This window comes from uncultured Bradyrhizobium sp., from assembly GCF_936928535.1.
GTDB lineage: Bacteria > Pseudomonadota > Alphaproteobacteria > Rhizobiales > Xanthobacteraceae > Bradyrhizobium.
This window is the reverse complement of the sequence record NZ_CAKZHY010000127.1, coordinates 1-57,671: the sequence shown is the minus strand read 5'-3', so window position 1 is coordinate 57,671 and position 57,671 is coordinate 1. Positions and strand designations below refer to the sequence as shown.

Sequence of the window (57,671 nt, the reverse complement as noted above, 5' to 3'; positions counted from 1 at the left end):
TCCGCGGTCGGCCACATGAAGGTGCGGAATTTTGCCGCCGAGACGGTGCCGTCAGGCAACGTCACCGGCCGCTCGAAATCGGTCGGTCCGATCGGCGTGAAGCCATGCGCGCGGATTTCCTCGGCCCCGGCGGCGGAATCGATCGCGGTGAAGGCGATGCGTTCGATGCCTTCACCCTGTCGCTCGACAAAGGCGCGCGCCGGCGCGTTGTGCTCGGTTGCGACCAGCACGCCGAGCAGCTCCATATAGTCGGGGTCGAACATGATGGTGTAGTTGCCGGTACCCATATGCGCGCTGTGGGTGCCGCGCGGTGAGAGCGTGAAGCCGAGCTGGCGATAGTTCTCGGCAGCCTTGTCGAGGTCCTTCACCATGACCACGGCGTGGTCGATCCCGATGACGTTCTTGAGGGTCACTGTGATTTCCCCGGCAATTGCGAACTGACTCTGGACGGCCTGCAGCCGCCAGCCTTGTCTACGCCGGATAGGCGCTCAAGTCATTTTCAAATCGAGGGGAGACCGGGAATTTCATTTCGCGACATGCAGCATCGGTGATCAGCGATCCTGCTCGCTGATATAGGCGGCGAGGACGGCGCGCTCCTCGCTGGTCATCTCGGTGATATTGCCCGGCGGCATCGCATTGGACCAGGCCGCGACGCGGCCGATCAGGCGGATGTTGCGATGGATGTGCTCGGGTGCGTCGAGCAGAATGCCTTTCGGCGCGGTCACGATGCCGGCCCACACCGGCTCGGCGGCATGGCACATGCTGCAGCGGGACATCACGATCTCCTCGACATTGGCGAGTGTCGGCTGCGCTGACAGCGCGCCGGTCTTGACCTCGCGCGGGCCGGCCGCAGAGAGGAACAGGATCGCGATCGCACCTGCGGCAGCGACGCCCCACACCCACCACGGCGATTTGCGCCCGGCATGGCCCTCGTTGAAGAAATGACGGATCACCGGCCCCAGCGCCAGCACGATCGCGACGATGATCCAGTTGAAGCGCGTGGCGTAGAGCAGGGGATAGTGATTGCTGATCATCAGCACGACGACCGGCAGCGTCAGATAGTTGTTGTGGACCGACCGCTCCTTGCTGGTCTTGCCGAGTTTCGGATCGGGCGCCTGTCCCGCGATCAGCGCCGCGACGATCTTCTTCTGGTTCGGGATGATCACCGCGAAGACGTTGGCGACCATGATGGTGCCGATCAGCGCGCCGATCTGGTTGAAGGCGCCGCGCCCGCTCAGCACATGGGTGAAGGCGTAGGTCAGCGCGACCAGGAACAGATAGCCGCCGATGGCGAAGGGCAGCTCGCGCTGCGCAAGGCCGGTGCGGCAGGCGGCCTCGTAAAGCAACCACGCCAATGCGAGGCTGCAGAAGCTGAACAGTCCGGCCTGGAATGGCGTGAGTTCGAGGATCGACTTGTCGACCAGGAACAGGTCGGCGTCGAGATAGTACACCACCACCATCAACGCGAAGCCGGACAGCCAGGTGGTGTAGGCCTCCCATTTGAACCAGGTCAATTCGTCCGGCATCCGGGTCGGGGCCACCAGATATTTCATGATCCGGTAGAAGCCGCCGCCATGGACCTGCCAGGCCTCGCCTTGCACGCCGTCAGGCAGGTCGCTCCTGGGCTTGAGGCTGAGATCGAGGGCAATGAAATAGAAGGAACTGCCGATCCAGGCGATCGCGGCCACCACGTGCAGCCAGCGCAGCAGCAGGCTCGCCCATTCCGATATGATCGATCCCCACATGATTACCCCATCAATGGCGGCACGGATGCCGCAGCTTTGATGACCGCAACCTGCGGCCGTGCCCTTACAATCTGTTGCACCGATCCGCGCCGTTTTCCAGTACGATGGGTCACACCCTCTGCACATCGTGCGGGCATGAGCTGACGTGGGATTTGGCAGATGAGTCCGGGAGGAAGGTGGCGTGAAGATTCATGTTTCGCACATGATGGTGTCCGCATGGCTGTTGGTCGTTTCTGCAAGCGCGCAAGGAGAGCCCGTGCTGCAGGGCAAGGATGCCTATGGCAGCTGGCAGGCTGACAAGCCCGGTACCGTCAGGCTGATCCGCCCGCAGGATCTGCCAAAGCCCGGCGCCTCGCCCTCGGTGTCCAACTCCACGCGGGTGACGGCTCGCGGCAGTGCGACGCCTGATGTACCTGATGGATTCAAGATCGAGCTTCTGGCTGACGGCCTTTCCGACGCCCGCGTGCTGCGCGTCGCGCCGAACGGCGATATCTTCGTTGCCGAGACCGGACAGGGGCGCATTCGCGTGCTGCGTCTCGGGGAGGGCAGCAAGGTCGCGACCAACGAGGTCTTCGCCAGCGGGCTCACCCATCCTTTCGGCATCGGTTTCTTCCCGACGGGTGAGAACCCGCAATGGGTTTATGTCGCCAATGCCGGCAACGTCGTCCGCTTTCCCTATCATGCCGGCGATCTGAAAGCGTCGGGCAAGGCCGATGTGGTGGTGGCGAATCTCGCGCAGGGATCGGGCCATTCCACCCGCGACATCGTGTTCACGCCGGATGGCAAGCGCATGCTGGTGTCGGTTGGCTCGGCCAGCAATGTCGCCGAAGGCATGGGCAGCCCGCCCGGCGGGCTCGAGGCCTGGGCGCGCGCGCAGGCGCTCGGCGCCTCCTGGGGCTATGAGGCGGAGCGTGCCGCGGTGCTCTCGTTCACCCCCGAGGGTAAAGATCGCAAGCTTTATGCCACCGGCATCCGAAACTGTGTCGGTCTTGCGATCCAGCCGCAAACGAACCTGCCCTGGTGCTCGACCAACGAGCGTGACGGGCTCGGCGACGATCTCGTGCCCGACTACGTCACCAGCGTTAAAGAGGGCGCCTTCTACGGCTGGCCGTGGTTCTACATCGGCAACAACGAAGATCCGCGTCACGCCGGCGCGCGGCCGGACCTCAAGGACAAGGTGACGGTCCCGGACGTGTTGATCCAACCGCATTCGGCCTCGCTCGGCATGACCTTCTACCAGGGCACGCAGTTTCCGTCCGAATATCACGGCGACGCCTTCGCCGCCGAGCACGGCTCCTGGAACCGCTCGAAGCGCACCGGCTACAAGGTGATCCGCATCAGGATGAAGGACGGCAAACCGACCGGGGAGTACGAGGATTTCGTCACGGGCTTTGTCGTGAACGACAGCCAGGTGTGGGGGCGGCCGGTGGGGATCGCGGTGACCAAGGATGGATCGCTGCTGATCTCGGAAGATACGGGCGGGACGATCTGGCGGGTGACTTATTCACGCTGAGCGCGCTCTCCCTCGCCTGTCCCCGCGTGCGGGGCGAGGGAGTAGATCGACCTACCCCCGCCTCACACTCGCTCCGCCATCCACCGGCAGCGTGACGCCGGTGATGAAATTCGCTTCATCCGACGCCAGGAACAGCGCGGCGTTCGCGACGTCCCAGCCGGTGCCCATCTTTTTGCGCAGCGGCACCTTGCTGTCGCGCTCGGCTTCGACTTCGGCGCGGGTCTTGTGCCATTCGCGGGCGCGGGTATCGACGGCCATCGGCGTGTTCATCAGGCCGGGCAGGATGACGTTGGCGCGGATGCCGTATTCGGCGTTCTGATAGGCGAGCTGCTCGGTAAAGGCGATCATCGCCGATTTCGTCGCCTTGTAGGCGACGTAGGGATAGGTGGTGATCGCCGCCATCGACGAGATATTGATGATGGCGCCGCTGTTCTGCGCGCGCATGATCGGGATCACTTCCTTCGCCGCCAGAATGCAGCTCTTCAGATTGATCGCGACGACACGATCGAACGCCTCCTCGGTGATTTGCAGCAGTTCGGCATCGCCCCCGGCGAGACTGACGCCGACATTGTTGTGCAGCACGTCGATGCGGCCCCAGCGCGCCTGTGCCTCCGCCACCATCGCCTTGATGTCCGCAGATTTTGTCACGTCGGCTTTGAAGGCCGCCGCGGTGCCCTGCTTCGCCGCGATCATCGCGACGGTCTCCTGCGCCGATTCCAGATGATGGTCGACGCACAGCACTTTTGCGCCTTCGCGCGCAAAGGTGAGTGCGGTGGCGCGGCCGTTGCCCATGCCTTCGCCGGGGCTCTGGCCGGCGCCAACGACGATCGCAACCTTGTCCTTCAAGCGCATCTCAGTTCACTCCCGGGATCGGGTACTGCTGGAGTACCTCTTTGTAATAAGGCTCGTTGTCGATCTTCATGGTGGCGAGCACGCGCACCACGCCGCAATAGAAGGCGATGGTCAGGACGAGATCGGTCATGTGCTCGTCGGAGAGGTGCTGCTTGATCTCGGCGAAGGTCGCATCCGACATCGCAAGCTCGCGGACCATCTCGCGGGCGCCTTTGAGGATCGCCCTGGCGAGCGGCTCCAGCTTTGACGGTTTGCCTTCGGTCTCCGCCATCAGGCCGGCGATATCCTCGTCGGTGACGCCGAACTCCTTGCCGATCTTCACGTGATGGGTGAACTCGTATTCCGACTTCTCCATCCAACCGACCTGGAGGATAGCAAGTTCGCGCAGGCGAGGGTCGAGCTTGCTTTTGAAACGGATGTAGCCGCCGATGCCGTTGAAGGCACGCGCCATCTCCGGCGAGTTGACCAGCAGCTTATGCAGATTGGTGTTGCGCTTGAGCATGTCGCGATATTCGGGCGCGACCTGGTCGGCATCGAGATAGGGCAGGCGGGCCATTTTGCATGTTTCCTCTAGTGTTCTTGCGACTCGCGTTCGGGGGCCTGCAACGTCACGCCACCGTCCACCACCAGCACCTGGCCGGTGATGTAGCGCGCAAAGTTGCTCAGGAGAAATTTGACGGCATGGCCGACGTCCCAGCCGGTCCCCTCGGTCTTGAGCACGGAGGCCCTGGCGCGCTGGGCGCGGGCCTGCTCGCTCATGCCGCGGGCATAGACCATCGGCGTGTACATCGGTCCGGGGCAGATGCAGTTGACGCGGATATTGTCGCGGCCGTGATCGACTGCCATCGCGCGCGTCAGCCCGATGATGGCCGCCTTTGAAGTCGTGTAGGTCGTCAGCCCGCGCGGCCGCAGCGCCGAAATCGAGGAGATGTTGACGATCGCGCCGCCCTTGGCGGTCCTGATCATGGCGGGGATCGCGTGCTTCGACAGCAGGAACATGGTCTCGACATTGACCTGCATGACGCGGCGATATTGCTCCGGCGCCTCGTCCACCACGCTGCCGCGGCTGCCGATTCCAACATTGTTGTCGAGGAAATCGAGCCGACCCCAGCGGTCGAGGGCGGCCTCGACGAGCGCCTTGCAGTCGTTCTCGCTGGTGACGTCGCCGCCCTGGGCTGCGGCAGTGCCGCTCTCGGCCATGATCATCTCGACGGTGCGTTCGGCGAGCCTGAGGTCGCGATCGGCCACCAGCACTCTCGCGCCGGCGCGCGCGAGCAGAATTGCTGCAGCGCGGCCATTGCCGATGCCATCGCCTGCTGCACCGCCGCCGCTGATCAGCGCAACCTTGCCGGCGAGGCCGGCGTCGTCCTCAGGGCCCTGCATCTCGTTCCATCCCGATATTTTCGTGCAAACTAGCAATCGCGCGCGGAAGAGAGAAGGCCGGCCGTCCCGTGCCGATGTCATTGACATCGCACGGAATTGCATGGCGCGGGACGAGATATGCCGCGGTTGAGCTGCGATGGCCGGGAACCGTCTTCACGCAACTGCGTTTGTGGCGGGGGAGTTTTTGGCGTTACGCTCCCCTTGGGGTTCTCCTGATCGCCAGTGGCTTGCCGATGAATCTGCTCGATCCACAAGGGCCGGTGGCTGCGGCCAACAGCACCATTCTGGTCGATTCCGTCTTCATCATGCTCGCGATCGTGGTGCCGACCATTTTTGCGATCCTGGCTTTTGCGTTCTGGTTCCGCGCCTCCAACACGAAAGCACGCTTCCAGCCCGGCTTCGTCTATTCCGGCCGCGTCGAGATGGTGGTGTGGGCGATCCCGGCGCTGACCGTGATCCTGCTCGGCGGCGTCGCCTGGATCGGTTCGCACCAGCTCGATCCCGCAGCGCCCGTGCCGGGCACGGGAAGTCCCGTCCGCATCCAGGCCGTGTCGCTCGACTGGAAATGGCTGTTCATCTATCCGGACCAGCGCATCGCCACGGTCAACACGCTGACGGTGCCGGCCGGCGCCGAGCTGAATTTTCAGCTGACGTCGTCGAGCGTGATGAACACGTTCTTCATCCCGCAGCTCGGCAGCATGATCTACACCATGAACGGCATGGTGACGCGGCTGAACCTCCGCGCCGACAATGAGGGGAAGCTCAAGGGCATGTCGGCCCATTTCTCCGGCGACGGCTTTCCGGACATGATGTTCGACGTCAATGTGATCTCGCCGCTGTCATTTCCGGATTGGGTGGCGACCACGGCGAAGACCGACGCCGTGCTGAACGAGGAGAGCTACAAGAAGCTCATGCAGCAGGGCATCGAGAAGGGTAAGCCGACCTATCGGCTTGAAGACCCGCGCTTGTTCAACCTGATAGCAACCCAGCACATTCCGCCAGGACCGGGACCGGAGCTCATGTCCGATGCCGGCCGCCCCCACAGTGGAGGCCATGATGCTCGGTAAGCTCGACTGGTCGGCCATCCCGTTCGATCAGCCGATCCCACTGATTGCGGGCGGCGTGGTGCTGGCTGGAATCCTCGCCGTGCTGATCTGGGTCGTCGTGAAAGGCCATTTGCCCTATCTCTGGCACGAATGGATCACCAGCGTCGATCACAAGCGCATTGGCGTCATGTACATCCTGCTCGCTTCGATGATGCTGCTGCGCGGCGGCAGCGACGCCATCATGATGCGGATCCAGCAGGCAATCGCCTATCAGTCCCAGGGCTATCTGCCGCCGGAGCACTACAACCAGATCTTCTCGGCGCACGGCACCATCATGATCTTCTTCGTAGCGATGCCGTTCGTGATCGGGCTGATGAATTTGATCGTGCCGCTGCAGCTTGGCGTGCGAGACGTCGCGTTTCCGACGCTCAATTCCGTCGGCTTCTGGCTGACGGCGACGGGTGCGCTATTGGTCAACCTGTCGTTGGTGATCGGCGAGTTCGCCCGGACCGGCTGGCTTGCCTTTCCGCCACTGTCGGAGCTGTCCTATTCGCCCGGCGTCGGTGTCGACTATTACGCCTGGTCGCTCCAGATCTCCGGCGTCGGCACGCTGGTCGCCGGCATCAATCTCGTCACGACGGTGCTGAAGCTGCGGACCAAAGGCATGAACTATCTGCGCATGCCGATGTTCTGCTGGACCACGCTGGCTTCGAACCTCCTGATCGTCGCGGCGTTTCCGATCCTCACCGCGACGCTCGCGATGCTGCTGCTCGACCGCTATCTCGGCTTCCACTTTTTCACGAATGAGGCCGGCGGCAACGTCATGATGTTCATGAATTTGATCTGGGCCTGGGGGCATCCGGAGGTCTACATCCTGGTGCTGCCGGCGTTCGGGATCTTCTCCGAGGTGGTCTCGACCTTTTCGGGCAAGGCGCTGTTCGGCTATCGCTCCATGGTGCTGGCGACCATGGCGATCTGCGTCATCTCCTTCATGGTCTGGCTGCATCATTTCTTCACGATGGGCGCGGGGCCCGACGTCAATGCCATCTTCGGCATCGCCAGCATGATCATCGCCGTGCCGACGGGCGTGAAGATCTACAATTGGCTGTTCACGATGTATGGCGGCCGCATTCGCTTTGCGACGCCGATGCTGTGGGCGGTGGGCTTCATGGTTACCTTCATCATCGGCGGCTTGACCGGTGTGCTGGTTGCCGTGCCGCCGGCCGACTTCATGCTTCACAACAGCATGTTCCTGGTGGCGCACTTCCACAACGTCATCATCGGGGGCGTGCTGTTCGGCGCCTTCGCCGGTTTCGAATACTGGTTTCCCAAGGCGTTCGGATTCCGCCTCGATGAGCGCTGGGGCAAGCTGGCGTTCTGGTTCACCTTCTCAGGCTTCTACATTACTTTCGTGCCGCTTTATGTCGCCGGCATGCTCGGCATGACGCGACGCATGCAGCACTATGATGTTGCGGAGTGGCGCCCGTGGATGATCGTGGCGGCGATCGGCATGGCCGTGCTGTCGATCGGCGTGATCTGCCAGATCATGCAGCTCGTCGTCAGCATCCGCAACCGCGAGGCGTTGCGCGACCGCACCGGCGATCCCTGGGACGGCCGCTCCCTGGAATGGGCGACCTCGTCGCCGCCGCCGGTGTTCAACTTCGCCTTCCACCCTGACGTCCGCGGCGAGGATGCCTATTGGGACATGAAGATCGCTGCCCAACAGCAATCGCTCGAGCACGAAGAGCCCGAATATCACGACATCGAAATGCCCCGGAACTCGCCGACCGGCTTTGTCTGCGCGTTCTTCGCCACGATCATGGGCTTTGCGCTGATCTGGCACATCTGGTGGTTGGTGATCTTGGGCAGCCTCGGCGCTTTCGCGACCTTCGTCGTGTTCGCGTGGCGCGACCACGACGAATACGTCATTCCGGCCGCGGAGGTCGCTGCGATCGACCGCGTCAATCTGGAGGAGCGGCGGAACCTCGTCAGCATGGCGGGGGCGATCTGATGTCGATGACCGCGACCGTCGGCCGCGCGCATGCCGATCCCCATCACATAGGAGTTGTCGTCGAGCATCCCGGGCCCGCGCCGAAGCGGACCGTGACCGCCTATGGCTTTTGGGTGTTCCTGCTCTCCGACATCGTGATGTTCTCCTGCTTCTTTGCGGCCTACGCCGTGCTGGTCAGCCAGACCGCCGACGGTCCGAAGGGCTCGGAGATTTTCGAGCAGCGCAACGTCGCGATCGAAACCGTCTGCCTGCTGCTGTCGAGTTTCACCTGCGGTATGGCCAGCATCGCCGCCGACGTGCGCAACCGCTTCTGGTTCTATCTCGGCATGACCGTAACTTGCGTGCTCGGGCTGATCTTCCTCGCCATCGAGTTCAGGGAGTTCGCCGACCTCGTCTCCCGCGGCTATGGCCCGTCGCGCAGCGCCTTCCTGAGCGCATTCTTCTCGCTTGTCGGCTGCCACGGCCTGCATGTCTCGGCCGGCGTGCTCTGGCTGCTCACCATGATGGCGCAGGTCTTTGCCAAGGGCTTTCGCGCCGACGTGCTGCGCCGGATGATGTGCTTTGCGCTGTTCTGGCATGCGCTCGACATCATCTGGGTCGGCGTCTTTTCCGTCGTCTATTTGCTTGGGAGTGGCGTATGAGCGATCAGACGCACATGCATGTCGAACATGACATCGCGCCTGGCGATGAAGAGCAACACAGCGTTGGCGAGCGTATCATCGGCTACGTCGTCGGCCTGGGTCTTGCGCTGCTGCTCACCGCGACCTCGTTCTTCATCGCTGGCACCGACCTGGTCTGGCAGCCCTCGATCCCGGTCGCACTGATCGTGCTGGCGATTGCGCAGATGGGCGTGCACCTCGTTTTCTTCCTGCACATCACCACCGGACCCGACAACACCAACAACGTGCTGGCGTTGGCCTTCGGGCTTCTGGTCGTCTTTCTGGTGGTCGGTGGCACCGTCTGGATCATGTCGCATCTCAACCAGAACATGCCGCCGATGGACCAGTTCATTCGGATGCACAGCTAGACCGCACAAAAAAGAAGAGCCGCTTGTGAGTGACAAGCGGCCCAAGTCTAGGGAGGAAACGCCCGAGCAAGGACAATCCGATGAGGATCGTCTGCCAAGGAAACGCCCGCGCAAAGCGCTTGCGTACACATATAAGTGCAGCAACTCCCGTTTCAGTTCAATTCCGGATCATTACTGTCTCGGTCTACCACTCACGGCTGCGTGAACCAAAAGTTCACTTTGGCCGGCGGCAATTGTAGGCCTTGCGGAAGCCCGAGGCCTGCGCGTCGTCCTCAGAGCAGAACCAGCGGTCCGGCTTGGTCGTCGCGGCATAGCTCGGGCAGCCCCTGAGGTGATAGATGCCGATATTACCGGTGACGCGGGCGCGCACCGCGAGCTTGCCCTTGATGGCGCAGTTTGGCGGTGCCGTCATCTCCTCGGGAAACAGCACCGCGCGAATCTCCTTGTCGCGGTCCGGGCGGCAGGCGGCGCCGAGCAGGGCGCCGTCCTTCTTGCCGGTGCGGAATTCTTGCGGTGCAACAAAGCAGCCCTTCCAGATGCCGGCCGAGGCCGCCTTTGCCTCGGCAGCCGCCGGCTTGACGTTGGCCTTGAGCGGCTCGCGCGCGATGGCAAAGCCCAGCCTGACCAGTTGCTCGTTCAACGATACCTTCTCGCCCTCGACCGTGCAGATCGCGCGGTGGCGCTTGCCAAAATTCTTCTCAGGCCCGACGTCGTCACAGCGCACCGGCTTAGTGCCGATCAGCTTGGCGAGCTGGTCGCGGGCCTCGATGCCGCAGGTCCAGGGATCGGCATGGTCGTCGATGCAGACCTGGTCCAGCTCGGGCGCATCGACGCCATCGAGCCGGTAGACGACGTCGCCAAGCTGGATCGAATTGGCGTCCCGGACCGTCGCAGCCGCAGTCAGCGCGGTGGCAGGACTGGAGGTCCCCAAAAATGCGGACAGAGCGAGAAATAAAACAAGGACGAAGGCGCGGGCCAATGAATTTTCGAAGGACATAATTTCTCGCTATCGATTGCTCTTGCTCCTCGTTCCTAGCATTCGGCAGTCGCCAGACCAATGGTCTGCGCTGTGCGAAGTGCGACATTCGCCAGCCAGCCTTTACTCGCCGGCCGGTCTACCCCTATCGTTCGGCGGCCTAGTGAGCCGTGATGGCCGAATCGCCCGAGAAGCGGCGACGGCGGGAGGAAGACTTGTCGATGAAAGACCCCGTGGACGTCCTGATCATCGGCGCCGGCGCTTCTGGCGCGGTGGTGGCGTGGTCGCTGGCCGAGACCAAGATGCACATCGTCTGCCTGGAGCAGGGCGGCTGGATGAATCCGGCGGAATATCCAAGTACGGGCCGGGACTGGGAGGCCAGGTTCTTCGGCGAGTGGTCATCGAGCCCCAATGTCCGCGGCCGGCCCGAGGATTATCCTGTTAACGACGACAATTCGCCGATCAAGGTCGTCAATTACAACGCCGTCGGCGGCTCGACAGTGATGTACACCGCGCATTGGCCGCGGCTGCATCCTTCCGATTTCAAGGTGAAGACGCTGGACGGTGTCGCCGACGACTGGCCGATCGACTATGACGCGCTGACGCCGTTCTTTGAAGAGAACGACCGCATGATGGGCACGTCGGGGCTATCAGGCGATCCGCTCTCGCCGCTGACGCATCCGCCGATGCCGCAGCAACCGATGGGATTGTCCGGCGCCATCATCGCCAAAGCCATGAACAAGCTTGGCTGGCACTGGTGGCCGTCGGACACGACGGTCGCGACCATGGACTATGAGGGCCGTGCCCGCTGCGTCAATCTCGGCCATTGCACGCCGGCCTGCGCACAAGGCGCGAAATCGTCGACCGACATCACCTATTGGCCGCATGCGGTTCGCGCCGGCGTCGAGCTGCGCACGCATTGCCGGGTGCGCGAGATCACCACCGACGAGAACGGCATGGCCACCGGCGTGGTGTATTACGACAAGGACGGCGTCGAGCAGTTCCAGCCAGCGCATGTCGTGATCATCGCCTGCAATGGCGTCGGCACGCCGCGGCTGCTGCTCAACTCCAAGTCCGACCGCTTCCCGAACGGCCTTGCCAATTCATCGGGTCTCGTCGGCAAGAATCTGATGTTCCACCCCTATGCGCAGATCTACGGCTATGTGAAGGAGCCGACCGATAGCAATCGCGCGCCGCCGACCTGCCTGTGGAGCAAGGAGTGGTACGACACGGATTTGTCGCGCGGCTTCGTGCGTGGCTATGGGGTGCAGTTCGTGCGCGGAGCAGGGCCGGTGTTCGAGGCCGTGGTCAGCGAGCAGAAGGGCATTCTGCCGTGGGGCGAGGATCATCACCGCGTCTTCCGCAAGCTCAACGGCCACAGGCTCGGCTTCTCCGCGATCTGCGAGGACCTGCCGGAGGAGCATAATCAAGTCACGCTCGATCCCGTGTTGAAGGACAGCCACGGCATTCCCGCGCCGAAGATCGACTACACGATCTCGGAGAACAGCCGGAAGATGATGGACCATGCGCTCGCCCGCGGCCGCGAGGTTCTCGAGACGGCCGGCGCGACAGACATCTGCGTCAATTCGCCGATCCCTTGGGGCGGCTGGCATCTGCTCGGCACCGCGCGCATGGGCACCGATCCCAAGCGCTCCGTCGTCAACGAATGGGGCCGAACGCACGACGTCAAAAACCTCTTCATCGTCGACGGCAGCATCTTCGTCACCTCGGGCGGTGTGAACCCGACCTCCACCATCCAGGCCCTCGCGCTCTACATCGCCGATCAGATGAAGCAGCGTCTCGCCAACTTGTTCGACTGAGGCCGCTATGACCGCAGACAATCAGCTCACGCGCGCTCAGCGCGACGACCTTCGCACCATCGCCGGGATGATCGTTCCCGCCAGCGACGAGTACAAAGTGCCCGGCGCCGACGATGCTGCGATCCAGGCCGATGTCCTTGCGACCCTCGGCCGCGACACCAGATTGGTGGTGGCGGCGCTGGATCATCTGGCACGGCTCGCAGGCCAACCTTTCGCCGAGCTCGACGCGACGAAGCGCAATGCCGTGGCGCAGGAATTTCGCAAGAACGGCGGTGCGGCCGCGGCAACGCTCGTTCGCGTCGTCCTGCAATGCTACTACCGCGACGACCGCGTGCTGCGCTCGCTTGGCCTCGAGCTGCGCGCACCGTTTCCCAAAGGCTATGTGCTCCCCGATGGCGACTGGTCGCTGCTCGATCCGGTCAGGGCCAGGGGCGGCACGTTGCGGCGCGCGCCCTAGCCACTTGGGTAGTCAACGGGGCAGTCTAGCCTTGCGCTCCGGGCGGGCACCTTGCGCCTGACGGAACAGGCGACCATCTGTGTGGACCTCAAGGACTTTTGCCATGCTGGATTTCACTTCAGATATCGTCGATGACGCAACGTCATCGCGAACGACAGAACCTGGCCCGGTCGATGATCGGGCCCTGCTGGACGCCTATTCCAATGCCGTGATCGACGTGACCGACCGCGTCGGCCCTGCCGTCGTGCGCGTCGAGACCGGGCCAAAGGTGCCTGATAGACGCGAGCGCGGCGGGCTCGGCTCCGGCATCGTGATCTCGCCTGACGGACTCGTCCTCACCAACAGCCATGTGGTCGGCTCGTCCAAGGAGATCCGGCTGCGGGACGTCGAGGGCCATGTCGGTGACGCGCGCGTGCTGGGCGTCGATCCCGATACGGACCTCGCGCTGCTGCGCGCCAATGGCGCGCGGGATTTGCCCTATGCAGCGCTCGGCAACTCCAAGAGCCTGCGGCGCGGACAGCTCGTGATCGCGATCGGCAATCCGCTCGGATTCGAATCGACCGTCACCGCCGGTGTGGTGTCGGCGCTCGGGCGCTCGATCCGCTCGGTCAGTGGTCGCACCATCGAGGACGTGATCCAGACCGACGCCGCGCTCAACCCTGGCAATTCCGGCGGGCCGCTGGTGTCGTCGAATGCCGAGGTGATCGGCATCAACACGGCGATCATCAATGGTGCGCAAGGCATCTGCTTTGCAGTTGCCAGCAACACGGCGCAATTCGTGCTGTCGGAGATCATCCGCCACGGCTATGTCCGCCGCGCCTTTATCGGTGTTGCCGGGCAGACCGCCCCGGTGCCGCGGCGGCACGCGGTGCTGGCCGGCGTCGAGAACAAGATGGGTGCGCTGTTGATGCAGATCGAGCAGGACGGCCCGGCGGCGAAGGCGGGCCTGCTGCCCGGCGACGTCGTGATCAGGCTCGACGGTGTCGAGATCAACGGCGTCGACGATCTGATCCGCGTGCTCGACCGCGACCGCATCGGTCGGCGGCTCGCCATGGACGTGTTGCGGCTCGGTCGCCTGCGGGCAATCGACATCGATCCCGTAGAGCGCAAGCCGCAGCGCTAGCTGCCGGACGGCAGGCGGGGTATGACGGTGTCATGCCTCGCTTCCGGACCCCTGCCGCGTGATGCCGGCGCATGAGACCTACGACGTCATTGTCATCGGCGCTGGCGCCGGCGGCATGACGGCTGCGGCAGTTGCCGCCGCCGAAGGTCTGCGCGTGCTGGTGATCGAGAAGACCGCCTTTGTCGGCGGCACCACCGCGTGGTCGGGCGGCATGGTCTGGATCCCCGCCAATCCCAAGATGAAGGAAGCGGGGCTCTCTGACAGCATCACGGACGCTGTCCAATATTTGTCGGGCACCGTGCCAGAGCCCGCCAACGCGGGATTGCGCGCCGCCTTCCTCGCGCGCGGACCTGAGGCGGTCGCCTATCTCGAAGCCAACACGGAAGTTCGCCTCCAGCCGGTGAAGGTCTATCCGGATTATTACCCGGAGCGGCTGGGCGCAACGTCAGGCGGGCGCGCGCTGGAGCCAGTCGCGTTCGATGGCAGGCGGCTGGGGGCGCATTTCGCGCGGCTGCGCGCGCCATTGCCCGAGTTCACGCTGTTCGGCGGCATGATGGTCAATCGTCTCGACATTCTACATCTGCGCCGAATCGGAAAGTCGTTGCGTTCGACCTTGAGGGCGGCGCGGCTCGTTTCCCAATACGCCTTCCAGCGGCTGCGCAGCCCGCGTGGCACGACGTTGCACCTCGGCAATGCGCTTGCTGGGCGACTGTATGCGTCGCTGCTGGCGCGGCAGGTCGAGATCCTCTTCAGTGCCGACGTCGAGGATTTGTCGATGGAAGGCAATCGCGTCTGCGGCGTGGTCATCCGCCATGGCTCACGCGACCGTTCGATTGCCGCACGCCGCGGCGTGGTCATCGCGACGGGTGGCTTTTCGCACGATGCTGTTTTACGCAAGCGCTTCTTCCCCGCGGCGGCTGGGTCGGTCTCGGCCACCAACACTTCAAGCACGGGCGATGGGCTTCGCCTTGCGGCGACGGCCGGAGCCGCGCTCAATACAGAGGCGACGAGCCCGGCCTATTGGGTCCCAGCCTCGCTGTTCCGACGTGCCGACGGTAGCCGCGGTGTCTTCCCGCACACGGTGACCGATCGTGCCAAGCCCGGCGTCATAGCCGTCAATGCTGCCGGCCGGCGCTTCGTCAACGAGGCGCTGTCGTACCATGAGTTCGTGCTCGCCATGCTGCGCGACGGCAACGGCGAGCCGGACCGGCCGTTCTATTTGATCTGCGATCGCCCGTTCCTGTGGAGCTACGGCCTCGGCCGCGTCAAGCCGTTCACGCGCGGCGTGCGGCGCTACGTGATGAGCGGTGAGTTGATCGAGGCGCCTGACATCGTAGAGCTCGCGGCGAAGCTCGGTATCAAGCCGGCTGTGCTCACAGCGACGATCGCGGCCTACAATGCCGACGCGAGGGAAGGTCGCGATCCCGAATTCGGGCGTGGCAGCACGATCTATCAGCGGCATCTCGGCGATGCCGCGCACAGGGCCAATCCTTGCGTTGCTCCCATCGTCAGCGCGCCGTTCTTTGCGATGCGGATCTATCCGGCCGATCTCGGCACGGCGATCGGCATGAGGGTCGATGCGCAGGCGCGCGTGCTGCGCGAGGACGGCACGCCGATCGCGGGGCTCTACGCCTGCGGCAACGACATGGGCTCGATCATGAACGGGAACTATCCGGGGCCGGGCATCACGCTCGGGCCGGCGTTGACGTTCGCCTATATCGCGGGCCGGCATCTGGCGGAGGGGGCGGCAACAGCGTCGAGTGCTGCGAAGGCGGCTGTCTAATTATCGCCCTCGCTCTATCCCCTCATTGCGAGCGCAGCGAAGCAATCCAGAAATTCCTCAGTGGAGGCATTCTGGATTGCTTCGTCGCTTCGCTCCTCGCGACGATGAGTGGTGAGGGCCTTACGTCCCCTAACGATTACTCCGCCGCCGCGGCAAAGCGGCTGTTCTCCAGCTCCGCCTCCAGCCGCGCCTTCTCGGCTGCCGCCAGCTTGATGTTGGCTTCCTTGACGTGGCCGAATCCGCGGATGCTCTCCGGCACACGCGCGAGCCGCGTCAGCAGCGGGATCTGCTCCGCCTTCAGCCCGGCCACTAGCTGGTCGATCATGCCGAGATAATCCACGACCAGCTTCCGCTCGGTCCGGCGCTCCTCGGTGCGACCGAACGGATCGAACGCGCCGCCGCGCAGGAATTTGAGCTTCGCCAGCACGCGAAAGGCGTGGATCATCCAGCCGCCGAACTCCTGCTTCTGGAGCCGTCCGGTCGTCTTGTCGCGCTTTGCGAAGATCGGCGGCGCCAGATGGTACTTCAGCGTGAAGTCTCCTTCGAACTTCTCCGAGACCTTTCTTGCAAAGCTGCCATCGGTGTAGAGCCGCGCGACTTCGTACTCGTCCTTGTAGGACATCAGCTTGAACAGATTCTTTGCCACGGCTTCGGTCAGATCCGAAGACCCGGGCGAAGCGGCCGTTTCCGCCTTGCGCACCTTGGCGACCGCCGCGAGGTAGCGATCGGCATAGGCCTTGTCCTGGTAGCCTGTCAGGAACTCGGCGCGGGTCGCAACGATGTCGTCGAGCGACTTGGTCGGTGCGGCCGCGGGGCTCTTGAACTGCAGCACGCTGCGCACCCGCGACATGTCGTGAGCGGCGAGACGGCCCCAGGTGAAGGCGAGCTTGTTCATCTCGATCGCGGCACCGTTGATCTCGATGGCGCGCAGCAGCGCCTCCAACGACAGCGGGATCGCGCCCTTCTGGAAGGCGAAGCCGAGCATGAAGGGATTGGTCGCGATGCTGTCGCCCATCAGCGCCGCCGCGATGCCGGTGGCATCGATGATGTCGAGGTTCTTGTCGCCGACGGCGTCGCGCAGCACGGTCTGCATCGTGCCCATCTCGAAATCGATATCGGGGTTCTGCACGAAGCTCGCGGTCGGCTGCAGATCGGCGTTGATGAAGGCTTTGGTCACGCCGCGTTCGGCGCGGCTGAGCGCGGTGGGGCCGGCCGAGACGATCATGTCGCAGCCCAGAATGACGTCGGCGCCGCCCGTGCTGATGCGGACGGCCGAGATATCTTCCGGCTTTGGTGCGATGCGCACATGGCTCATCACCGCGCCGTTCTTCTGCGACAGGCCGGTGAAGTCGAGCGCGGAGCAGCCGCGGCCGTCGACATGGGCGGACATGCCGAGCAGGGCGCCGATGGTGATGACACCGGTGCCGCCGATACCCGTGACGAGGATGTTGTAGGGCCCATCAAGCTCACGCGCGGGCGGCAGCGGCAGATCGGCGAACAGCTGGCCGGAGTCCACCGCCGAGGTCTTCATCCGCTTGAGCGTGCCACCATGCACGGTGACAAAGCTCGGGCAGAAACCTTCGACGCAGGAAAAGTCCTTGTTGCAGTTCGACTGGTCGATCTGGCGCTTGCGGCCGAACTCGGTTTCCAACGGCTGCACCGAGACACAGTTGGAGGCCAGCGAGCAATCGCCGCAGCCTTCGCAGACCAGCTCGTTGATGAAGGCGCGCTTGGCGGGATCGGGATAGAGCCCGCGCTTGCGCCGGCGGCGCTTTTCGGCGGCGCAGGTCTGGTCATATATGACGACGGTGAGGCCCTTGATGTCGCGCAGCTCGCGCTGCACGGCATCGAGCTCGCGGCGGTGATGGATGGTTGCGCCTTGCGGGAAATAATTGCCTTCGGGGTATTTGCCGGGATCGTCGGAGACGATCGCAAGGCGCTTGACGCCCTCGGCCCAGACCTGATGCGCGATCTGTGCGACGTTGAAGGCGCCTTCGGCGGGCTGGCCGCCGGTCATCGCGACAGCGTCGTTGTAGAGGATCTTGTAGGTGATGTTGATGCCGGCAGCAGAAGCCGCGCGCAGCGCCAGCAAGCCGGAATGCGTATAGGTGCCGTCGCCGAGATTCTGAAAGATATGCTTCTCGGTGGTGAAGGGCGACTGGCCGATCCAATTCACGCCCTCGGCGCCCATATGCGAGATCAGATCGGTGCGGCGGGTCGGCATGCTCAGCGCCATGCCATGGCAGCCGATGCCCGCCATGGCGCGGCTGCCCTCCGGCACGCGGGTCGAGGTGTTGTGCGGGCAGCCCGAGCAGAAGAACGGCGTGCGCGCGAGCTTGATCTGGGTGCTTGTGGTGACAGGATTGTCGAAGGCCTCGAGCCGTGCGAGGCGCTGCTCCAGCACCGGGCTGTGATGCCCGAGCTTGCGCAAACGCGCCACCAGCGCACCCGCGACGATGGTCGGCGTCAGCTCGCCTTCGCTCGGCAGCAGCGGCGCGCCGCGCTCGTCGCGCTTGCCTGTTACGGTCGGACGTCTTGAGGCATCAATGTTGTAGAGGATGCGCATCAGCTGGTCTTCGATGAAGCCGCGCTTCTCCTCGACGACAAGCACGTCCTGTAGGCCTTCGGCAAAGCGCTTCGCGCCGCTTTCCTCCAGCGGCCAGGTCAGCGCGACCTTGTAGATGCGCAAGCCGAGATCCTGCGCGTCCTTGTCGGTAATGCCCAAATCGGCAAGCGCCTGGCGCAGATCGAGATAGGCCTTGCCAGTCGCGACGATGCCGAGGCGCGCGGGCTTGGAATCGAGCACGATGCGGTCGAGCTGGTTGGCGCGGGCAAAAGCCTGCACTGCGGCCATCTTCGGGCCGAACAGGCGCTTCTCGGCCTCCAGCGGCGGATCGGGCCAGCGGATGTTGAGGCCGCCGAGCGGCATCTCGAAATCGTCAGGGAGCACGATCTTGACCCGTTCAGGATCACTGTCGATCGAGGCCGAGCTTTCCACTGTCTCGCTGATCGCCTTGAAGCCGACCCAGCAGCCGGAGAACCGCGACAGCGCGAAACCGTAGAGGCCGAGATCGAGATAGTCCTGCAGCGTGGCCGGATTGATCACAGGGATCAGTGCCGCAGCGAACACCTGCTCGCTCTGATGCGCCAGCGTGGAGGACTGGCAGCCATGGTCGTCGCCGGCCAGCGCTAGCACGCCGCCATGGAGCGAGGTGCCGGCCGCGTTGGCATGCTTGAGCGCGTCGACCGAGCGATCGACGCCTGGGCCTTTGCCGTACCATATGCCGAACACGCCATCGACCTTGGCACCGGGAAACAGGCCGACCTGCTGACTGCCCCAGACGGCGGTCGCCGCCAGGTCCTCGTTCAGGCCGGGGACGAAGGCGATGTCATGCTGCTGCAGGTGCGACTTCGCGCGCCACAGCGCGTGGTCATACATGCCGAGCGGGGAACCGCGATAGCCTGAGATGAAGCCGCCAGTGTTGAGTCCCTGGAGCCGGTCGCGTTCGCGCTGCAACATGGGCAGGCGGACCAAAGCCTGGGTGCCGGACAGGAAGATCCGCTTCGATTCGAGCCGGTATTTGTCGTCCAGCTCGACCTGCAACAGCGTCATTTCAGGAGTCCTTGTCGTCGCATCGATTGGGAATTTTGCGCCGCGGAAAGATGGGCGACTTGCGAAGCGGGTGTTGGTACTCAAGAGCATGGCGCACCGAAGTCAATATCGCTGGCCGCATCCGTGGCGCTCCTGCTAGTCATGGCTGCCTGTGGAGGAGCCCATGACTACAAGCGCGTTCCATACCGAGATCACCGAAACCGCAGAGGCCTTGATCGGGCCATGGCGCCAACCCCGCCAGATGCTGCACGCGCAGGTTTACGACGCGCACGCCTCCATCCATGACGACGCGACCGCGCAGAAACTTGGCTTCAAGGGCGGCACCATCGAGGGGCCCACGCATTTCAGTCAGTTCGCGCCGCTGGGCGCGCGGCTGTGGGGACGGGCGTGGTTCGAGAGCGGCTGTCTGTCCGCGCATTATCGCAATGCCTGCTTCGAAGGCGAGGAGGTGCAGGCGATCCTGTCGAAACCTTTGCCCAGAACGAGCCAGTGCCAGGTCCAGATGATGAAACGCGACGGCACCGAGGTGCTGCGCGGGACGGCTTCGATCGGCGATGCCCAGGCCGCGACCGCGCTTGAGACGCGCCTGACCGAGCTCAACCCGCTCGCCGATCCCGTCATCCTGCGTGACGTCAAGGTGGCGCAGACCAGCAAGCGGCAGACGGTGCGGATGGCGCTCGACCAGAACATGGGCGACCTCTATCCGTTCTCGCTCAGACAGAAGCTCGCCGTCATCACCGAAAACTCGCCGTATTATTCGAGCGCCGACAATCCGTGGCGAAAGGCGATCATCCCGATGGAGATGCTGAGCGTGCTGTTCCAGTACCGCTCCAAGGACGATCCGCTGCCGGCGAAGGGCCCCGCCGTCGGCCTGTTTGCCGACCAGGAGATTCGGCTGATCAAGGGACCGCTCTTCGTCGACGAAGAGTATGAGGTCGAGCGAGAAGTGGTCGCACTGTCCGGCAGCCGCCGCACCGAAAGTGCCTGGGTCAAAACGCGGGTGTTCGATAAGGCTGGCGCGATCATCGCGACCATGCTGCTGAACATGGCGACGCTGAAGGACTCTTATGCGCCGTATGAGGAGGAGTATCGACGGCTGTATGGGGCGGGGCGATAGGTCGCCCCCGCTCATCCTTTGAGCAAGTGCACGTCGCAAAGCCGTCGCACAGGGAATAAGCAGACATTGATCTCTGCCGTAACCTTCTGAGCGCGCAACGATTTCCCTTGCCGCCCTGACGCCTGCGCAATTGTACACAATGGCATGGCGCTTGCAGAACTCCTGGCAAAGAGAGTTCTCGCGAGGGCGTCATGTTGAACTCAACCAAGCCGACACTGGGCGTCATCAGCGCCGAGCCCGAGCCGATCAAGCTCGATTGGTCCTCGACCGCCCTTGTGATCATCGACATGCAGCGCGACTTCATGGAGCCGGGCGGCTTCGGCGAGACACTCGGCAATGACGTCAGCCAGCTCGCGCGCGCGGTGAAGCCGATTGGCGCGGTGCTGAAGGCCGCACGCGACACCGGCATGCTGGTGATCCATACCCGCGAAGGCCATCTGCCTGATCTGTCCGATGCGCCGCCGGCGAAAGTCGAGCGCGGCGCGCCGTCGTTGCGCATCGGCGATCCCGGGCCGATGGGCCGCATCCTTATTCGCGGCGAGGCCGGCCACGACATCATCCCCGAGCTCTATCCGCTCGACAGCGAGGTCGTGATCGACAAGCCCGGAAAGGGCGCGTTCTACGCCACCGAGCTCACGGACGTGCTCGAGAAATACGGCATCGAGAATCTGCTCGTGTGCGGCGTCACCACCGAAGTGTGCGTCAACACGACTGTGCGCGAGGCCAATGACCGCGGCTATCGCTGCGTCGTCATCTCGGATGGCTGCGCGTCTTACTTCCCCGAGTTTCACGAGATGGGCCTGAAGATGATCAAGGCCCAGGGCGGCATCTTCGGCTGGGTCGCGGACTCCGCCGCAGTACTGGAGGCGATGAAGGTTTCGACCACATAGGGGTATTCTCATGAGCACATTGACGGGGACGGCCGGCAAGCCCGAGTTTAAACCGGCGCTATGGACATCGGGCGACTGGAACGCGTTTTTCGGCTTCGGCACCAACATCCTCGTCAACATGCTGGTGCTCACGGGCCTGCTGCGCTTCGTGTTGAAGATGCCTGACAGCCTCGTGTTCGGCCGCATCCTGCCCGCGCTCGGGCTGATGATGTGCCTCTCCACCTTCTACTACGCTTTCCTCGCCTATCGGCTCGCGCAGAAGACCGGCCGCAGCGATGTCTGCGCGCTGCCCTCGGGCGTCAGCGTCCCGCACATGTTCATCGTCACCTTCGTGATCATGCTGCCGATTACGCTCAAGACCGGCGATCCGCTCAAGGGCTGGTCGGCGGGCCTGGTCTGGGTGTTCTTCCAGAGCTTCATCCTGATGATCGGCGGCTTCATCGCGCCGTTCATCCGCAAGATCACCCCGCGCGCGGCGCTGCTCGGCACCCTTGCCGGCGTCTCCATCACCTTCATCTCGATGCGGCCGGCGCTCGAGATGTACATGACGCCGCAGATTGGTCTCGTCTGCTTCGCCATCATCCTGGTGAGCTGGTTCGGCGGCGTGAAATATCCGAAGGGCATTCCTGCGGGACTTGTTGCGATTGCAGCGGGCATGATCATCGCCTGGGGTTCGAATCTGTTCGGGCTCGGCCTTGGCGGGTTGAGCATCGCGGGCGTGAGCGCGGCTTTCGCAAACTTCGGCTTCTCGGTGCCGCTTCCAGCCGTGGGCTACGTCTTCTCCGGCTTCGAATATCTTGGCGTCATCCTGGTTACCGCCATTCCGTTCGGCATCTACGACCTCGTCGAGGCCATGGACAATGTGGAGAGCGCGGAAGCTGCCGGCGACGAATACCCGACCACGCGCGTTTTGACCGCCGACGGCGTTGTCAGCCTGATCGGCTGCCTGATGGGCAATCCCTTCATCAACGCCGTCTATATCGGCCATCCCGGCTGGAAAGCGATGGGCGGCCGTATCGGTTACTCCGCCGCGACCGGCATCATGGTGGTGGTGCTGGCCTGGTTCGGCATCATCTCGGTGCTGCTGGCGCTGGTGCCCGTGGTCGCGATCTCGCCGATCCTGCTTTATATCGGCATGCTCATCGGCGCGCAGGCGTTCCAGACCACGCCGGTCAAACACGCACCGGCGATCGTGCTGGCGCTGACCCCGCATCTCGCCGCCTGGGCCAAGCTGCAGATCGACACGATGCTGGGCTCGACGATGAATGCGGCGGCCACCGTCGGTGGCATGGCGGCCGACAAGGCCGACGCGGTCAAGCTAGCGGCAATCGCCGCGCTGCCGCAGCAGGGCGTGTTCTATCACGGCCTCGAGGTCATGGGTGGTGGCTCCATCCTCGGCGGCCTGATCCTGGGCGCGATCGGCGTCTTCATCATCGAGCGCGACTTCGAAAAGGCGTCGGCCTTCGCACTTGTCGGTGCAGTCCTCACCTATTTCGGCTTCATGCACGGCGAAGCCGTCGGCATCGGCGGCGGTTTTGGTGTCACGCCCGCGGTGGCGTTCGCCTATGCCGTCATGGCAGCCGGGCTGTTTGCAGCGAGCAAGCTCGGCACCACCGAGCATTATGCCGCGCATCCGGAGATGCACGCCGCGCCGGCGGAGTAGGGCAAAGAAACCATGAAAACCAGCCGGGCGACGTCGTTTCGGCCGGCCGCTTTTATTGGCCAAAGCGCGCTGTAACGACCGATCAATCGCCCAACCTGTTCCTGGTCGCGCGAAGAATGTCGTCCGACAGTTTGGGATCGTTGACGGCCCGGGCAAGTACCAGTGCCCCGACCATGGAGGCGGCCATCGCGAGCGCTTCCTCTTCGCGCTGTCGCGGCTTGAGCGCCGAGGCCATTCGGCCACTCAGCAGCCCGATCATCCCCCGGAATCCGGCAGTAAACCGTTCTCTCACGTCGCCGCTTTGGCGCGACATCTCACAGGCCAACGCCGCGAAAGGGCAGCCGCTTCCGGGCTCGTCGCGATGCCTCTCCGAGAGGTATTCGGACACGTACTCTCCAAGTGCCAACCCCTCGGGCACTTCGCGCCTTTTGGCGGCGATGGCATGGGCGACGGCTTCTTCGACAAGCCGCTCCTTGGAGCCAAACTGGCTGTACATGCTGCCATGGGTCATCCCGGCGGCGTCGGCCAATGCATCGACACCCATCCCGGAGATACCGCGCTCTCGCATGAGGCGGGAGGCGGCCTCGAGAATACGCTCGCGATTTTTGGCCGCCTGTTCCTTTGAAACGCGCATGTCGCAGATCCTTGAGTCCCGCTCTTGACAATTATAGTGACGATCGTCATCTATATCAATAATTACGATCGTAATCTAAAATGTTTGGGACTGGCACCCTTTTAGGAGAGAGCTCGTGAATTCGACCGACATGAAGATTGCCCTCGTTACCGGCGCCTCATCAGGCATCGGCGAGGCCACTGCGGAGCGGCTGGCGAGAGCCGGCTACAAGGTGTACGGCACCAGCAGACGGGGAGCCCAGGGCAAGCGGTCGTTCGAGATGGTTGCCCTCGACGTGACCAGTGACGAATCCGTCGAAGCTGCCGTGAGCGAAGTGATGCGGCGCGACGGCCGCATCGATCTGCTCGTGAACAATGCCGGTTTCGGCGTTGCCCCCGCGGGCGCGGAAGAGAGCTCGATCGAACAGGCCCGATCGATTTTCGAAACGAACTTCTTCGGACTGATCCGGATGACGCGCGCCGTCGTGCCTCACATGCGACGCCGGGGAAGTGGTCGCATTGTCAACATCGGCTCCGTGCTCGGTTTTCTGCCGATGCCCTACGGAGCGCTCTACGCCGCCACCAAGCACGCGGTGGAAGGCTATTCGGAATCGCTCGACCACGAGCTGCGCATGAGGGGCATCCGGGTCACCGTCATCGAGCCTGCCTACACGAAGACTCCATTCGACGCGAATTTCATGGAGCCCGATGCCAAGCTCGATGAATACCGCGCGACTCGTACGCATGTCAGCAAGCGGGTGAACGAGGTGATGACAACGGCCGAGGGACCTGGCGTCGTGGCCGAGACCGTTCTGAAGGCGGCCAGCGCGGCACATCCGAAAGTCCGCTACACGGCGGGCAAGCTCGCGCACCGCCTGCGGTTGCTTCGCAGGTTTGCGCCCTCTGGTCTGGTCGACGCCGGGCTTCGAAAGGACCTGCGGCTCGACGCGGAGGCCGCATCGCAACCACACCGCACCGCGCGTACGTTCTGACCGCGCGCGGTCGGTGCAAACGCCTCCTATCCACAGCGACGACCCACCAACCGGACATAGGCAAACATGAGAGCTCTCGTCTTCAAGCGTTATGGCAGACCGGACCAGATCGCGTTCGTTGATCTCCCTCGGCCAGTGCCGAAGCCGAACGAGATTCTCGTCCAGGTCCAAGCAGCCGGCTTGAATCCCGTCGACAACATGATTCCGAGAGGAAATGTTCAAGCCTATCCTTCGCTTTCAGCTTCCGGCCACGCTGGGCAGCGATCTCGCCGGTGTCGTGGTGGAGGTCGGAAGTCGGGTCACTCGCTTCAAGCCGGGCGATGCCGTCTTCGCCAGCGTCTTCGACGTGAGCGGCACGGGCGCACTCGCTGAGTTCGCAACGGTGCCTGAGGCAGCCGCTGCGCTCAAGCCGGAAAATCTGGGCTTCGTGCAGGCGGCTTCGATCCCGATGGTTGGACTGACTGCGTGGCAAGCACTCAGGGTGCGCGCACGGCTCCAGCCCGGTCAGAAGGTGTTCATTCCCGCGGGTGCGGGCGGTATCGGTACTTTCGCGATCCAGCTCGCGAAATACCTCGGCGCGAAGGTGGGAACGACGACGAGTACCGGAAATGTAGGCTTGGTCCGGAGCCTTGGAGCCGACGAGGTGATCGACTACAAGAAGCAGCAGTTTGAGGATGTGTTGCGCAGCTACGATGCCGTGCTGGGGACAATCAGAGGCGATGCAATCGAGAAGTCGCTTCAAATATTGAAGCCTGGGAGCGCGATTGTCTCGCTCGTTGGTCCACCTGACGGTCCATTCGCTCGCGCCCGAGGCATGAACGCGTTAATGGTGCTGGTGTTCGGCTTGCTGAGCTGGAAGATCGTTCGCCGCGCCAAGACGCGCGGCGTCGCCTACTCCTTCCTGTTCGTCCAACCGGACGGCGGTCAGCTCGCAGAGATCGGTGAGCTTCTCGAGGCAGCGAGCATCCGGCCGGTGATCGACAAGGTCTTTCCGTTCGAGCAGGCCAAAGAGGCGCTTGCATATCTGGAGACCGGGCGAGCGAAGGGGAAGGTCGTCGTCCAGATCAAATAAATGCCGAGAGAGGGAGCTGTCGATCGTGCCATTGAGAGTGCTGGGAGCAGTTTCGCGGACGAAGTGCGATCATCCGCCCTTGACCGCTCCCGCCGTGAGGCCGGCCACGATCTGCCGCTGTGCGAACACCGTGAGCAGCAGCACCGGGAGGGTGACGATCAGGGCGGCCGCGGCGAGGGGGCCCCAGCTCAGCTGGTCGAACGAGATCATGTTGTAGACGGCGACGGGCAGGGTGCGGGTCTCGCGTCCCGCCAGCACGATGCCGAACACGAAATTGTTCCAGGAGAAGATCACCGCGAGAATGAAGGCGACCGCGATGCCGGGCTTTGCGATCGGCAGCGCGACGTGCCGGAACACCTGCCAGCGGCCGGCGCCGTCGATCAGGGCGGCTTCTTCCAGCTCCAGCGGCGTCGTCTCGAAATAGCCGATCATGATCCAGATCACGATCGGCACCGTCACCACGAGATGGATGATGATCTGCGGCACCAGCGTACCGAGCAGGCCGAGCCATTGGAACATCAGGAACAGCGGGATCAGATAGGACAAGCCGGGCGTGATACGAGCGATCAGGATTACGATTGCAGATTTATGCGCGGCCATCCGCGCAATGCCGTAGCCGGCGGGGACGCCGACCATCAGCGCCAGTACCGTGGCGCTGCCGGTGACGATCAGGCTGTTGAAGAAATAAGTCACGAAGCGATTGGAGGCGAGCACGTCGGTATAGTTCTTCCAGGCGAAATGCTCCGGAATGAACACCGGCGGGTAGGCGGCGTTGTCGATCTCGAATTTGAGCGAGAGCGACAGCATCCAGAGGAAGAACAAAATGGCCGGCGACACGATGACGAGCACCGCGAACCACAGGCTGATCTTGCCGATGATTTGACGCATGTTGAAGCGGCTTGGAGTCATGCGTCGCTCGCGATCTCGGTCCACAGCATGCGCTGGCGGGCATAGAGCATCACCGCCGCAAGCAGGACAATCAGCAGGAAAAACACGACCGCGATCGCCGAGCCGTAACCGAGGTCGTAATAGGTGAAGGCGACGCTGTAGAGATAAATGTTGATCGTCTCCGACGCCGAGCCCGGTCCGCCCTGCGTGATCGCAAAGATGACGTCGAAGCTCTTTACGGCATCGATCATGCGGATCATGCCGGCGATGAACAGGAACGGCATGATCAGCGGCAGCGTGATGAAGCGGAACACCTGCCAGAGGCTGGCGCCGTCGATCTGTGCGCTCTCGTAAGGCTCGGTCGGGATCGCAGCGAGGCCGCCGAGCACGATCAGCATCACCAGCGGCGTCCACTGCCAGGTCTCAACCAGCACCAGCGAGGGGATCACCGTCGCCGGATGAAACACCCAGAGCTGCGCGGGAATCCCGACCAGCGACAGCAGATAGTTGAGCACGCCGAGCTGCGGGTGGAACATCATGGTCCAGACCAGCGCGATCGCCACCGGCGTCGCCATCATCGGCATGATGAAGATGCCGCGCAGGAAGCCGCGGCCGGCGAATTTCTGGTGGAACACCACGGCCGCGAACGTCCCGAACACGAGCGGCAGCAGCACGGACAGCACGGTGTAGACCAGCGTATGTCCGATCGCCTCGATGAAGCGCGGATCGCCGGTCAGTCGCAGATAGTTGGAGACCCCGACGAAGGTGGTCGGCGAACCGACCTTCCATTCGTTCAGGCTCATCCAGATGGTGAAGACCCATGGGAAGATGATGATCGCGAGCACGACGACCAGCGCCGGTATCACGAACGGCCAATAGGACGGCGGCCGCAATTCCTTCTCCGGCGCGGCATCAGACTGTGCCGCGGCCGGAGTTGATTGTGTCAACGCACTCACGCCTTTTCGCTACGCTCCAGAATCGGACGAAATTGATCGTTCGCTTTCTTCAGCTCCGCTGCGGGATCGGCGCCGGACAAGGTCGCAGTGAGCGCCGCGCCGACGATGTCGCGGAATTCGGCAACCGGGATCACGACCGGTAGGCCGAGCTTGCTGATCTTGCCGGAATCGATCACGGACTGCAGCCATTCCTTCGGCATTTTGACACCGCTCTGGACCTCCGCATCGTTCAGGATGGAGTTGCGGAATGGCACGCCGCCACCGGCTTGCAAGAGCCGCGCGCCCTGCTTCTTCGAGACGATCCACTGGCAAAGCAGATAGGCGGCTTCCTTGTTCTTGCTCGCCGCGGCAATGCCGATGCCGTCGCCATAGGTTGCCGAATATTGCCCCTTCGGTCCGGCGGGCACGACGGTGTAGCCGACCTTGCCGACCACACGCGAGGCGGCCGGATCTTCCAGCGGCGGCGCCCAGCCGACGCCGTCGATCCACATGGCCGAACGTCCCTGCGTGAACGAGGCCATCGACTCCATCCAGTTGAAACCGGCGACGCCGGGCGGAGCGACTTTCGTCAGCAGCGTTTGATAAAGTTTTGTCGCAGCGATCGCTTCGGGACCGTCGGTCAGGATGTTGCCTTTGGCGTCGAGGAATTCCCCGCCATAGTCGAGGAAGAAATTGGTCCACAACGTCATGTTGGCATTGCGCAGACCGCGTCCGACGAAGCCGTAGATGCCTTCCTTGGGATCGGTCAGCTTCTCCGCGGCCGCGACCATCTCATCGAGGGTTTTGGGGACGGCGACGCCCTTCTTCTGGAACAGCTCCTTGTTGTAGTAGAGAATGAAATAATCGACCGACCAGGGCAGCGACAGCATCTGGCCCTTGTCGTTCTTGGCGTATTGCAGACCAGCGGCCGAGAAATCGCTTTCGACGAGATCGGGTGCGGTCAGCGTCGGGTCTTTCATGTAGGGCGTGAGGTCGGCGAGCCAGCCGGCCTTTTCGAACTGCCGCTTCTGCACATGATAGCTGAGATGGACAACGTCGAAGCTCGGCCGGCCCGAGGTGAGCTCGATGACGCATTTCTGCCGCTGCTGCTGCTCGGGAATTTGCTCCGATTCGACCTCGATGCCGGTGAGTTCGGTGAATTCCTTGACGTATTTTTGCAGGTTGTCGCCGCGCGGGCCCTTGGCGAGGATCACCTCCAGCTTGGTGCCGGCATATTTCTTCCAATTCACCTCGGCGCGCGCCGGAAAGCCGGTGAGGCTGAGCGCGCCAGCCGCAGCGGTGCCCGTCAACAGCGTACGGCGCGAGATCTTATGGTCAGCCACTTTAGTCCCTCCCTCTGATTCAATTCTTTGGGGGGATACTAGCGACCGTTCCACGCCTGCCTAGCCCTAATTTCTGCGTCACGGTCGCACCGCTGGCGTTTCCATCGGCATTCCGCGGGCCCGCGACATCAGATAGAGCTCGAGCGCGACCAATTCGGGCGCGCCGTAATCATAGGCTTGGGCGCGGACGCCGGTCATGCAACTCCGCAAGCGCCGCTCCAGGGACCCCAGCGTCTGCCATTCCAGCCGATAGATCGGATAGCCGGTCGGCTGGGCCTGCGTGATCGGCGAGCCCGCGAGGTGCTTGTCAAAGTTGTCGTCATGGCAATTGGTGCATGCCAGGTTGAGCTGGCCCTCGCGCTGCATGAAGAGGCTGCGCCCCTGTGCGACGAAAGCACTAAGTTGTGGATCATCGCCTGCGGTGATCGGAAAGCCGCGCGACTGATGAGCAACGAAGGCGGACAACGCCAGGATGTCGCGGCTCTCGTAAGGCAGCGGGCTCGCCTGCTGATGATTGGCGCGGCAGAGCTTGATGCGCTGGTCGAGAGTGATGGGGCGCCCCAGAGCCTTTTCGAAGGCGGGATAGCGCGCCGCGACGCCCTTCATGCTGCTTCGCGCATCGCCGTGACAGTCCGCGCAGGCCTTGTCGGCGCTGCCGACCTTCTTGCCCCACAGCGCCTCGCCATCGAGCACGAACAGCATTCCCGGATTGGAGGTGTCGTCATCCTGCATGGCGCGCGTATCAGGACTCACGAAGGAATAGCCGGAGCGGCGTGCATCCGGCGGGATTTCGCCGGCCAGCAGGGCTGGGGTCGTGGCGACGAGCGCCGCCACCGCTATCGCGCGCCACCAGATCATTCGACCGTGATCGATGCCGATGCCGTGGACGCGTAGCCGTTGTCGCCGATCCATTCGAACTCGAGCTTGCCGCTCTCCCTGGCAATCGTGAAGAAGGACAGATACGGGTTGGCGGCGATTGCCGGAAATAGATCCGCGCGAAAAATTTCGGTGCCGTTGTAGCTGCAGGTGAAGCTCGTGATGATATCGCGCGGCACCAGCGCACCATCCATGGTGTGGCGAAAGCCGGTTTCCATGATGTGCGAGGTCAGCGTGCGGATCTCGATGATGTCGCCGCGTTTGGCCTTGCTGGGAACGTTGATGAGGGCGGCCATCAGTTCACCTCCTCGGTGCAGGCGGCCAGCGTCACGACAATGTCCGCCGAAACCTGCCAGAAGCTGTCGTCGGAGAGGCGGGCGATCGCGACCACTCTCTGGGTGTCGGCGAGCCGGATCCGCGTCGAGACCTGCGCGCGGCCGGAGGACGGGTTCAGGTAGAAATTCCCGATGTTGGGTTGGGGGTTCTTCTCGTTGAAGACGTGGATGCTCTTGACGTAGTCGTCCGCCGTCATCGGGCTTGTAACGCTGACTGTCATCGGCACCGTGTTGCCGTTCTCGACCAGCGGCGGAATGTCGAGCTTGACCTTGCCGGTGCGGATGGGGGCTTCACCGACGATGTTGCGGATCGCGGTGTTGAGCATCGCGGGCGTTGCTTCGAGCGCACGCGGCGTGACGATCGGAATGACCGTGACGCTGGCAGCCAGGTACAAGAATTGTCGTCGCGTCGTTGGCATGAGCAGTCCTAGTCCCGAAGCGTTGCGAGATAAGCCACGATGTCCTCGATCTCTGCAGCCGACAATATCGGATTGCCGGCGTAATTTCGCCCGACGCGGACGAAGCCCTTGTTACGATAATAGGACGGCATGATGGTATCAGGATTGAAGCGCGAAGCGTCCACCAGTCGAAGCCGTAACTGGCTCACCGTCCAGCGGTTCCCCGCGCCGGTGAGATCCGGTGCAAGATCACCCTGGAACCGCGTTTCCGGGAATGGGCCGGAATGGCAGAGGATGCAGGTCGTCGTGCGCGCCAGCACCAGCGTGCGTCCGCGCGCGACATCGCCCGGCGCGCCGGTGAGCGATGTCGTAATGCCGTCGCCGGTGATCTCATAGGGCACGAGTTCGTCCGCGCCGGCGTTGGCGACGTGAATGACGCTGGCAAGCAGCACTGCGATGTAGACCTTCGACCTAGCCAAAAGTGTCCGCCGTGATGGTTTGAAACCAGCGCTCCGCTTCGGCCGCTTCGCGGCTGCGCAGTTCACGCGGCGCATCGACCGGGCTCGTGGTACCGCCTTCGACCTCGGCAAAGATGTCGCCCTTGGGCTGGTAATTGCCCGCGAGCGAGAAGCCATAGCCGGGTGCGACCGTGTTGTAGCAGATGCCGGTGAGCCGCGGTGTTTGCGGCGTGCGGCCGGCGAGCAGGCCGACGATGGCGGCTGCGCACGCCTTGCCTTGCGCGCTTGCGGCGGATGCGGATTTGGGAATGGCGCCGCCAAGGCAGGCGTCGCCGATGACGTGAATATTTTCGACGAGCTTTGACTCGAAAGTGACAGGGTCGATCGGGCACCAGCCGGTGGCATCAGTTGCACCCGCAATCTCGGCAATGTGGCCGGCGCGCTGCGGCGGGATGACGTTGGCGATATCGGGGGTGTAGTTGCCGAATTCGGTGACGATGGTCTTGGTGGCGGGATCGACCGAGGTGACGCGGCCGCCTTGCGACAGGCCGATCCGTTCGATCATGTCGCCGTACAGTTCTTTCCACGCCTTCTCGAACAGCCGTTGCTGTGAGAAATTGTCCTTGGCATCGAGGATCAGCACTTTCGAGCGGGGCTTCTTCGTCTTCAGATAATGTGCGATCAGGCTGGCGCGCTCGTAAGGCGCGGGCGGACAGCGCGAAGGATTGGCGGGGATCGCGAGGGCGACCGTGCCACCATCGTCCATCGCCTCCAACTGTCTGCGCAGCAGCAGCGTCTGCGCGCCGGCCTTCCACGCGTGCGGCATCTTATCCGATGCGGCCTCATCATAGCCGGGGAGGGCTTCATAGTGGAAGTCGATGCCGGGCGAGAGCACGAGACGATCATAGGGCAGCGCGACGCCGTCGGCGGTCATGACGCTGCGCTGCGCAGGCGCGATGGTGGTCACGGTCTGGCCGATCACGGTGACGCCCTCGGCAGCGAGCCGGTCATGGCCAAACTGCTGCGCCTCGATGTCGCGCAAATCCGCGATCACCTCGTTGCTGAACGGACAGGCGGTGAAGACCGAATTGGGATCGATCAGGATGACCTGCAGGTCCGCTTGCATGCGCTTGAGCGCGCGGGCGCAGGCCGCTCCCCCGAAGCCGCCGCCGACCACGACGATACGGGCTGTCGATTGCGCACGGAGGAGAGACGGCCGCGCCAATGTCGCAGCTGCGGCGGTGATGCCGAGCACGGCAGTCCGCCGTGTCATCGGTCGCGTGGTCATCGGGGATCATCCAGTCAAAAATGCCGCGGCGGCCATGATAGCCGCCGCGGTGCTTCCTTAAGCGAAGGTGATGTTCTGATCGCGCAGCGGTACGGAACGGATTCGTTTGCCGGTCGCCGCGAAATAGGCGTTGAGGACCGCTGGTCCCGCAACGCCGATCGTCGGCTCGCCGACACCGCCCCAGAAACCGCCACTCGGCATCACGATCGATTCCACCTTCGGCATCGCCGCGATACGCATCGAATCGTAGGTATCGAAGTTTGTCTGTTCGACCGCGCCGTCCTTGATCGTGATGCCGCCATAGAATAGGCCGCTCAGGCCGTAGACGAACGAGCCGGCAATCTGCCGATCGATCTGGGCCGGGTTCACGGCATAGCCGGGATCCGTCGCCGCGACGATGCGATGCACCTTGATCTTGGTGCCGTCGGTCACGGAGATTTCCGCGGCTGCCGCGACGTAGCTGCCGTAGGAGGCGAAGTGCGCAAGCCCCCGGTAGATGCCCTGCGGCGGCGCGGTGCTCCAGCCGATCTTCTCAGCCACCGCCTCCAGCACCGCGAGATGCTTCGGGTGGTCCTTCATCAACTTGCGCCGGAACTCCAGCGGGTCCTGGCCTGCCGCATGCGCCAACTCGTCCATGAAGCATTCGACATAGATGGCGTTCTGGTTCACGTTCACCCCGCGCCAGAAGCCCGGGATGATGTGCGGGTTGCGCATCGAATGCTCGATCAGGAGATTGGGCACCGAGTATCCAAACGGCGCATCGCCCTTTGCGTTGAGGCCGGCGAACGTCGCCGGGTCCATGCCCTTCACGAGTGCGTCCGGCCGCAAGCTCGCAAGGATCGACTGCCCGGAGATCCGCATGTGGAATGCCGTCAGATTGTTGTCGGCATCGAAGCCCGCGGTGAGCTTGCATTGCGTGATCGGATGGTACCGGCCGTGCGTCATGTCCTCTTCGCGCGTCCACAGCAACTTGATCGGCGTACCCGGCATCTGCTTGGCGATCAGCACGGCCTGCCGCACATAGTCGGTCTGGCCGCGCCGGCCGAAGCCGCCGCCGAGCAGCAGCTTGTTGACGTCGCATTTCTCGGCGGGAAGTTCTGATGCTTCCAGCACGGCAGCGAAGGCGGCTTCGCCATTCTGCGTGCCGCACCAGACCTCGCATTTGTCGGCCGTGTAGAGCGCGGTGGCGTTCATCGGCTCCATCGTCGCGTGGTTCTGGTAGGGATAGTTGTAGACGGCTTCGATCGTCTTGGCGGCACCGGCAAGTGCAGCCTTCGTGTCGCCGTTGGAATTGCCGACATAGGCCTGGCCGCCATCGAGGCCTTCGGCCAGCCACTTTGCGATCGAGGCGCTGGAGACCTTGGCGTTCTCACCTTCGTCCCAGACGATCGGCAGCGCATCGAGCGCGGTCTTGGCGTGCCAGAACGTGTCGGCCACGACCGCAACTGCGGTGTCGCCGACCTTCAGCACCTTCTTCACTCCTTTCATGCCCGCGATCTTGGCTTCGTCATAGCTCTTCAGCTTGCCGCCGGTAACCGGGCAATCCTTGATCGCAGCGTTGAGCATGCCGGGCAGCTTGACGTCGATGCCATAGACGGTGGTGCCGGTGACCTTGTCCGGGGTGTCGAGCCGCTTCACGCCCTTGCCGACCAGCCGCCAATCCTTGGGGTCCTTCAGCTTGACGTCAGCCGGCGGCGTCAGTTTGGCCGCGGCGTCGGCGACCTTGCCGTAGGTCGTGGTCTTGCCCGACGGCGTGTGGGTGATGATGCTGTTGGCGGCCGTGCATTCCGAGGCCGGCACCTTCCATTCATTGGCCGCGGCCTGGATCAGCATCACGCGCGCGGTGGCTCCGCCCTTGCGTACGTAGTCCTGCGACGCGCGGATGCCGCGGCTGCCACCGGTCGAGTAATCGCCCCAGACGCGCTTGCGAGCGACGTTCTGGCCGGGCGAGGGGAATTCGGTGGTGACCTTGGTCCAGTCGCATTCGAGCTCCTCGGCGACGAGTTGGGCAAGGCCGGTCAGCGAGCCCTGGCCCATCTCGGAGCGGGCGATGCGGATCACCACGGTGTCGTCGGGCCGGATCGCAACCCAGGCATTGACCTCGGGCGAGCCGTCAGCCGCCCGAGCCACGGCGGGACCGCCAAACACAGGGTCGAAGCTGATGGCGAGGCCAGTGCCGACCGCGGCGGTGCCGATCACGAAGGCGCGGCGGTTCATCTTGGGAGAGACGTGCTTGTTCATATGCCGGCTCCTTACGCGCTTGCGATCGTGTGGATCGCTTCGCGCACCTGCTGGAAGGTGCCGCAGCGGCAGATATTGGTGATGGCCTCATCGATATCGGCATCGGTCGGCTTCGGCTTGTCGTTGAGCAACGCCGCCACCGCCATGATCATGCCGCTCTGGCAATAGCCGCATTGCGGAACGTCCTGGGCGATCCAGGCTTCCTGCACCTTGTGCAGCGTCGTGCCGGAGGCGAGTCCTTCGATCGTGGTGATCTTTTTGCCCGCGGCCTCGGCAACCGAAATCCCGCAGGAGCGGGTGGCGACACCGTCCATGTGCACGGTGCAGGCGCCGCATTGTGCGATCCCGCAACCATATTTGGTGCCGGTCAGGCCGGCATTCTCGCGGATCGCCCAGAGCAGCGGCGTATCCGGCTCGACATCGAGCGTGAAGGTTTTTCCGTTGATTGTTAGGTTTGCCATCGCAAGTCCCCTGATTGGCCCATCCACCGATGGACTCAGCGGCGCAATGTGTCCGGCAAATTGCAACCTTTCAAATCAATAGTCTGAGGGGTGGCCACGAAGATTTTCGCGGTCGTGGGAAGATTATCGATCGGATGGTGTTGTGGGCGCTTTGAGATGGCACGCGAACGTCCAGGTTCCGTCGCTGCCGCCGGCGCGACATCAGGCCTGACGTCCCCGAAATTCAGGGCTGCGACTGTGCCGCTCGCTTGACAGCGCCACAACCTGGGGCTGATCATTGCCCCGGAATAATAACACCCGCGCCATCCGTTGCGCCGAGGCAACGGATTTTCCACGCCTGTCGGCGATCACGGTCGGCATTGCGACGAGAATAGTTTTGCAGGGGGGCGCCATGTCGAGGAAGGTGATCGGCTGTTCGGTCCTGGCGATCGTCGTGATTGTCCTTGTCTTCAACTATCTGCCCTCATTGATCGCCGATTCCCTCTATAAGAACGTCGACGACATCACCGACGGGGAGATGCCCGCCACGGTCACCTCCTTTGAAGCGGGACCGGATGTCGTCAGCGCGATCGGTGGCAGCGGGGAGGGGCTGAATTGCAGTCTTCCTGCTCTGACCAACGTCTTCTTCGATGGAAGCAGGGATTCCAGGGGCAGGCGTCATCTGGTCCTGCAGCGCTTCCGGCAGGCCTGCGTGTTTCATGACCTCTGCTACCGCCACGGCCTCGCCACTTACGGCTATAACCAGAACGATTGCGACCGCATCCTGCAAAATGCGGCGTTCCGGCTGTGCACCTATATTCGCAACGGCAGTGGGACCGGTAGCGCGACGCGTTGCCAAACCGATTCAAAGATGGTTCTCGCGGGCGTCAGCCTGGGTGGCTACAACGCCTTTCGCGGCTGGGATCGATCGACCTATTTCGAGTTCGAATCCGATCCGTTCCGCTCGGATGGTTTCCAGGCGAGCCGCGTCGTGGATCATCCGTTCAAGGCGATCGATCCCGTCAAGTATCGCGACGACCCGGATCAGGTCATCCTGTCGTTCGAGAACGTTCGATCCGACATCGCCGTAACCTGCATGACTTGCGGACAACTGCCGGTGTTCGAATACACGCAGGATCCGAACCAAGTCGATGCCGAGCTGCGCTTGGTCGGCGTGACGAAGCTGCCCGAGACATTGCTCAAGCGCGAGCCAATGCTGTCGGAGACCGTGCCGATCTGGCTGCCGCCGCGTCGTCGTCATGCCGCGCCGCATTTGCTGGTCGACAGTGCGGGCAGGAATCATCTGATCTGGATGAGCCGGAACAATCCGCAGGACACGATGTCCTGCATCGTTGGCGCGGATGCCGCGCGGCTTCTCACCAATACGCTGCCACGGCGGGATCTCTGCTCGAGAGATGCCGGTTCGTCGTTGAGCATGGTGGAGGTCGACATGTTCGCGACGTCTCCGCTGCCGATGGAGGTTCCTGGCGCGAGCGACCCGATCTACGCGGTCGCCATCAGCCCGCAGAAGACGGTCGACCATGATCTCAGCTTCTGCTCGCGTTCGGCATCGAGGCCGGTCGATCAATCCGGTCATGATGACCAGTCCAAATGCATCAACTTCTCCGGGGCCGACGTCAGCAAGGGCGCAGCACTCGGCGCATTCCAGGACTTTTCGGTCATTCGTCCCGGACAGGAGATCATCTTCGCGCGGGATGTCGACCAGCGGACCAACTCGCCGCTGACGGCGATCTGGCAGCGTGTGTTCGGCGATACCTATTCACCTGATGGTGCGATGCTCGTGATCGACGTCGCGCCGCCGGCCACGCCCAACGGACCTGCATTGGCCAAGCTGAAGAAGATCGTCCGGTTCAACATCGACGATCGATTCGATCCGATGATGCCGATCACCCGCAAGATCGACGATCTGCGCTTTCTCAGCCTGGAGGCATCGAAGGACACCGTCCGCCTGCGGACGGTCGATTTCGCCAAGGACAATCCCGGCGTCGGGACCATCCGGCTGACGATGAATGGCAGGGACCTGGATCTGGATCGCTCCTGGGCCGCAAGGCCCATGATGGTGCTGGAGAGCCGGGAAGCTCAGCCCAAGACGAAGCTGGTGTTCTCGCGCGGTGAAATCGCAATCGATCCGGACAAGCCGGTCTCGCCGGATGCGACGACGGAAGCGCTGACATTGCAGACGCTGGTGTTCGAACGCGACGCCGCCGCGCCTTCGGATGCGCCATTCGTGAAATCGGCGGGGGCGGCCTGCAGGATCACCTATGAGTTCGCGCCTGGTCACACCGACTGGCCGTGCTATCGCGCCTTCGATCCCGATCGTTCGATGCGGGCCTCGCCGGCTGCGCGGATACAGGCGTCGCAGATGCTGATCGGGCATTTCTCGAAGAGCGCGGGCCACGCCCTCGCGTTTCCCGATGCCTGCCTGAAGTCGGAGCCGATCATTCTCGCTCCGCAAGGGGACACGTTCGCACCTGTGAGCGACACTGCGGGCTGGGCAGGTCCACCGAAGCTGCGGCGCACGATCACATGCGAGCCGCTCGATACGGCAACCACCGTCAGCCGGCCGATCGCGCAGAAGGCACCGTGAAGAGACGGCCTACTTCACCGCCAGCCGCAGAAAGCTCATCACGCTGCCGAGCGCGGCAAAGCCTGCACCGAGCGCTAATGCGACGGTGGCGCCGTTGTGACCGGCGAGCGCGAAGCACGCCGCGGCAAGGGCAGCTCCGGTCGTCTGTCCCGTCAGCCGCGCGGTGGCGACGATGCCCGAGGCGCTGCCGCCGCGATGTGGCGGGGCGCTTCCCATGATCGCCTTCATGTTCGGCGCCTGGAAGAAGCCGAATCCCATGCCGCAGATCATGATCCGCCAGACGATGTCAGGAATGCTCGGGCCTGCCGGAAGCAGTGCCAGCAGGGCCATCCCAAGGCCGAGCAGAATGAGGCCGATGCCGCCGAGCAGGCCGACCGGATGGCGGTCGGAGAGGCGACCGGCGATCGGCGCCATGATGCCGACCACCAGCGGCCACGGCGTCATGAAGAAACCGGTCTCGACCTGCGAGCGGCCGAGCACGTCCTCGAAATAGAACGGCAGCGAGACGAAGGCGAGGCCCTGCACGGCGAAGGAGCAGACCGCCGTTGCTGCCGACAGCGCGAACATCGGCCGCGCGAACAGATCGATCGGCAGCATCGGCGCGGGATGATCGGCGTGGCGGCGGGTCAGGATGAAGCCGAGTGTGAGCGCCGCGACCAGCTCGATGCCGACGGCGATCGGTGAGAGATTATGCGCGGCACTGCCGATGCCGGTGATGAACAGGCCCAGGCACATCGAGGCGAGCAGCGCGCCGAGGAAATCAAAGCCGTGATCGGCGCGCGGCGTCTTCGGCAGCATCGCAAAGCCGATGCCGGTCGCGACGAGACCGAACGGGATGTTGACGGCGAACAGCCACGGCCACGGGCCGACCGCGAGGACGGCGGAGGCAATCGAGGGCCCGAACGTGAAGGCGGTGGCGACGACCAGCGCGTTGTGGCCAAAGCCGCGGCCCTGCATCCGCCCGGGATAGACGAAGCGCACCAGCGCGGTGTTGACGCTCATGATGCCGCTGGCCCCCAAGCCTTGCAGCGTGCGTGCGACGAGCAGGCTGTCCAGCGACCACGCGACCGCGCAGAGCAGGGAGGCGATGGTGAACAGGATCAGCCCGCCGAGATAGATGCGCTGGTGTCCGACGATCTCGCCGAGCGCCCCGAGCGGCAGCAGGGTCGCCACCAGCGCGATCTGGTAGACATTGACCACCCAGACCGATTGCTCCGGGCTGACATGCAGATCGGCGGCAATCGCGGGCAGCGCGATGTTGGCAATCGCGGTGTCGAGCGAAGCCATTGCCAGCGCGGTGAAGATCGCGGCAATCGCCCAGCGTCGCCGCTCGGGCGGCAGGCCATCGGCTTTTTTGGAATGATCGGGCTCGCGCGCAGCGGCAGGTAACGTTGATGTCATTGCCTCAGCGCTTTGCTCCGGCGGTCTGGCTTCGATGATCTCCGCCATGTACTACGCTTGTGGCGGCTTCCACAGGCATATGGTTGCATGCATTGTATGCGCGAAGGTCAGTCGCCGTTCTCGAAAAAGAGGGGATCACCATGCACATCGTCGTTCTGCCGGGAGATGGCATCGGACCCGAGATCACGGCCGCGACATCGGGCGTGCTGCGCGCGGCCTCGGAGCGCTTCCAGCTCAATTTGCGGCTGGAGGAGCACGCGGTTGGGCATGCGAGCCTGAAGCTGTCAGGCACCACGGTGCGTCCTGAATTGCTCGACATCGTCCGCGGCGCCGACGGCCTGATCCTGGGGCCGACCGCGACCTTCGACTTCAAGGACGAGGCGCATGGCGAGATCAACCCGTCCAGGCACTTCCGCAAGAACCTCGACCTCTACGCCAACATCAGGCCCGCGCGCACCTATGCGGGTAGGCCGGGCCGCGTCGGTGATTTCGACCTCGTCGTGGTGCGCGAGAACACGGAAGGATTTTATGCCGACCGCAACATGGAGCAGGGCAATGGCGAGATGCTGGTCACGCCTGACGTCGTGATCTCGCTGCGCCGGATCACGCGCCTGTGCTGCGAGCGCATCGCGCACGCGGCCTGCCGGCTGGCGATGAAACGACGAAAGCATCTCACCATCGTGCACAAGGCCAACGTGCTCAAGATCGGCGACGGCATGTTCCTCGAGATCTGCCGCGCGGCGGCGAAGGACTATCCCGGCCTCGACATCGACGACATCCTGGTCGACGCCATGATGGCGCATGTGGTGCGGAGCCCCGATCGCTTCGACGTGATCGTCGCCACCAACATGTTCGGCGACATCCTGTCCGATCTCACCGCCGAGCTCTCCGGCAGTCTCGGCCTCGGCGGCTCGCTCAATGTCGGCGACCGCTATGCCATGGCGCAGGCCGCGCATGGCTCGGCACCTGACATCGCCGGGCAGGACATTGCCAACCCGGTCTCGCTGATCCTCTCGACCGCGCTGCTGCTGGCCTGGCATGGCGAGCGGAGCGGCACGGTCCGCTACGAGGAAGCGGCGCGCGCGATCGAGGCGGCGGTGGCCAAGGCGCTTCGCGAGGGCAGGGCGACACGTGATGTCGGCGGCAGGCTCGGCACGATCGCCGCGGGCGCTGCGATCGCGGAGATATTGCAGGCGATGTGAACTTGTTCAGCGTTGCTGAACAATCGGCGCGAAAACAACCCCATGCACAGTAGGAGCCTCCCTGATGGACAAGGAGTTTTTCGGTTAGCTCCGCCGCGACCTCCGACACTCCGGTCAAGTTGACGCGTCGGGCAAAACACCGGCAATATACCATCATGCGGCGTTGGGCGGACCGCTGCACCGGCTCTCGCATTTCCCTCTTTGAGTTCGCCGCGCCTGCTGCATCCTGACGAAGGCTAGACCGGCACTGACACCTTGACAGCCGTCGTTCTCTCCTCCTTGGGCCCCGCCGAGCGGACGAAGTGACGCAGGCGATCCTTGAGGTCGAAAAGCTCGTCCAAAGGCATATTCAGGAAGCAATAGAACTCGCCGAGCATTTGTTCGGTTCTCTGGCGAAGCGACACTCCCTTCGGCGTAAGGCCGACAAGGACCCGCCGTTCATCGTCTGGCTGCCGTCGCCGCGTCACTAGTCCCTTGGCCTCGAGGCGCTTCAGCATCGGAGAGAGTGAGCCGAGATCCATCTGGAGCGCCGATGCCAGGTCCCCGACTCCCCGCGCGCCGCGTTCCCAGAGCACGACCAGAACCAGATATTGCGGATAGGTCACGCCGAGCTTCTTGAGGAACGGTACGAACAGGCGCGTCATGTGATTGCTTGCGGAATAGAGCGCAAAGCAAAGGTGATTATCGAGCCCGGGCATCTCGACCGGCGCGATGGAGTGCTGACCGTCTTGATTCCTGGTGTCCCGTCGCGTGTTTGTTGTTCGTGTCTTCATTCTCGCCTGGCCGCCTGCAGAACAGATCATTCCTTCAGCCAAATCCTAGCGTTAGCCGCTGCGCCAGCCAAGCTGTTCGATCGCAATTTTCTGTTGTTACATTGTATCGTACCTCGTTAATTTGACTCATAGTATTTTGTGTGCAAACTATTTGCACCTCGTTTAAACGAGGGGAGCTGGCCGCGGAGCGTCCGGCTGCCGGCCTTGCAAATGAAAACAAAACAGAGGGGAGGAATTGCCATGTCGGACATGGACCGCCGTGCATTCGTGGGAGCCACCGCCATCGGCGGTATGGCAGCTGCAGTTTTCTCCGCGTCATCGGCGGTGGCCGCGGGGCAGAGCGGCTACTTCGTGATCGCGGAAATTGTATCCAAGAAGGACAAGGCGGATGACCTCCGCGCGCTTCTTGTTCCTTTCGCCGTAGCGTCGGCGAAAGAGCCCGGATGTCTGGTCTATACGCTGATGGAAGTCATCGGGGAGCCAGGCCGCTTCCTGACCTTCGAGCGCTGGAAGGACAAGGCGGCGCTCGATGCGCATATGGTCACCCCCGACATCAAGGCCATCGTGCCGAAGCTCGAGCCAGTTCTGGCAAAGCCGTTCACACAACTGTTCCTGGACGCGCGCACCGGCGGTTGAGCCGTGAGCCGCTGCACGCAGCCGACGGGTCGCTGTCTGGCAGCGGCCCGGAGCAGTGTGTTCGACCTTTGATTTGAAACCAGAGCAGATGAATCGGGAGGAAGAGATGCGTGGTCTCGTTTATGCCGCGGCGTCGCTGATTGCGGTCGTCGTCACCGCTCCAGCACGCGCCGGTGAAATTTATGTCATCGAGAATGGTCAGGGAAACAAGGTGATCGCCGCCAAGAAGGACGTCGCCGCACTCGCCGCTGTGCCGGTCATGCCCGACGGCAAGCCCAACCAGGGTTTCAACTATGCGAAGCTCTACGAGCTGCCGGGTGCAAATACCCATGTGATGCGCGGACACGTCGACGCCAAAGGCTCGATCGCCGTTCACGAAGGTCCTCTGCCTTACATTCTCTACGTCATCAGCGGCAGCGGGAAGCTGTCCCTGAACGACAAGGGCGGCGCGCAGATCGGGGAGGTCACTTACAAGCCGGATGATGTGATCGTCTTCCAGCCCAACACGTTGCACGGTTGGACCAATGGCGACTCTGCGTTCGAGTTTCTCGGCGTCGAGCTACCCGCACCCCAGAAATAATCCAATCAGGTGAAATCCAGGAGAGAACGCATGTCGGAGATCATTCTGCATCACTACCAGCTGTCGCCTTACTCCGAGAAGATTCGGCTGGCGCTCGGCTTGAAGGGCCAGAGCTGGCGCTCGGTCGAGATCCCGGTCTGGACGCCGCGTCCCAAACTCACCCCGATGACAGGCGGCTACCGGCGCACGCCGATCCTCCAGATCGGGGCAGAGTTCTATTGCGATACGCTTCTCATTCTCCGCGTGATCGACACGTTGGGAGGCGCGGGCGCGCTCTATCCTGCCGGACAGGAAGGACTCGCCAAGGCGTTCGGATGGTGGATCGAGAAGGGCTCCTTCATGAATGCTGTCTGTCTGGCCATTGGCAACATGGACGGAAAAATCCCCCAGGAACTGGTCGAAGAGCGCCGTCCTCTCTTTCGCGTCAACCTGGACCCGCAGGTCTTGCTTCCGAGGCGCGCGATCTACCTGCAACGGCTCAAGGCGCATCTCACATGGCTCACCGAAGTTCTCTCTGACGGCCGCAGCTTCGTCCTGGGACAGAACCCTTCCGCGGCCGATCTGTCGGCCTATCACCCGATCTGGTTTGCACGACAGAATGGCGGGCCGGAGATCGTCGACCTCATCGCCTTTGAGGGAGTGGTTGACGCCTGGTACGCGCGAGTTGCGGCCCTTGGGCACGGCAAACACACGGACATGACACCTGATGAGGCGATCGAGGTTGCCCGGGTGACTTCACCGAGCGAGCCCGACCGCATATCGTCGGCGGCACAGAATGCCGGCATTCGACGCGGCGACTGGGTCAGCGTGACTCCCGACGATTACGGCAATCCCGTCCATGGAAGTCTGCTTGCCTGGACAGCCGATGAGATCGTGATCCGGCACGAAGACCCTTCGGTCGGCAAAGTGAATCTTCACTTTCCAACAGTCGGCTTCGATTTGGTTCCCGCTCAAAGGGAAGCGGCCTAGACAGCCCGGATGTGTAACTTGGGACGCGCCTGGTCGTCGGGCGCGTCCCCTAGCCGCAACCAATTCATCCACCGCTCGCGATGGCCGCGCAAATGTTCCCGCAGATCTTGAGCGCACGACCGACGCAATCTTCGTCACGCTCTTGATAAGTTCATCGAGCAAATGCCGCCGCATTCGCATCACGATTGTCGTCAGCTGAAACCGTTCGAGCATCCGTTCAAAATTTCGGTGAGAGACAACGATTGCTTGACAGGCATTCTGAACTCCAGCAGTTTTAGGTTGAATAGCCGTCGCATGATTTTTGCTTTGCTGGTTTGATTTTCTGGGAACCAAACGCGGAGCATTCATATGACGGTTATTCCTCCCGCCAGTGGAGTGACGCTCCACGATGGTGACACGATGGACGTCAGTGGCGGCGTTTCCGTCGATCGCACGTGGATCTTGACGGGCGGTTCGCAGACAGTCGGCGGATCCTCCACGACGAGTACGGCAACCAACACCAATATCTTTGGCGGCGAGCAGGACGTCGTTTCCAATGGCCTCGCCAGCTATACGACCATCTTCCAGGGCGTCCAGCGCGTCACCGGCTCCTATGTCCATGAGGGACCATCCCCCGGCAAGGCTGATCATACCGCCATCGATGGCGGCGAGCAGGACGTCGACACCGGCATCGCAACAGCGACGAGGGTCAATTCCGGCGGCACCCAGAACGTGACCAATGGTGGCAGCGCCAACGGAACCGTTGTCGAATCCGGTGGCGTTCTCAAAGTTTCGGGTGAAACCGTGGAAACGGCACCCGTGTATCCGCCGCCGGTGATCCAAAGCGTAGCGACCGCTGCGACCATCAACTACCAGGGCGAATTCGACGTCACCGGCGGCGGGACTGCGGTGAATGCCGTGGTCAAAGGCGGCGTCATGACGGTGTCGGGATCGATACCGGATCCGTTCGCCAACGTTCCCGGTCAGCCTTCCGTCGACGCCAGCATGGCCACCGGCACTATCGTTGAAAATGGTGGAACCTTGACGGTGTCGGACGGCGCGTTGGCATCGGGAACCATCGTCCAAATCTTCGGCAGTCTGAACGTGGACGCCGGTGGCACAGTGACCGGCACGACGCTCGATTTGGGAACGATGCAGCTATCCGCCGGCGCGACTGCGACCGACACAATCGTCAATCAAGGTGGCGCTCTTGTCGTGCTTGGCAATGCAGAGTTTTCGGGCACGGTGTTCAACGTCGGCAGCACCCTGGAGATCGGAGACGGCACGAGCGAAACTGGTTTCGTTGTTGCGAACGGCGTCACGCTCGACGTTCTCGACGGAGGTGTCCTCAATGGCGGCATTGTCTCGGCCGGCGGAACGCTGATTCTCGAAGCCGGCGCAACGTTCTCCGACACGACGTTCCAGAGCGGCGCGACGTTCGTCGTCGAGTATGGCTATGCAGAAAGCGACTTCACCGTATCTGATGGCATAACCTTCAAGGTGCTCGGCACTGCCACGAACACGACGATATCGGCGGGTGGCAAGCAAATCGTCGGTAACTTCGGCGAGGGAGGCTCCGCGACCAACACTGTCATCAATGGCGGCGAACAGGATGTCGAGCTTCTCGCCACCGCGAGCTACACAACGATCAACAAGGGCGGCATTCAGCATATCGCGGGTCTTTACATTCACGATGAGCCCGGACCGGGACGGGCCGATCACACCACCGTCAACAATGGCGGCGAACAGGTTGTCGATACCGGCATCGTCACGGCAACCACCGTCAACGCTGGCGGCGTCCAAACGCTCACCAACGGAGGCATTGCCAGCGACACCATCGTCGGATCGGGCGGGATCATCAATGCGTCGGGAGAGACCGTCTATTATTCTCCAGGGGGCCAATTCGCTACCGTCATCAGAAGTGAGTTCGATTCGGCTGATGTCGGCAACGGCGGCGAATTGCACCTCTCCGGCGCGGGGATCGCCAAGAATGCCACCATCGATGGTGGCGTGATGACGGTCTCGGGGTCGATACCGGATCCCGTGACCAATGATCCGAATGCACCGGCGGTCGACGCCAGCGAGGCGAGCGGAACCATCCTCAATTCAGGCAGCATCTCCGTCTCGGACGGCGGCATCGTCACCGCCACGACCCTGAACGGCGGCACGCTTGACGTGCTCGATCAGGGGACCGCGAACGCTTCGACGATTTATCATGGCGCCACGGAATTCGTCGAAGCGGGTGGCATTGTCGGCGCGACCACGATCGCCGGCGGCATGCTCGATCTCAGGGCGGGCGCAATCGCCGACGACGCGATCATTTTCTCCGGCCTGGGCACGCTCAAGATTGAGGAGGAGCTGGTTGCCGGCTCGTCGACCTTTGCAAGCCAGATCAAGGGCATTGCGCTCGGCGACGAGATCGACCTTTCCGGGCTCTCCTACACAGATGGTGCAACGGCGACTGTATCCGGCTCGACGCTCACGGTGAGCAACGGCACAGCGAGCGAGACGTTCACACTGGCGGATACGTCGATCACGCATTTCGGCATCACGCAAGACAGCACCGGTGGCATCTTGCTGACAGCCGCGGCCGGTCCTACGACGATCAATGGTCCGGCATCCGGTCACGCGATCATTAAGGGTACGACGGGCGACGACATCATCCACGCCTATGGCATGTTCAACATCATCCACGGCAACGGTGGGAATGATGCGATCTACGCCGGACTGTACGGCACGGTTGATGTGCCGAGCGGCGACAGCACCATCCATCTGGAGGGGTTCGACAACCGCGTTACCGGTGGTGACGGCAATACTGCGGTAACGGGCTCGACGGGCGCCACGACGATAACGCTCGGCAACGGCAACAATACCATCGACGCCGGCGGATACGGAAACATCATCACGCTCGGCAACGGCAAAGATGTCGTCCATCCGGGTGACGGCGCGAGCACGACGATGGCGGGCAATGGCAACCACCAGGTGACGCTCTCAGGATTTGGCAACAAGGTCGTGCTTGGAAACGGCAATGACGTTGTCACGGGTGGAGGTGGCGCCAACAGCGTCACTCTCGGCGATGGCAACAACACCGTGAAGCTCGACGGGATGGTCAACCAGATCACCGTCGGTTCCGGAACAAACACGATCGCGGCAGGCAATGGATTAGACACCGTCGTCGCCGGCGCGGGCCACGATACGATCATACTTGGCGGAGTCGCCAATCACGTGGTGCTCAACGGCTCCACGGCAGACGTGACAAACCAGATCGGACAGGACGTCGTTACGGCCAATGGTGGATCGGATCAGTTCAACTTCGTCGGGTTCGGCAACCAGGCGGTCATCAATGGTCCGGCCCATGTCGACATCATTGATCACAGCACGGGCCTGACCGTCTCCGTCAATTCCGGCAACCAATTCGATATGATTTCCGGATTCGGCAATGACGCGCTCGGCGTCGTCCAACTTGCAAATGGCGTCGGCAATTACCACGCCGTCGCCGATATCATGAGCGCGCTCAGGAGCGATGGGCATGGCGGGACCCTGCTTGCCCTGGGCAGTGCGCCTCACGCGGGGTCGATCGATTTCGTCGACGCCGCGATCAGCCAATTGCACGCATCGAACTTTGTGATCGTGTAGAACGCGGCTTTGCTTTGCCGCCGGTTTCCTTGCTTGCGAAATCCATGGCGATTGCGGATCAAGCGGGATTGGGGCGCGAACTCATTCATTCATGAGCTCGCGCCCCAGTTCCGTCAGGCTCAGTAGTCCCAGAACACCGGTACCCAGCGGAAGGCATCGCCGGCGGCTGCGACGTGCCCGACCGACGGGAATGGCATATGCGTGGCCACCAGCAGTTCGCCACTCTTGGCGAGCTCGCGCAGGAGGCGGATGCGAACGCGCGCGGCTTCTTCCGGGTCGTGCTCGAAGCCGTTGTGCCATTCAGGCTGGTCGAATCCGACGGCGAACACGGCGTCGCCGGCGAATGTCAGCGCCTCGCCGCCGGACGCCACGCGGACCACGCTGTGTCCGGGCGTGTGGCCGCCGGTGCGGCGGACAACGACGCCGGGGGCCACCTCATGCTGCTCGTCGAACTGGCGTATCTGACTGCCATACATTTTCACGAACTGCCTGGCGGCGGCGCGAAGCGCATCCGGGAAGCCCTGTGGCATGTTGGTGTGGGTGAAATCGGGCGACTCCCAGAACTTGACCTCGGCGGCCGCCACATGAATGCGCAGGTCCTTGCGCAGCCGCTCCTTCACGCCGTCGACGAGCAGCCCGCCGACATGGTCCATGTGCATGTGGGTCAGCACCAGGTCGGTCACGGACGCAAGGTCGATGCCGGCGGCTTCCAATCGCTTGATCAACTGACCGGCCCGCGGCAAGTGCAGATTGGGATCGGACCCGAGGCCAGCGTCGATCAGGATGGTCTTGTCGCCGCTTCGCACGACCACCGCATTGAGCGCCCAGTCGAATGCGTCTTGAGGCAGGAACATGTCCTTCAGCCAGTTGCCCCGGACGGCAGGATCGGCGTTGTGCGCCAGCATGGTCGTCGGCAGCGGCAGCACGCCGTCGCTGACCACCAGCACGTCGATCTCGCCGATACGCACCGCGTAACGCGAGGGGACCAGCTCTTCGGGTTTCGACGCCAGGGAAGCATTGTGCAGATTCATGTTGGTTTCCTTTCTCCGGGCGATGTTTGCTCGACCGATAGACCGAGGTCGAAGGTCATCCCCGGACCTCCGGTGCAGCTGATGGGCGCCTTTTAGGCGGCGCGAAAATCCGCGTCTTTCCCGATGCTGCCCCGCGTTGTCCGATTCTGCTCCGCGGACGCCGCATGCGAGCACCTTGCGTGCGTTTGTGAAAAGTCGTGATCGCCCCGTTGCAGCCCGCCGCCACCCTCAGATCGTCGAGGCTACCCGGAACGTCCTGAAATGATTGGAAAATTCTGACGCGGAGCGGTCAGTCGCGCGCGGGCGGGCGCGGTCCGGTGCGACCCCGTCGGTCGTGGACAGCGATGGGGGAATACCCGATACACGGCCCTCGAAATGGCAGGTTGCTGTGGCCTGCGCTCGAACCTTCACAGAAGAGACATATGATGACCAAAGGCGCTTACGGTGAACGGCTCGGAGAATTCCTGCGTCTCGAGCAGGTGCCGCCGATGCTGATGACCAGATCGCTGCGCAGCACCGAGATCGCCGTCACGGAAACCCGCAACGACAATCCGGTGCCGGGTCTTTCCGGTTCGTTCGCGGCGGAAGATGCCTATCTCGTCAGCCTGAAGCTGCGCGACTATCCGGAGTGCGAGATCTGGGAGCAGGGGCGTCACCTCAAGAAGACCGACGTCCATGCCGGCACGACCTATTTGTACGACCTCAAGGCCGATCCGCGTTACGTGATCGACAAGCCGCTTCACTCCCTGCATTTCTACGTGCCGCGTTCGGCGCTCGATGGTCTCATCGACCAGTCGGGGGCGCGGCGCATCGGTGCGCTCGATTGCAGCCCTGTCGGGCATGACGACGAGGTCGTCCGCCATATCGGCGCGTCCTTGCGCGAGGGGCTGCGCCGGCCTGATGAGGCCAACCAGCTCTTCATCGATCACATGATGCTGGCGCTCACCGCCCACGTCGCGCAGACCTATGGAGGCTTTCGGCACAAAGCCGAGACGAGCCGCGGTGCGCTTGCGCCATGGCAGCTGGCGCGCGCCTGTGACAAGCTCGAGGCGGATCTCGCCGGCAAACTGCCGTTAAAGGCCATCGCGGCCGAGCTCGGCATTTCGGTCAGTCATTTCTCGCGCGCGTTTCGCGCCTCGACCGGCTTGCCGCCACATCGTTGGCTTCTCCATCATCGCGTGAGTACCGCCAAGCGCTTGATGAGCGTGTGCGGCCTGCCGCTGTCGGAGATTGCGATGTCGGCCGGCTTTGCCAACCAGAGCCACTTCACGCGGGTTTTTTCCGCGCTGACAGGCACCAGTCCGGGGGCCTGGCGGCGCGATGCACTGGGCGCATCGAGCCGCGAGGATTAGGTCAACGTAGCCTGTTCAGCCCGCGCTTTAGAATTGATACCGTCGCAGCCCGCCATCCACCGGGATCACCGTGCCGGTGATGTAGCGCGCCACCGGCGAGGCCAGGAAAACCGCGAGCGCGGCGAGGTCTTCCGGCTCGCCCCAATAGCCGACCGGAATTTCTTCCTCGGCAAAGCGCTCGCGATACTCGGGCGCGTAATTGCGGCGGATCTGCTCGCTCATGATGCGGCCAGGCGGGATGCAGTTGATGGTGATGCCGTGCTCGCCGATCTCGCGTGACAGGCCCTTGGCCCAGGCGTGTACGGCGGCTTTCGCCGCGAATGCCGCATTGAGCCCTTCCGGCTCGGACTTGCCGGTGATGTTGACGATGCGGCCCCATTTGCGCGCGATCATCTGTGGCAACAGCGCATGCGCGATGCGGCGGTAGCTGGTGAAGTTCAGCGCGATCGCCTCGTCCCATTTGCTGTCGGGCGCGTCGACCGGCAGCGGCCGGCTACCCCCGGCATTGTTGATGAGAATATCGACATGGCCGAGCTCCTTCAGCGCGAAGGCGGCGATCCTCTCGGCCGCGTCCTTGGCCATCACGTCCTGCTCGAACGGCGTGATCAGGCCGCCGCCGACCTCCTTCACCAGCTCGGCGAGCAAGTCGGTCCGTCGCGCCACGCCCACCACACGCACGCCTTCGGCGGCGAGACCCTTGGCGATGGCGCGGCCGATGCCGATGCTGGCTCCGGTGACGACAGCGGTTTTCGATTTCAGCCCGAGGTCCATGGTCACACGCTCTCTTGTTCGCTTTTCGCGCTTTGGTTTTCGTTTGGCTTTCGTTTTGCTGCCCTGTGCCGGGTGCGGCGATTTGCCCGACCGGGACGAGGAGTGGTAACCAAGAGGCCACGCGAAGGAAACACCAAAAAGAAAAGGCTCGACCAATGGTATGGGATCCGCAGCAATATCTGAAATTCTCCGGTCACCGGCTCCGGCCTGCGGTCGACCTGCTGATGCGGATTCCCGATGTCGGCCCGCGCACGGTCGCCGATCTCGGCGCCGGCGCCGGCAACGTGACAAAGCTGATCAAGGAGCGCTGGCCATCGGCCGCGGTGACAGGCGTCGAGGGCTCGGCCGAAATGGTTGCCGCCGGGCGCAAGGCCGCGCCTGACGTGGAGTGGTCCCATGAAGACCTCGGCAACTGGCATCCTGCGAAGCAATATGACGTCGTCTATTCCAATGCCGCACTGCACTGGCTGCCCAATCATGCGGCACTCTTTCCCTCAGTGATGGAGAAGGTCGCGCCGGGCGGAATACTTGCAGTGCAGATGCCGCGCAACTTTCTGGCGCCATCGCATGTGCTGATCGGCGAGACCGCCCTGAACGGGCCGTGGCGGTCCAAGGTCGAGCACCTCGTTACGCCGCCGCCGGTCGAAGGGCCGGCCTTCTATCACGACCTTCTTGCCCCGCTCGCGCAGAACATCGACATCTGGGAGACCGAATATCTCCAGGTTCTCGAGGGCGAAAATCCCGTGAAGGAATGGACCAAGGGCACCTGGCTGACGCGCTATCTCGACGTGCTCCAGGGCGACGAGAAGGCCGCGTTCGAGGCGGCCTATGGGATGCGTGTCGCCAAGGCCTACCCGAAGAATGCGGCGGGGCAGACGTTATTCCCGTTCCGGCGGCTGTTCATGGTCGCCCAACGCAAGGGTTAACGCCCCCTTCTGCGATGCGACATAAGCGCTCGCTCCCGGTGACCGGAGCGGGCGCCGGGTTGCGCATGCGACCGCGAGCAAGATAGCTTGCCTGCGGCATTGGTTCGCTGCGGCAAATTGGGCTTAGGTCTAGTTGTTCGGGGTGCGGATTGCTGCCACTACTGAAACCGCAAAACAAAAAAGAATCCCGGTTTCCGAGGTTGTTGGGGAGGTTTTTCATGCGCAAACTGCTCTTTGCGGTCGCCGCGGCCGCGCTTGCTTTGGCTCCGGCCATTGCTCAGGCTCAGAGCCCGATCATCATCAAGTTCAGCCACGTCGTCGCCAACGATACGCCGAAGGGCAAGGGCGCGCTGAAGTTCAAGGAGCTTGCCGAGAAGTACACCGACGGCAAGGTCAAGATCGAAGTCTATCCGAACTCCTCGCTCTACAAGGACAAGGAGGAGATCGAGGCGCTCCAGCTCGGCTCCGTGCAGATGCTGGCGCCCTCGACCGCGAAATTCGCCCCGCTCGGCATCAAGGAATTCGAGGCGCTGGACCTGCCCTGGCTGTTCAAGGACGACGCGACCTATTCCGCCGCGATGAAGGGCACGGTCGGCAAATGGCTGTTCCAGAAACTTGAAACGAAAGGCATCACCGGCCTCGCTTACTGGGACAACGGTTTCCACATGGTGTCGTCGAATCGTCCGCTGATGAAGCCGGAGGATTTCAAGGGACTGAAGTTCCGCATCTCCGGATCCAAGATCGCCGACCAGTATTTCCGCCTGATGGGTTCGATCCCGCAGATCATGGCGTTTTCGGAAGTGTACCAGGCGCTCCAGACCGGGGTCGTCGACGGCTGCGAGAACACGGCTTCGAACTATCTGACGCAGAAGTTCTACGAGGTGCAAAAGGACATCACCGTGTCCTATCACGCGCATCTGCAATACGCCGTGATCGTCAACTCGAAATTCTGGTCCGGCCTGCCCCCCGATATCCGCGCCCAGCTCGAGAAGGCGATGGCGGAGGCGACCGACTACACCAACCAGATCGCGCATCAGGAGAACGAGGACGCGCTGGCCGAGATCAAGAAGTCGGGCAAGACCACGCTGCATTATCTCAGCGACGCCGACCGCAAGGCATGGCAGGAGGCGATGCGGCCGACCTATACTTGGGCCAAGGGCCGGGTCGGGCAGGAGGTCCTCGATCTCGTCGCCAAGGAACTCGACGTCAAGATGAACTGACGCGTTTTCCAGGAGAATAATACCAACGGTCGGGAGTGAGGGCACTCCCGACCGTTTCGTATCGACAGGGGGGCTTTGATTTGCTGCGCGCGCTCAACCAGTTGCTCAATCATCTCGAAGAATGGTTGATCGCGACGCTCATTGCCGCTGCAACCGGACTGATCTTCATCGCCGTCGTGCACCGTTACGGTGCGGGCGAATCGATCAACCTGTCGCGATGGGCTGCCGCGCACGGGATGACCTGGCTGGCATCCGCGTCGATGGCGGTGTTCACCTTCCTGTCCGAGCTGGACCTGTCCTGGGCGCAGGAGCTCTGCATCTACATGTTCATCTGGATGGCGAAGTTCGGCGCGGCCTATGGCGTGCGCACGGGCATCCATGTCGGCGTCGACCTGCTCGTCAACCGCCTGCCGGAACATTCGCGCAAGCACGTCATCCTGTTCTCGCTGCTGTGCGGCGCGCTGTTCACCGGCATGATCGCCACCTTCGGCGCGTCCTTTGTCGGCGAGATGTTCAAGACCGGGCAGCAGTCCAACGACCTGGAAGCGCCGATGTGGTTCGTGTATCTCGCGATCCCGCTCGGCTCCGGCCTGATGTGCTTCCGCTTCCTGCAGGTCTCCTGGTTCTATTTCTGGACCGGCGAGCTGCCGCATCATGACGAGACCCATGTCGAGGGCGTCGAGGCCGACGCCTCGCCGGCGCTGCATCCGCAGCCTGCCGGCGCCGCCACCAGGGCCGCGTCGCGAAAGGTCTCGCCGCTCGGCGTCATCCTGATCATGGCGCCGATCCTGATCTTCGCACTCTGCCTCGGCGAGAAGACCGGTTTCATCGTGCTGCCGCATTGGCTGCGGGCCGTCACCGTGTTCGCGCTGCTGATCGCGCTGATGCTGACAGGCATCCCGGTCTCGATCGCGCTCGGCCTCACCGTGATGACGTTCCTCTTCACGCTGACCGCGGTGCCGATCGAAGCCGTCTCGATGAAGCTCTTCACCGGCATAGAGGGCTTCGAGATCATGGCGATCCCGTTCTTCATCCTCGCCGGCAACTTCCTCACCCATGGCGGCGTCGCGCGCCGCATGATCAACTTCGCGACCTCGCTGATCGGTCACTGGCACGGCGGCCTCGGCCTTGCCGGCATCGTCGCCTGCGCGATGTTCGCGCTGGTGTGCGGCTCGAGCGTCGCGACCGTCGCCGCGATCGGCGCCATCGTGCTGCCCGAGATGGTCCGTCACGGCTACCCCATGCGCTTCGGCGCCGGCATTATCACGGTTGCGGGTTCGCTCGGCATCCTGATGCTGCCGTCGATCCCGAAGATCGTCTACGCGGTCTCGACCAACACCTCGATCGGCGCGCTGTTCGTCGCGGGTCTCTTGCCCGGCATCCTGCTGACGACGATGCTCTGCATCGTCACCTGGTGGCTGGCGCGCAGCCGCGATTATCCGCGGCTGCCGAAGGCGACCTGGGGCGAGACCGTCCACGCCTTCCGCGAGAGCGTCTGGGGTCTGATGCTGGTCGTCATCATCATCGGCGGCATCTATAGCGGCCTTTTCACCGCCACCGAGGCGGCGGCGATGGCTGCGGTCTATTCCTTCATCATCGCGGTGTTCGTCTACAAGGCGATCAAGATGTCGGACGTGCCGCGCGTGCTGCTGCGCGCCGCCAACACCAGCGCGATGCTGCTCTACATCGTCACCAACGCGGTGCTGTTCTCCTTCGTGCTCTCCAACGAGAACTTGCCGGCGACGCTTGCCGACTGGATCACGGCGCAGAACCTCGGCTGGGTCGGCTTCCTGCTGGTCGTCAACGTGCTGCTGCTGCTCGCCGGCAACTTCATGGAGCCGAACTCGATCATTCTGATCATGGCGCCGATCCTGGCGCCGGCGGCCAAGAAGCTTGGCATCGACCTCGTCCATTTCGGCATCGTCATGGACGTCAACATGGAGGTCGGCCTCTGCCATCCGCCTGTCGGCCTGAACCTCTACGTCGCATCGATGATAGCCCGAATGCGCATCACCGACCTCGCGGGCGCGGTGATGCCGTGGCTGCTGACCATGCTCGGCTTCCTCGTCATCGTGACCTATTGGCCCGACCTGACGCTCTGGCTGCCAAGGATGCTGGGGATGCACTAGCCGGCTCGCAGGCCGGACATGGCTAACGCGCGGTAAAGCCGCGCGTTCAAATGCCGTCGTGGTGCAGCGCAGGCATTTTTACGGATCTGCGGTAAGACCATGCCAGCGAGATGGGTGCGGGCATGTTGTTCAACAGAATGGAATCCGGACGGGCGTCGATTTCGGATGCCGTCTACCTGGAAGTCATCACGGGCCTTCACGGCACGACGATGCCGAACATTCTTGCGGCCGCTTGCCTTGCGATGGTCGGCGCCATCACGACCTACGAGACCGGCGACATGATCGCGGCGGCCCTCACGGTCGCGGGCGTCGTGGTGGCCATTGTCCGTCTGTTCGAAATCGTGTCCTTCCGTCGCCGCCTTGCGCGATCGCCACGGCTCGACCGGTCCGAGGCCGTGCGCTGGGAGCGGATCTATGTGGCCGGCACCGTCGCAACGGCCTTCGTGCTCGGCATGTTTGCCGCGCGCAGCATCGTGCTGGGCGATGCGCTGTGCTCGGTGATGGCGATCGGCATCGGCTTCGGCTTCGGCGCCGGCGTGGTGGCGCGCCTGGCGCTGCGTCCGGTCGCCGCGCTGCTCGATCTCGTGGCGATCGCAGCGCCCGCCGCGATCGTGACCTTCATGCAGCCGGATCTGCGCCATGTCGGGCTCGGGCTCCTCATCCTGATGTATGTGGTCGCGAGCTTCGAGATGGTGCGGCTGAGCTTCAACGCCTCGATCAACCAGATCACGCTCAAGCGGCAGTTCGAGCAGCTCTCGCGCATCGATCCGATGACCGGCGTGGCCAACCGTTCGGTGCTGGCGACGGACTTGCCCGCCATGCTTGCGGCCGGGATGGTTGCCGTCCATACGCTCGATCTCGACCGCTTCAAGGAAGCGAACGACCGGTTCGGCCACCCCGTTGGCGATGCGCTGCTCAAGCAGGTTGCCGGGCGGCTCAAGCTGCTCGCCGCGGCCGATGACCTCGTCATCCGCATGGGCGGCGACGAATTCGTCCTTGTTCAGCGCGCAGCGACGGACGCGGAAGCGATGGCGATGCGCATCGTGCAATCGCTCAGTGTACCCTATGACGTCGATGGACAGATCGTCGAGCTCGGCGTGAGCGTTGGCATTGCCGTTGCGCCGGATGATGGGCGAACCGCTGAGGCATTGTTGTCGCGCTCCGACCGTGCACTTTACCGCGCCAAGGAGAGCCGCGGCGGCTACGTGCTGGCGCGGGAGATGCGGATGACGAGGGCGTCGGGCCAGACTGTATCCGAAGGGCTGGCCGCGTAAGGAGCGGTTGGAACCGCAATCGAGATGCGGTTAGATGCCTTCCCAGACAAGACGCCGGGGAGGAGCCTATGACCAGCACCGAAGCAGCCAACACGCCGAAGGACGCAACGCCGTCCGTGATTGCGCAGCATCAGGCGATGCTGAACGCGCTGCCGTTTTCCGACACGCGGGATTTCGACGACGCTGCGCGCGGCTTCCTCGGCACGATCGAGCACGCCAAGATCGCGAACCTGCAAGGACGGACCGTCTGGAGCTTGGAGCCCTATGGCTTTCTGTCCAGCGAGCAGGCTCCGCCGACGGTCAATCCCAGCCTGTGGCGGCAGTCGCGGCTGAACATGCAGCACGGCCTGTTCGAGGTTGTGCCGGGCGTCTACCAGGTGCGCGGCCTCGACATCGCCAACATGACGCTGATCGAGGGCGACAGCGGTGTCATCGTCGTGGATACTCTGACCTCGATCGAGGGGGCACGCGCCGCGCTCGATCTCTATTTCAGGCATCGCGGCCTCAAGCCGGTCGCTGCAGTGATCTTCACCCATACCCACACCGATCACTGGGGTGGCGCGCGCGGCGTGCTGGAGGAGGATGCGCTGGCGACCGGGCGCGTGCCGATCATCGCGCCTGATCTGTTCATGGAGCACGCCGTCTCCGAGAACATCATCGCCGGGCCGGCGATGCTGCGCCGGGCGCAGTATCAGTTCGGGCCGTTCCTCGCGAAGGGCGTGCGCGGCCAGGTCGATTGCGGCCTCGGCAAGACCATGGCGGCCGGCGCGGTCGCGCTGCTGCGGCCGACCGATTTGATCATGGCGACCGGCGACAAGCGCATCATCGACGGCGTCGAATTCGAATTCCAGATGGCGCCGAACAGCGAAGCGCCGGCGGAGATGCATTTCTTCCTGCCGCGCTACAAGCTTCTGAACCTCGCCGAAAACTGCACGCACAATTTCCACAATCTGCTGCCGTTCCGCGGCGCTGACGTGCGCGATGCGCTGGCGTGGTCGAAATATCTGGGCGAAGCGCTGCAGCTGTGGGGCGGCAAGGCCGAGGCGATGTGCGGCCAGCACCATTGGCCGGTGTGGGGTCGTGAACGCATCGACAGCATGATCCGCGAGCAGCGCGACCTCTACAAGTTCGCGCATGACCAGACCATCCGCCTGATGAATCACGGTCTCAACGCGGCCGAGATCGCCGAGACGATCCAGTTGCCGAGGAGCCTGGAAGGTGCCTGGCACGGCCGCGGCTATTATGGTCACATCCGTCATAACGTGAAGGCGATCTACCAGAAATATCTCGGCTGGTACGACGCCAACCCGGTCAATCTCGATCCGCTGCCTCCGGTGGCATCTGGCAAGAAATACGTCGAGTACATGGGCGGCGCCGACGCGATCCTGACGCGGGCGGCTGCGGATTTTGAAAAGGGCGAATTCCGCTTCGTGGCGCAGGCGCTCGGCCATCTCGTCTTCGCCGAGCCCGACAATCAAGCGGCGCGCGCGTTGCTCGCCGACACGTTGGAGCAGCTCGGCTATGCCGCCGAGAGCTCGACATGGCGCAACGCCTATCTGTTCGGCGCGCAGGAACTTCGGCAAGGCATGCCGAAGACTCCGCCGCGTGCGCCGATGCCGCGCGAGACCCTGGCCGCGCTGCGCACGGAGCAGCTCTGGGACGTGCTTGGCATCCGTCTCAACGGCCCCAAGGCGGAAGGCAAGCGCATCGTGCTCAACTGGAGCTTTTCGGATACCGGCGAGACGTTCGTGCTCAATCTGGAGAACTGCGCGCTGACCTACACCGAAGGCGTGCAGGCCGAGAAGGCCGACGCCAGCTTCACGCTGGCGCGCGCAACGCTGGACGAGGTGATCGGTAAGCTGACGAGCTTTCCGGAGGCGGTGGCGGCCGGCAAGGTCAAGCTGTCGGGCAATCCGATGAAGCTTGCCGAGCTAATGGGCCTGATGGACGAGTTTCCGCGGATGTTCGAGATTGTCGAGCCGAAGCGGGTGGTGGTGGTGTAGCCGCCGCAATTGCCGCGGGCTCCGTCATTGCGAGGAGCCCTTGCGACGAAGCAATCCGGAGTCCCTCGACAGAGACAGTCTGGATTGCTTCGCTACGCTCCCAGTGACGTGGGGATGGAGGAGGGCGCCACACACTCAGTTGTTGTCCCGGGGCGCGCGAAGCGCGAACCCGGGACCCATAGCCGAGGGAGAAGTCTGGGGCGAGACAGGTCACTGCGAGTCTTCGCCAGACAATTGCTGCGGCGTATGGGTCCCGGATCGGCGCGCGCTTTAGGCGCGCTCGT

Annotated in this window: 48 protein-coding genes and 1 pseudogene (1 of these 49 running past the window's edge); 27 read left to right on the top strand and 22 right to left on the bottom strand. The window is 63.3% G+C overall.

All coding sequences use genetic code 11. From position 1 onward, the window contains the following. On the bottom strand, positions 1-413 hold the beginning of the coding sequence (locus tag Q0687_RS26705) for a VOC family protein (protein WP_298883672.1). 445 nt of this gene lie to the left of the window's left edge; 413 of the gene's 858 nt are visible here — the first part of the coding sequence; its start codon is at positions 411-413; its stop codon lies off the left edge, out of view. Positions 414-551: 138 nt separating this feature from the next. Next, positions 552-1,745 carry a urate hydroxylase PuuD gene (locus Q0687_RS26700; protein WP_298883670.1) on the bottom strand — a complete coding sequence of 398 codons (1,194 nt, stop codon included), beginning with the start codon at positions 1,743-1,745 and terminating at the stop codon, positions 552-554. A gap of 202 nt (positions 1,746-1,947) precedes the next feature. On the opposite strand from Q0687_RS26700, the gene Q0687_RS26695 reads away from it, so the two are divergent. After that, a complete protein-coding gene (locus Q0687_RS26695) occupies positions 1,948-3,258 on the top strand; it encodes a sorbosone dehydrogenase family protein (protein WP_298883698.1) in 1,311 nt (436 codons plus the stop codon). 51 nt (positions 3,259-3,309) lie between these two features. Here the strand turns inward: Q0687_RS26695 and Q0687_RS26690 are convergent, their stop codons facing one another. From Q0687_RS26690 to Q0687_RS26680, 3 genes are read right to left on the bottom strand one after another with little or no spacing between them, the layout of a single operon-like run. After that, the gene (locus Q0687_RS26690) at positions 3,310-4,110 is read right to left on the bottom strand and encodes an SDR family NAD(P)-dependent oxidoreductase (RefSeq protein ID WP_298883668.1); all 801 of its coding nucleotides are present in this window, start codon (positions 4,108-4,110) and stop codon (positions 3,310-3,312) included. 1 nt (position 4,111) lies between these two features. Further along, positions 4,112-4,666, bottom strand: coding sequence for a carboxymuconolactone decarboxylase family protein (locus Q0687_RS26685; RefSeq protein WP_298883666.1), 555 nt, complete (start codon positions 4,664-4,666; stop codon positions 4,112-4,114). Between the two features lie 14 nt (positions 4,667-4,680). Then, positions 4,681-5,493: an SDR family oxidoreductase gene (locus Q0687_RS26680; RefSeq protein ID WP_298883664.1), complete on the bottom strand. Its 813-nt coding sequence runs from the start codon at positions 5,491-5,493 to the stop codon at positions 4,681-4,683. Between the two features lie 233 nt (positions 5,494-5,726). Here Q0687_RS26680 and Q0687_RS26675 point away from each other — a divergent pair, with 233 nt between their 5' ends. The 4 genes from Q0687_RS26675 to cyoD are packed head-to-tail and all read left to right on the top strand — an operon-like array spanning position 5,727 to position 9,577. Beyond that, positions 5,727-6,560 carry a cytochrome ubiquinol oxidase subunit II gene (locus tag Q0687_RS26675; protein ID WP_298883629.1) on the top strand — a complete coding sequence of 278 codons (834 nt, stop codon included), beginning with the start codon at positions 5,727-5,729 and terminating at the stop codon, positions 6,558-6,560. Then, a complete protein-coding gene (cyoB, locus tag Q0687_RS26670; protein ID WP_298883695.1) occupies positions 6,550-8,550 on the top strand; it encodes a cytochrome o ubiquinol oxidase subunit I in 2,001 nt (666 codons plus the stop codon). Before Q0687_RS26675 ends, cyoB begins: the two co-directional genes overlap by 11 nt. After that, entirely contained in the window at positions 8,550-9,191 is a 642-nt protein-coding gene (locus Q0687_RS26665) for a cytochrome (ubi)quinol oxidase subunit III (protein ID WP_298883626.1), read from the top strand. Before cyoB ends, Q0687_RS26665 begins: the two co-directional genes overlap by 1 nt. Then, positions 9,188-9,577: a cytochrome o ubiquinol oxidase subunit IV gene (gene cyoD / locus Q0687_RS26660; RefSeq protein WP_298883623.1), complete on the top strand. Its 390-nt coding sequence runs from the start codon at positions 9,188-9,190 to the stop codon at positions 9,575-9,577. Before Q0687_RS26665 ends, cyoD begins: the two co-directional genes overlap by 4 nt. 214 nt (positions 9,578-9,791) lie before the next feature. Here cyoD and Q0687_RS26655 read toward each other — a convergent pair whose 3' ends face one another. Next, positions 9,792-10,574 (bottom strand): thermonuclease family protein, encoded by a 783-nt coding sequence (locus Q0687_RS26655; RefSeq protein WP_298883620.1) that lies wholly within the window; start codon positions 10,572-10,574, stop codon positions 9,792-9,794. Positions 10,575-10,774: 200 nt separating this feature from the next. On the opposite strand from Q0687_RS26655, the gene Q0687_RS26650 reads away from it, so the two are divergent. The 4 genes from Q0687_RS26650 to Q0687_RS26635 all read left to right on the top strand — a co-directional run bounded on the left by Q0687_RS26650 (position 10,775) and on the right by Q0687_RS26635 (position 15,736). Next, positions 10,775-12,373, top strand: a complete 1,599-nt coding sequence (locus Q0687_RS26650) for a GMC family oxidoreductase (RefSeq protein ID WP_298883617.1) — start codon at positions 10,775-10,777, stop codon at positions 12,371-12,373. A 7-nt stretch (positions 12,374-12,380) separates the two neighbouring features. Next, positions 12,381-12,830: a hypothetical protein gene (locus Q0687_RS26645; protein ID WP_298883613.1), complete on the top strand. Its 450-nt coding sequence runs from the start codon at positions 12,381-12,383 to the stop codon at positions 12,828-12,830. Positions 12,831-12,933: 103 nt separating this feature from the next. Then, entirely contained in the window at positions 12,934-13,953 is a 1,020-nt protein-coding gene (locus Q0687_RS26640; protein ID WP_298883610.1) for a trypsin-like peptidase domain-containing protein, read from the top strand. Positions 13,954-14,011: 58 nt separating this feature from the next. Next, positions 14,012-15,736 (top strand): FAD-dependent oxidoreductase, encoded by a 1,725-nt coding sequence (locus Q0687_RS26635; protein WP_298883607.1) that lies wholly within the window; start codon positions 14,012-14,014, stop codon positions 15,734-15,736. A 136-nt stretch (positions 15,737-15,872) separates the two neighbouring features. Here the strand turns inward: Q0687_RS26635 and Q0687_RS26630 are convergent, their stop codons facing one another. Next, positions 15,873-19,349 carry an indolepyruvate ferredoxin oxidoreductase family protein gene (locus Q0687_RS26630; RefSeq protein WP_298883604.1) on the bottom strand — a complete coding sequence of 1,159 codons (3,477 nt, stop codon included), beginning with the start codon at positions 19,347-19,349 and terminating at the stop codon, positions 15,873-15,875. 163 nt (positions 19,350-19,512) lie between these two features. Here Q0687_RS26630 and Q0687_RS26625 point away from each other — a divergent pair, with 163 nt between their 5' ends. The 3 genes from Q0687_RS26625 to Q0687_RS26615 all read left to right on the top strand — a co-directional run bounded on the left by Q0687_RS26625 (position 19,513) and on the right by Q0687_RS26615 (position 23,019). Further along, on the top strand, positions 19,513-20,466 hold the full coding sequence (locus tag Q0687_RS26625) for a hypothetical protein (RefSeq protein ID WP_298883602.1): 954 nt from the start codon (positions 19,513-19,515) through the stop codon (positions 20,464-20,466). A gap of 191 nt (positions 20,467-20,657) precedes the next feature. Then, positions 20,658-21,356: an isochorismatase family cysteine hydrolase gene (locus tag Q0687_RS26620; RefSeq protein ID WP_298883599.1), complete on the top strand. Its 699-nt coding sequence runs from the start codon at positions 20,658-20,660 to the stop codon at positions 21,354-21,356. Positions 21,357-21,366: 10 nt separating this feature from the next. Continuing rightward, positions 21,367-23,019 (top strand): regulator, encoded by a 1,653-nt coding sequence (locus Q0687_RS26615; RefSeq protein WP_298883597.1) that lies wholly within the window; start codon positions 21,367-21,369, stop codon positions 23,017-23,019. An 82-nt stretch (positions 23,020-23,101) separates the two neighbouring features. Here the strand turns inward: Q0687_RS26615 and Q0687_RS26610 are convergent, their stop codons facing one another. Continuing rightward, positions 23,102-23,653, bottom strand: a complete 552-nt coding sequence (locus Q0687_RS26610) for a TetR/AcrR family transcriptional regulator (RefSeq protein WP_298883595.1) — start codon at positions 23,651-23,653, stop codon at positions 23,102-23,104. 115 nt (positions 23,654-23,768) lie between these two features. On the opposite strand from Q0687_RS26610, the gene Q0687_RS26605 reads away from it, so the two are divergent. Together Q0687_RS26605 and Q0687_RS26600 are read left to right on the top strand one after the other, a co-directional pair. Continuing rightward, positions 23,769-24,623: an oxidoreductase gene (locus Q0687_RS26605; RefSeq protein ID WP_298883589.1), complete on the top strand. Its 855-nt coding sequence runs from the start codon at positions 23,769-23,771 to the stop codon at positions 24,621-24,623. 277 nt (positions 24,624-24,900) lie between these two features. Then, positions 24,901-25,695 carry an NADP-dependent oxidoreductase gene (locus tag Q0687_RS26600; protein ID WP_363323993.1) on the top strand — a complete coding sequence of 265 codons (795 nt, stop codon included), beginning with the start codon at positions 24,901-24,903 and terminating at the stop codon, positions 25,693-25,695. Positions 25,696-25,764: 69 nt separating this feature from the next. Here Q0687_RS26600 and Q0687_RS26595 read toward each other — a convergent pair whose 3' ends face one another. From Q0687_RS26595 to Q0687_RS26550, 10 genes are all read right to left on the bottom strand, one after another. Then, the gene (locus tag Q0687_RS26595; protein WP_298883587.1) at positions 25,765-26,604 is read right to left on the bottom strand and encodes a carbohydrate ABC transporter permease; all 840 of its coding nucleotides are present in this window, start codon (positions 26,602-26,604) and stop codon (positions 25,765-25,767) included. Continuing rightward, the gene (locus Q0687_RS26590) at positions 26,601-27,539 is read right to left on the bottom strand and encodes a sugar ABC transporter permease (protein ID WP_298883585.1); all 939 of its coding nucleotides are present in this window, start codon (positions 27,537-27,539) and stop codon (positions 26,601-26,603) included. Before Q0687_RS26590 ends, Q0687_RS26595 begins: the two co-directional genes overlap by 4 nt. Continuing rightward, positions 27,536-28,861 (bottom strand): sugar ABC transporter substrate-binding protein, encoded by a 1,326-nt coding sequence (locus Q0687_RS26585; protein WP_298883583.1) that lies wholly within the window; start codon positions 28,859-28,861, stop codon positions 27,536-27,538. Before Q0687_RS26585 ends, Q0687_RS26590 begins: the two co-directional genes overlap by 4 nt. Positions 28,862-28,939: 78 nt before the next feature. Continuing rightward, entirely contained in the window at positions 28,940-29,719 is a 780-nt protein-coding gene (soxA, locus tag Q0687_RS26580; RefSeq protein ID WP_298883691.1) for a sulfur oxidation c-type cytochrome SoxA, read from the bottom strand. Further along, the gene (gene soxZ / locus Q0687_RS26575; protein ID WP_298883581.1) at positions 29,716-30,033 is read right to left on the bottom strand and encodes a thiosulfate oxidation carrier complex protein SoxZ; all 318 of its coding nucleotides are present in this window, start codon (positions 30,031-30,033) and stop codon (positions 29,716-29,718) included. The genes soxA and soxZ overlap by 4 nt, the downstream gene beginning before the upstream one ends. Then, positions 30,033-30,491, bottom strand: a complete 459-nt coding sequence (locus tag Q0687_RS26570; protein ID WP_298883578.1) for a SoxY-related AACIE arm protein — start codon at positions 30,489-30,491, stop codon at positions 30,033-30,035. The genes soxZ and Q0687_RS26570 overlap by 1 nt, the downstream gene beginning before the upstream one ends. Before the next feature lie 8 nt (positions 30,492-30,499). Further along, the gene (soxX, locus tag Q0687_RS26565) at positions 30,500-30,949 is read right to left on the bottom strand and encodes a sulfur oxidation c-type cytochrome SoxX (RefSeq protein WP_298883576.1); all 450 of its coding nucleotides are present in this window, start codon (positions 30,947-30,949) and stop codon (positions 30,500-30,502) included. Next, complete coding sequence (locus Q0687_RS26560; RefSeq protein WP_298883573.1) at positions 30,942-32,216, bottom strand: NAD(P)/FAD-dependent oxidoreductase; 1,275 nt, start codon at positions 32,214-32,216, stop codon at positions 30,942-30,944. The genes soxX and Q0687_RS26560 overlap by 8 nt, the downstream gene beginning before the upstream one ends. 57 nt (positions 32,217-32,273) lie before the next feature. Beyond that, complete coding sequence (locus Q0687_RS26555) at positions 32,274-34,457, bottom strand: molybdopterin cofactor-binding domain-containing protein (protein WP_298883570.1); 2,184 nt, start codon at positions 34,455-34,457, stop codon at positions 32,274-32,276. An 11-nt stretch (positions 34,458-34,468) separates the two neighbouring features. Continuing rightward, entirely contained in the window at positions 34,469-34,918 is a 450-nt protein-coding gene (locus Q0687_RS26550) for a (2Fe-2S)-binding protein (protein ID WP_298883568.1), read from the bottom strand. Between the two features lie 391 nt (positions 34,919-35,309). Between Q0687_RS26550 and Q0687_RS26545 the strand changes: the two genes are divergently transcribed. Beyond that, positions 35,310-37,505, top strand: coding sequence for a hypothetical protein (locus tag Q0687_RS26545; RefSeq protein ID WP_298883566.1), 2,196 nt, complete (start codon positions 35,310-35,312; stop codon positions 37,503-37,505). Between the two features lie 9 nt (positions 37,506-37,514). On the opposite strand, the gene Q0687_RS26540 is transcribed toward Q0687_RS26545, so the two are convergent. After that, the gene (locus Q0687_RS26540) at positions 37,515-38,906 is read right to left on the bottom strand and encodes an MFS transporter (protein ID WP_298883565.1); all 1,392 of its coding nucleotides are present in this window, start codon (positions 38,904-38,906) and stop codon (positions 37,515-37,517) included. A 140-nt stretch (positions 38,907-39,046) separates the two neighbouring features. Here Q0687_RS26540 and Q0687_RS26535 point away from each other — a divergent pair, with 140 nt between their 5' ends. Beyond that, positions 39,047-40,108, top strand: a complete 1,062-nt coding sequence (locus tag Q0687_RS26535; RefSeq protein WP_298883564.1) for an isocitrate/isopropylmalate family dehydrogenase — start codon at positions 39,047-39,049, stop codon at positions 40,106-40,108. Between the two features lie 236 nt (positions 40,109-40,344). On the opposite strand, the gene Q0687_RS26530 is transcribed toward Q0687_RS26535, so the two are convergent. After that, positions 40,345-40,752, bottom strand: coding sequence for a MarR family transcriptional regulator (locus tag Q0687_RS26530; protein WP_298883563.1), 408 nt, complete (start codon positions 40,750-40,752; stop codon positions 40,345-40,347). Positions 40,753-41,121: 369 nt separating this feature from the next. Here Q0687_RS26530 and Q0687_RS26525 point away from each other — a divergent pair, with 369 nt between their 5' ends. The 4 genes from Q0687_RS26525 to Q0687_RS26510 all read left to right on the top strand — a co-directional run bounded on the left by Q0687_RS26525 (position 41,122) and on the right by Q0687_RS26510 (position 46,681). Then, on the top strand, positions 41,122-41,517 hold the full coding sequence (locus tag Q0687_RS26525; RefSeq protein WP_298883562.1) for a putative quinol monooxygenase: 396 nt from the start codon (positions 41,122-41,124) through the stop codon (positions 41,515-41,517). A gap of 73 nt (positions 41,518-41,590) precedes the next feature. Further along, positions 41,591-42,097 carry a cupin domain-containing protein gene (locus Q0687_RS26520; protein ID WP_298883560.1) on the top strand — a complete coding sequence of 169 codons (507 nt, stop codon included), beginning with the start codon at positions 41,591-41,593 and terminating at the stop codon, positions 42,095-42,097. A gap of 30 nt (positions 42,098-42,127) precedes the next feature. Beyond that, on the top strand, positions 42,128-43,066 hold the full coding sequence (locus Q0687_RS26515) for a glutathione S-transferase family protein (protein ID WP_298883559.1): 939 nt from the start codon (positions 42,128-42,130) through the stop codon (positions 43,064-43,066). Between the two features lie 348 nt (positions 43,067-43,414). Next, on the top strand, positions 43,415-46,681 hold the full coding sequence (locus Q0687_RS26510) for an AIDA repeat-containing protein (RefSeq protein WP_298883557.1): 3,267 nt from the start codon (positions 43,415-43,417) through the stop codon (positions 46,679-46,681). A 119-nt stretch (positions 46,682-46,800) separates the two neighbouring features. Here Q0687_RS26510 and Q0687_RS26505 read toward each other — a convergent pair whose 3' ends face one another. Further along, positions 46,801-47,712, bottom strand: coding sequence for an MBL fold metallo-hydrolase (locus tag Q0687_RS26505; RefSeq protein ID WP_298883555.1), 912 nt, complete (start codon positions 47,710-47,712; stop codon positions 46,801-46,803). Positions 47,713-48,134: 422 nt separating this feature from the next. Here Q0687_RS26505 and Q0687_RS26500 point away from each other — a divergent pair, with 422 nt between their 5' ends. Next, positions 48,135-49,064: an AraC family transcriptional regulator gene (locus Q0687_RS26500; protein WP_298883553.1), complete on the top strand. Its 930-nt coding sequence runs from the start codon at positions 48,135-48,137 to the stop codon at positions 49,062-49,064. Between the two features lie 27 nt (positions 49,065-49,091). Here the strand turns inward: Q0687_RS26500 and Q0687_RS26495 are convergent, their stop codons facing one another. Continuing rightward, entirely contained in the window at positions 49,092-49,835 is a 744-nt protein-coding gene (locus Q0687_RS26495; RefSeq protein WP_298883687.1) for an SDR family oxidoreductase, read from the bottom strand. 155 nt (positions 49,836-49,990) lie between these two features. Here Q0687_RS26495 and Q0687_RS26490 point away from each other — a divergent pair, with 155 nt between their 5' ends. From Q0687_RS26490 to Q0687_RS26470, 6 genes and pseudogenes are all read left to right on the top strand, one after another. After that, positions 49,991-50,761 (top strand): methyltransferase domain-containing protein, encoded by a 771-nt coding sequence (locus Q0687_RS26490; RefSeq protein WP_298883551.1) that lies wholly within the window; start codon positions 49,991-49,993, stop codon positions 50,759-50,761. Positions 50,762-50,979: 218 nt separating this feature from the next. After that, positions 50,980-51,981: a DctP family TRAP transporter solute-binding subunit gene (locus tag Q0687_RS26485; RefSeq protein ID WP_298883549.1), complete on the top strand. Its 1,002-nt coding sequence runs from the start codon at positions 50,980-50,982 to the stop codon at positions 51,979-51,981. A 236-nt stretch (positions 51,982-52,217) separates the two neighbouring features. Then, positions 52,218-52,583: pseudogene (locus Q0687_RS35875) on the top strand (TRAP transporter small permease subunit); the annotation flags it as partial. 243 nt (positions 52,584-52,826) lie between these two features. Further along, positions 52,827-54,110, top strand: a complete 1,284-nt coding sequence (locus Q0687_RS35870) for a TRAP transporter large permease subunit (protein WP_363323994.1) — start codon at positions 52,827-52,829, stop codon at positions 54,108-54,110. 122 nt (positions 54,111-54,232) lie between these two features. Beyond that, positions 54,233-55,384 carry a GGDEF domain-containing protein gene (locus Q0687_RS26475; RefSeq protein ID WP_298883546.1) on the top strand — a complete coding sequence of 384 codons (1,152 nt, stop codon included), beginning with the start codon at positions 54,233-54,235 and terminating at the stop codon, positions 55,382-55,384. A gap of 68 nt (positions 55,385-55,452) precedes the next feature. Then, positions 55,453-57,387: an alkyl sulfatase dimerization domain-containing protein gene (locus tag Q0687_RS26470; RefSeq protein ID WP_298883543.1), complete on the top strand. Its 1,935-nt coding sequence runs from the start codon at positions 55,453-55,455 to the stop codon at positions 57,385-57,387. The last annotated feature ends 284 nt before the right edge of the window (positions 57,388-57,671 follow it).

Bases quoted from the DNA above. Each gene is read 5' to 3' on its own strand.
- Q0687_RS26675 (WP_298883629.1), top strand. From the start codon at position 5,727: ATGAATCTGCTCGATCCACAAGGGCCGGTGGCTGCGGCCAACAGCACC.
- Q0687_RS26620 (WP_298883599.1), top strand. From the start codon at position 20,658: ATGTTGAACTCAACCAAGCCGACACTGGGCGTCATCAGCGCCGAGCCC.
- Q0687_RS26525 (WP_298883562.1), top strand. From the start codon at position 41,122: ATGTCGGACATGGACCGCCGTGCATTCGTGGGAGCCACCGCCATCGGC.
- cyoB (WP_298883695.1), top strand. From the start codon at position 6,550: ATGCTCGGTAAGCTCGACTGGTCGGCCATCCCGTTCGATCAGCCGATC.
- Q0687_RS26545 (WP_298883566.1), top strand. From the start codon at position 35,310: ATGTCGAGGAAGGTGATCGGCTGTTCGGTCCTGGCGATCGTCGTGATT.
- Q0687_RS26470 (WP_298883543.1), top strand. From the start codon at position 55,453: ATGACCAGCACCGAAGCAGCCAACACGCCGAAGGACGCAACGCCGTCC.
- Q0687_RS26535 (WP_298883564.1), top strand. From the start codon at position 39,047: ATGCACATCGTCGTTCTGCCGGGAGATGGCATCGGACCCGAGATCACG.
- Q0687_RS26500 (WP_298883553.1), top strand. From the start codon at position 48,135: ATGATGACCAAAGGCGCTTACGGTGAACGGCTCGGAGAATTCCTGCGT.
- Q0687_RS26510 (WP_298883557.1), top strand. From the start codon at position 43,415: ATGACGGTTATTCCTCCCGCCAGTGGAGTGACGCTCCACGATGGTGAC.
- Q0687_RS26505 (WP_298883555.1), bottom strand. From the start codon at position 47,712: ATGAATCTGCACAATGCTTCCCTGGCGTCGAAACCCGAAGAGCTGGTC.
- Q0687_RS26485 (WP_298883549.1), top strand. From the start codon at position 50,980: ATGCGCAAACTGCTCTTTGCGGTCGCCGCGGCCGCGCTTGCTTTGGCT.
- Q0687_RS26700 (WP_298883670.1), bottom strand. From the start codon at position 1,745: ATGTGGGGATCGATCATATCGGAATGGGCGAGCCTGCTGCTGCGCTGG.
- Q0687_RS26550 (WP_298883568.1), bottom strand. From the start codon at position 34,918: ATGGCAAACCTAACAATCAACGGAAAAACCTTCACGCTCGATGTCGAG.
- Q0687_RS26695 (WP_298883698.1), top strand. From the start codon at position 1,948: ATGATGGTGTCCGCATGGCTGTTGGTCGTTTCTGCAAGCGCGCAAGGA.
- Q0687_RS26540 (WP_298883565.1), bottom strand. From the start codon at position 38,906: ATGACATCAACGTTACCTGCCGCTGCGCGCGAGCCCGATCATTCCAAA.
- Q0687_RS26530 (WP_298883563.1), bottom strand. From the start codon at position 40,752: ATGACGCGCCTGTTCGTACCGTTCCTCAAGAAGCTCGGCGTGACCTAT.
- cyoD (WP_298883623.1), top strand. From the start codon at position 9,188: ATGAGCGATCAGACGCACATGCATGTCGAACATGACATCGCGCCTGGC.
- Q0687_RS26560 (WP_298883573.1), bottom strand. From the start codon at position 32,216: ATGACCACGCGACCGATGACACGGCGGACTGCCGTGCTCGGCATCACC.
- Q0687_RS26680 (WP_298883664.1), bottom strand. From the start codon at position 5,493: ATGCAGGGCCCTGAGGACGACGCCGGCCTCGCCGGCAAGGTTGCGCTG.
- Q0687_RS26645 (WP_298883613.1), top strand. From the start codon at position 12,381: ATGACCGCAGACAATCAGCTCACGCGCGCTCAGCGCGACGACCTTCGC.
- Q0687_RS26630 (WP_298883604.1), bottom strand. From the start codon at position 19,349: ATGACGCTGTTGCAGGTCGAGCTGGACGACAAATACCGGCTCGAATCG.
- Q0687_RS26490 (WP_298883551.1), top strand. From the start codon at position 49,991: ATGGTATGGGATCCGCAGCAATATCTGAAATTCTCCGGTCACCGGCTC.
- soxA (WP_298883691.1), bottom strand. From the start codon at position 29,719: ATGATCTGGTGGCGCGCGATAGCGGTGGCGGCGCTCGTCGCCACGACC.
- Q0687_RS26475 (WP_298883546.1), top strand. From the start codon at position 54,233: ATGTTGTTCAACAGAATGGAATCCGGACGGGCGTCGATTTCGGATGCC.
- Q0687_RS26665 (WP_298883626.1), top strand. From the start codon at position 8,550: ATGTCGATGACCGCGACCGTCGGCCGCGCGCATGCCGATCCCCATCAC.
- Q0687_RS26655 (WP_298883620.1), bottom strand. From the start codon at position 10,574: ATGTCCTTCGAAAATTCATTGGCCCGCGCCTTCGTCCTTGTTTTATTT.
- Q0687_RS26690 (WP_298883668.1), bottom strand. From the start codon at position 4,110: ATGCGCTTGAAGGACAAGGTTGCGATCGTCGTTGGCGCCGGCCAGAGC.
- Q0687_RS26640 (WP_298883610.1), top strand. From the start codon at position 12,934: ATGCTGGATTTCACTTCAGATATCGTCGATGACGCAACGTCATCGCGA.
- Q0687_RS26625 (WP_298883602.1), top strand. From the start codon at position 19,513: ATGACTACAAGCGCGTTCCATACCGAGATCACCGAAACCGCAGAGGCC.
- Q0687_RS26570 (WP_298883578.1), bottom strand. From the start codon at position 30,491: ATGCCAACGACGCGACGACAATTCTTGTACCTGGCTGCCAGCGTCACG.
- Q0687_RS26610 (WP_298883595.1), bottom strand. From the start codon at position 23,653: ATGCGCGTTTCAAAGGAACAGGCGGCCAAAAATCGCGAGCGTATTCTC.
- soxZ (WP_298883581.1), bottom strand. From the start codon at position 30,033: ATGGCCGCCCTCATCAACGTTCCCAGCAAGGCCAAACGCGGCGACATC.
- Q0687_RS26615 (WP_298883597.1), top strand. From the start codon at position 21,367: ATGAGCACATTGACGGGGACGGCCGGCAAGCCCGAGTTTAAACCGGCG.
- Q0687_RS26650 (WP_298883617.1), top strand. From the start codon at position 10,775: ATGAAAGACCCCGTGGACGTCCTGATCATCGGCGCCGGCGCTTCTGGC.
- Q0687_RS26685 (WP_298883666.1), bottom strand. From the start codon at position 4,666: ATGGCCCGCCTGCCCTATCTCGATGCCGACCAGGTCGCGCCCGAATAT.
- Q0687_RS26595 (WP_298883587.1), bottom strand. From the start codon at position 26,604: ATGACTCCAAGCCGCTTCAACATGCGTCAAATCATCGGCAAGATCAGC.
- Q0687_RS26555 (WP_298883570.1), bottom strand. From the start codon at position 34,457: ATGAACAAGCACGTCTCTCCCAAGATGAACCGCCGCGCCTTCGTGATC.
- Q0687_RS26515 (WP_298883559.1), top strand. From the start codon at position 42,128: ATGTCGGAGATCATTCTGCATCACTACCAGCTGTCGCCTTACTCCGAG.
- Q0687_RS26495 (WP_298883687.1), bottom strand. From the start codon at position 49,835: ATGGACCTCGGGCTGAAATCGAAAACCGCTGTCGTCACCGGAGCCAGC.